Here is a 56,465-nt window from a genome sequence, read left to right on the forward strand (position 1 = left end):
GGCGAGCGCCAGATGGAACAGCAGCTCGTTGACCTTCTCGTCGGCCGTCTCGCCGTAGTCGCGGGTGACGGTCAGCGTCAGGTCCTTCGGCAACCCGTCGGCCTGGATGGCCTGGACGCGCGCCAGCACGCGGTCGGCGATGGTGACGGCGTTGGCCCCGCCGCGCTTGGCGATGGCGATGGTGACGGCGGGGGTGCGGACCAGCCCGCCTTTGCCGTCCGGCACCAGATGCCAGGCGCTGCTCTCGTCGGGACGCGCCCCGGCAACCACGTCGGCCACGTCCTTCACATAGACGGGCCGTCCGTCGCGGGTGGTGACGAGGAGCAGCCCGATGTCCGCCGTGCCCTGGAGCGTCCGGCCGGCGACCACCGGCAGGCTGCCGCCCGCGCTGCGCAGCGACCCGGCGAGGAAGGAGCGGTTGGCGTTCCTCACCTTGTCGACGAGCTGGTTCAGTGTGACGCCGTAAAGCGCCAGCCGTTCCGGGTCGGGCTCCACGCGGATCTGGTCGGGGCTCCCCCCGACGATGACACTGCGCCCGACATCCTCGATCTGGGTGAGCTGGCCCAGCAGGTCGTCGGCCACGCCGTGCAGGGCGTTGGCGGTCCAGCGCCCGGCGGCGTCCGCTCGGGGTGACAGGGTGAGCGTCAGGATGGCGACGTCGTTGATGCCGCGCCCGACGATCAGCGGTTCCGGGATGCCCAGCGGGATGCGGTCCAGGCTGGCCCGCACCTTCTCGTGCACGCGCAGGATGGCGTCGTCGGACGGGGTCCCGACGAGGAAGCGCGCGGTGACCACCACGCGGTCATCCATGGTCTGGCTGTAGGTGTGTTCGACCCCGTCGATGCCCTTGACGATCTCCTCCAGCGGCCGGGTGACCAGCTCGACCGCGTCGCCGGCCTTCAGCCCGTCGGCCTGGACGAGGATGTCGACCATGGGAACGCTGATCTGCGGCTCCTCCTCGCGCGGGAGGGACAGCAGGGCGATGGCGCCGACCGCCAGAGAGGCGAGCAGCAGCAGCGGGGTCAGGGGGGAGCGGATGAAGGTCCGCGTCAGCACCCCGGACAGGCCGAGCTTCATGACGCCCCCCTCACGAGCCGGCCGGGCGGACGATCACATCGCCGGGCTTCAGACCGGACAGGATCTCCAGCCCGCCGGGTTGGCCGTCCAGCGCGGGAATGTCGCCGCCCGCCTGGACCGGAACCTCCGTCCCGTCGGCCAGCCGGACGAAATCGGTGCCGAAGCGGCGCAGCAGCCAGTCCGGTGGGATCACCACCGCATCGCGCGTGCCGGTGGCGACGTAGACCCGCACCCGCTCGCCGACGAAGAAGTCGCCCAAGCCATCGACCGTGGCGTCGGCGACCACTTGCCCCCCGGCCATCTCGGGATAGACCTGCCGGACGGTGCCGCGCGCCAGCGCCGTGGCGCCGGGATCGGCGACGGTCACCGGCGCCAGCCCGCGCTGGCCGACCAGCACCGAGTCGCCCTCCTTCAGGAAGCGGGCGTGCCGCTCCGGCAGGCGGAACCGCAGGATGTAGGTGTCGGTGGCGATGCTGGCGACCGGCTCGCCCGGCATCACCACGGCGCCGGCGATCACCTTGACCTGAAGGACGCGCCCCGCGGCGGGGGCCAGCACCTCCCCCTCCCGCGCCTGCTGGGCGACGACGGAGCGTTCGGCTTCCATGGCGGCGATCTGGGCGCGGGCGACGTCCAGCGCCGCCTGGGCGTCGTCCAGCCGCTGCTGCGTGCCGGTGCCGCTGGCGCGGAGCTGGCGGGCGCGGCCCAGCTCCAGCTCCGCCTGACGCTGCTGCGCCGTCAGCGCCCGGATGCGCGCGTCGAGTGCGGCGAGTTGGAGCGGCAGCTTGGGGTCGCGCACGGTGGCGATGACCTGCCCGACGGTCACCTTGTCACCCTCCGTCACCGTCAGGTCGGCCACCGTGCCGCCGATGCGGGCGCGGGCCAGCGTCTCGCGCACGCTTTCCACCGTGGCGAAGACGGCCTTCAGGTCCTCCACCGGGCGCGGCTGCACGGTCAGGCTGCCGGGTTCGCCCGCCGTCGCGGACAGGGGCAGGAGGACTGCCAGCAGGACGAGCAGCGCCTTGCGGGCTGGCGTGTGTGGGAGGAGGGAGCGGGGCATGGCGGGCCACTTCGGACGGGAGGAACGGGACTCAGGGTGTCTTGACACCATATTTTAGATATTGCTAAATTAGTGTCAACGAATGAAATGACCCCGCCAACCGGCACGGAGGAGACCGCATCGTGAGCATCGACCGCGTCGTCATGGCTTTCGCCGGAACCATGATCCTGCTGAGTCTCGCCCTGTCCCAAATGCACGGCCCGAACTGGCTGTGGCTGACCGCTTTCGTCGGGGCCAACCTGCTCCAGGCGGCCTTCACCGGCTTCTGTCCGCTGGCGATCGTGCTGAAGCGGATCGGCCTGCGCCCCGGCGTCGCCTTTCCCTGAGCGATGCGACCACCCGGATTGAAAGCGGCGGCGTAAGGGTGTATGCGGCGCGTCGGGGGCCGTTCCCGCGGTTCCCCCGCGTCTTCACCCGTCCGAAGGATGCCATGCGGTTCACCGTCCGCCCGGTCTGCCTGATGCTGGCGCTGCTGGGGATGCTCTCCGCCGGGCTTCCTGCCCGGGCGGCGGAGTCGCCGATCCGCGTCGGCGTGCTGGCCTACCGTGGCGGCGACCACGCCAACGCCGTCTGGGAACCGACCGTCCGCTATCTGGCGGAGCGCTTTCCGCAGCGCGGGGCGGAGATGGTGCCGCTCGACCTGCCGGGCATGGACGCGGCGGTGGCCGCCGGCGGCGTCGATTTCGTCCTGACCAACACCGGCAATTACGTGGAACTGGAGGCCCGCCACGGCGTCACCCGCATCGCCACGCTCCATTCCTCCCGCTCCGGCGCGTCGGGGGCGGCGGTGGGGTCCGCTCTGATCGTCCGGGCGGGGCGCGACGACATCCGCGGCCTCGCCGATCTCAAGGGCAAGTCCGTGATGGCGGTGGACCCCGACGCCTTCGGCGGCTTTCAGGTCGCCTGGGGGGCGATGCTGACGGTCGGGGTCGATCCCTACGCCGACCTGGAGGAACTGCGCTTCTCCGGTTTTCCCGTGGACCGCGTCGCCTTCGCCGTCCGCGACGGCGCGGTGGACGCCGGCGTTCTGCGCGCCTGCGTGCTGGAGGAACTGGCGCAGGAAGGCCACCTCGATCGCGCGGGTTTCCAGGTCGTCGGCGCCCGGACGGAGCCGGGGTTCGGCTGCGCCCTGTCCACCGGCCTCTACCCCGACTGGCCGCTCGCCCGGCTGGCCGGTACGCCGGAGGAACTGGCCAAGGCGGTGGTGGTCGCTCTGTTCCAGATGCCGGACGGCCATCCGGCGGCGCTGGCCGGCGGCTACGAGGGCTGGACGGTGCCGATGGACTACCAGCCGGTCCACGGCCTGTTCCGCAGCCTGCGCATCGGCCCCTACGAGCATCTGCGCGACGTCACCCTGCTCGACCTCGCGCGCGAACACTGGCACTGGCTGGCGCTGGCGGCTCTGGCCCTGCTGTGGTGGGCGGTCCATTCGCTGCGGGTGGAGCATCTCATCAAGGTGCGCACCGCCGAGCTGCGCGCCGCCAACCGCGAGCTGCGCCGCGAGATGGCCGAACGCCGCCGCGCCGAGGACACCGCGCGGGAACGGCAGAAGGAGATGGACCATGTCGCCCGCCTCTCCATCCTCGGCGAGATGGCCAGCAACATCGCTCATGAGCTGAACCAGCCGTTGGGCGCCATCGCCAACTACGCGCGCGGCTGCACGCGGCGGCTGGAGGCCGGGGTGGGCAGCCCTGCGGAGTTCGCGGAGGCCTCCCGCGCCATCGCCGCCCAGGCCGACCGCGCCGGGCAGATCATCGCCCGCATCCGCGACTTCGTGCGCAAGCGCGCCGTCCAGCTCGAACCGGCCGACGTCAACGGCGCGGTGGAGGCGGCGCTGCAGCTCTGCGAAGGGCGGGCGCGCAGCGGCAACATCCCGGTCACCCGCGACTTGGCTCCCGGCCTGCCGCCGGTCCTGGCCGACCGGGTGCAGATCGAGCAGGTCGTCCTGAACCTCGTCAAGAACGCGCTGGACGCCATGGGTGATGGGGCGGGGGAGGGCAGGGGCGTCACCGTGCGCACCGGCCTGGACGCGGAAGGGCGGGTGGAGATCGCGGTCGCCGACCGCGGGCACGGGCTGTCGGAGGACGCGCGGGCGCGCCTGTTCGACCCCTTCTTCACCACCAAGCCGGGCGGCATGGGGCTGGGGCTGTCGATCTGCCGGACCATCGTGGAAAGCCATGGCGGCCATCTCTGGGCCACGGACAATCCGGGCGGAGGCACCATCGTGCGCCTCGTTCTGCCCGCAGCGGAGGAGAAGGTCGATGCAGGCTGACGCGGCCCGCACCGTCTACGTGGTGGACGACGATCCGGCGATGCGCCATTCGCTGGGCTGGCTGATCGGCTCGCTCGGCGTGGCGGTGGAGTCCTTCGGCTCCGGCGAGGAGTTCCTGCGCGCCGTCCGCGCCGACCGGCCCGGCTGCCTCGTCACCGACGTGCGGATGCCGGGGATGAGCGGGCTGGAGTTGCAGGACACGCTGGCCCGCGCCGGCTCCGTCCTGGCCGTCGTGGTCATCACCGGCCACGGCGACGTGCCGATGGCCGCCCGCGCCTTCCGCGCCGGAGCGGTGGACGTCATCGAGAAACCCTTCAACGACCAGCTTCTCCTCGACCGGGTGCACGAGGCGCTGGAGACATCCCGTCGGGCGTGGGAGGCGCAGGCGCGCAAGGCCCAGGTTCGCGCCCTGCTGGCCCGCCTGACCCCGCGGGAGCGGCAGGTCGCCTATCTGGTGGTGCAGGGTAAGCCGAACAAGGTCATCGCCGCGGAGATCAACCTCAGCCTGAAGACGGTGGAGGTGCACCGCCACAACGTCATGGACAAGCTGGAGGTCGCCTCCGTCTCCGACCTGACCCGGCTGCTGATCGAAGCCGAGTAACGGTCAGACCGCGGCCATCGCCTGCCGCACCCAGCCGAGCAGGGCGGGCAGCGGCATCGCCCCGGCGGTGCGCGCCACCTCGCGCCCATGGTGGACCAGGACGAGGGTCGGGATGCTGCGCACGCCGAAGCGGGCGGCCAGATCGGGGGCGGCTTCGGTGTCGATCTTGGCGAGGCGGATGTGGGGTTCCAGTTGGCCGGCGGCCTGCTCGAAGACCGGCGCCATCATCCGGCACGGCCCGCACCACTCCGCCCAAAAGTCGATGAGCAGCGGCAGGTCGCTGCGCTCCGCCTGGGCGGTGAAGCGGGCGGCACTGAGCGCGATCGGCTTGCCCTGGAACAGCGGCTGGCCGCAGCGGCCGCACTTGCCGGCGCCGGGCTGGTCCAGGCGTCCGCGCGGCATGCGGTTCAGGGTGTCGCAGCTTGGGCAGGCGACGTGCAGAAGGTCGGACATGGCGCGGCTTCCCTCCAGGGCGGGCGTCTTTATGAGCATGATCTAATGCAGCGCGCGGCGGGCGCAAGAGGCCGGTGGCGCGGGACAGGGCTGCGGGCGGCGACCCTTTTCCGCGTGGGGGCACGCGGAGGACACGACGCAGGGATGTGCGCCTTCGGCATTGCGGTCGGTGGGGCGCTGTTCCTAGAATGCCGGCCCGTGGCCGCTGTCCCCGCCAGGAGCGGCCAAGTTCTTTCGCCCACATCCTTTCCGCAGAACCGCGATTTCGAATGAAGCCTTCCTTTTCGTCCGCCTCCGCCGCCGGTTGTTCCTCCATGGACGAGTCCGGTTCCGTTTTGGCGCGCGCGCGGGCTCTGACGGCGGGATGGGGCGCCGGGGCACGGGCGCTGTCCACGCTGCCCGCCGCCGCGGTCCCGGTGCCCTATCGGACGCTGCTCGACCACGACCGCGGCATGACCGCCGTCCTGTCGGAGCGGTGGGACGAGCCGGTGGGCGTGCGGGTGCTGCGCCAGCGGACGGAGCCGGACGGGACGGCGCTGCTGCGCGACATCGTGCTGACCGTCGGGCCGGACGCGCTGCCGGTCGAACTGGCGAGCATCCGCATCGCGCTCGACGGCTTTCCTGCGACCTTCGCCGAACAGCTTCAAGAGGGGACGGAGCCCTTCGGGCGCCTGCTGACGCGCAACGGCGTCGCCTTCTCGGTGGAGGTGCTGGGCCTGCTGACCGCTCCCGCCGCCGACGTCTTCGCCGCGGAAGGGCGCCTGTCCCCCAGAGCCACGCTGTATGGGCGCCTTGGGCGGCTGGTGCGGGCGGACGGCTGGACCATCGCGGAAACGGTGGAGTTGCTTCCCCGCGCCTGAAGTCTGATGCTGGGCTATCGCATTTGGCCTTTATAACCCTCGCCCCTCCGGGGGGAGAGGGAACTTCCTATCCAGTCGCCCCGAAGTCTGATGCCGAACGGGGTGTCATCCGGCTGGCCATCTGCTAAATCTGCAAGACCGTCCACCTTCTCCCCAACGGTGACCATGACCGCTCCGCATCTCCCGTATCTGTCGCAGTTCTCGCTGGAAGGCCGGGTGGCGCTGGTCACCGGGTCCGGGCGCGGGCTGGGTCTGGAAATCGCCCGCGCCATGGCCGGGTCGGGCGCCCATGTGCTGCTGAACGGGCGCGACGCCGCGCGGCTGGAACCGCAGGCCGAGGCCATCGCCGCGGCGGGCGGGCGGGCCTCGGTGCTGGCCTTCGACGTGGCCGACCGCGACGCGGTTCGGGACGCCTACGCGCGGATCGCCCGGGACCACGGACGGCTGGACGTGCTGGTGCAGAATGTCGGGCAGCGCAACCGCAAGCCGCTGACCGACTTTGCGGACGAGGAGATCAGCGACCTGCTCAACGTCGATCTGGCCGCCGGCCTGATCCTGGCGCGGGAGGCGGCGCGGCTGATGCTGCCCCAGGGCTTCGGGCGGCTGATCACGGTGACCTCCATCTCCGGGCAGATCGCCCGCGCCAACGACGCGGTCTACGCCGCCGCCAAGGCCGGGCTGGCCGGCATGGTGCGGGCGCTCGCCGCCGAGTATGGCGCAAAGGGCCTGACCAGCAACGCCATCGCGCCGGGCTTCTTCGCGACGGAGACCAACGCCGGCATCACCGGCAACCCGGCCCTGTCCGCCTATTTCGAGGGGCGCACCCCGATCGGCCGCTGGGGCCGCCCGGAGGAGATCGCCGGGGCCGCGGTGTTCCTGGCCTCGCCCGCCGCGTCCTACGTCAACGGGCATGTGTTGGTGGTGGACGGCGGCGCCACCATTCTCATGTAAGGCCGGTCTTAGAGGAAGCTCCGCCGCCATGCTGGCGATCCCCTTGTCATGCGCCGATCCGGCGGAGGCCTTCCGCGCGCTGTCCGGACAGCCCTGGTCGATGCTGCTCGACAGCGCCGCCCCGCACCCGGCCCATGGCCGCTACAGCTACATCGCGGCGGAGCCGTTCCGCACCCTGGAGTCGCTGGACGGGCGGGCGCATCTCGACGGCCGCCCGGTGGACGGCGACCTCTTCGCCGTGCTGGCGGAGGAGCTGGCGCGCCACGCCCGGCCCGACAGCCCGCCGGGACCGGCGCCCTTTTGCGGCGGGGCGGTTGGCTTCATCGGCTACGAGGCGGGGCTGCGGCTGGAGCGCATCCGCACGCGCCACGCCAACCCCGGCGGCCAGCCGGAGATGGCCTTCGGCTTCTACGACGCGGTGGCCGCCTTCGACCATGCGGAGCGCCGCGCCTGGGTGATCGCCGCCCGCCCGGAAGCGGAGGGCCGCGCCCGCGCCCTGGCGGCCCGGCTGGAGGCCGGCGGAGCGTCCCCGCTCGGCCCCGTCCCGGCCGCCCCCTGGCGGAGCGAGCTGGAGCGCGACGACTATCTGACACGGGTGGAGCGGGTGCTGGAGTACATCCGGGCCGGCGACATCTATCAGGCCAACTTCACGCAGCGCTTCCTGGCCGACCGGCCCGCCGGGCTGGACCCCTACGCGCTGTACCGCCGGCTGCGCGCGATCAGTCCGGCGCCCTTCGCCGCCTATCTCGACTGCGGCCCGCGCCTGTGCATCGCCAGCGCCTCGCCGGAGCGCTTCATCCGCCTCAGCGCCACCGGGGAGGTGGAGACGCGCCCGATCAAGGGCACCCGCCCGCGCTACGCCGACCCCGCCGCGGACGCCGCCGCCGCCGCGGAACTGGTGGCCAGTGTCAAGGACCGGGCGGAAAACCTGATGATCACCGACCTGCTGCGCAACGACCTCGGCCGGGTGTCGCGGATCGGCAGCGTCCGGGTGCCGACGCTCTACGGGCTGGAGAGCTTCGCCAGCGTGCATCACCTCGTCTCGGTGGTCACCGCGCGGCTGCGGCCCGGTCTGGGGGCGGTGGACCTGCTGCGGGCGGCGCTGCCCGGCGGCTCGATCACCGGGGCGCCCAAGATCCGCGCCATGCAGATCATCGACGAGCTGGAGGTGGCGCGGCGCGGCGCCTATTGCGGCTCCGTCGCCTGGCTCGGCTTCGACGGCGCGATGGACAGCAGCATCGTCATCCGCACTCTGTCGATCACGCCGGATGCGGTGATTGCCCAGGCCGGTGGCGGCATCGTCGCCGATTCCGACCCGGCGGACGAGCACGAGGAGATGATGGTCAAGATCCGCGCCCAGCTCCGCGCGCTGGGGGAGGCCTGACCATGAGCCCGGCCATGACCGTCGTCTGGCTGAACGGCCGCCTGCTGCCGGCGGCGGAGGCACGGATCGATCCGGCGGACCGCGGCTTCACGCTGGGCGACGGGCTGTTCGAGACGATCCGGGTGGCCGGCGGCACCGCCCGCCATCTCGACCGGCATCTCGCCCGGCTGGCCGACAGCGCGGCGCTGCTCGGCCTGCCGCTTCCTCACGACGCGGCGGCGATGGCCGTCGCCACCGAGGCGCTGATCGCGGCGCAGGGCTGCGTGGAGGGTGTGCTGCGGATCACGCTGACGCGGGGGACCGGAGCGCGCGGCGTGCTGCCGCCGGCGGACGCCGTGCCGACGCTGCTGATGACGCTGGCGCCCGCTCCGCCGCCCGCCGGCCCGGTGGAGGCGGTCATCGCCCTTTGCACCCGGCGCAACGAGCATTCGCCGCTGTCGCGCGTGAAGTCGCTGAATTACCTGGATTCCATCCTCGCCCGGCAGGAGGCGGCGACGCGTGGCGCGGGAGAGGCGCTCCTGCTCAACAGCGCGGGCCGTCTGGCCGAGTCCAGCGTGGCGAACCTGTTCATCGTCCGGGACGGGCGCCTGCTGACCCCGCCGGTTGCCGAGGGGGCCCTGCCGGGCATCCGCCGCGCCCTGATCCTGGAGCGGGGCGATGCCAGTGAGGCGTCGCTTTCCGTCGCCGACCTGCTGGGAGCCGGGGAAGCCTTCCTGACAAACAGCCTTGGACTGCGCCCGTTGCTGCGCGTGGACGGGCTGGCCATCGGCGCCGGAACCGTGGGACCGGTGACGGCGGCCCTGCTGACGGACATTGCGGCGGAATAGAGCGGCCGGTTACGGGCGGATGTAGGACCAGCCTTCTTCCTGAAGCTGCATCAGCCGGACCACGCCGGAGGGCACCAGCTTGGCTTCCGGCACCATGGGGACCTCGCCCTGTTCCACGCGGATCATGCCGTTGCGGGTGTTCTCGCAGGCGGAGTAGGTCAGGGTCGGCAGGCTGCCCTTCAGCGACGCCAGCCGGTCCTTCACGGGCGAGCGATCGGCGCGCAGCATGTGCAGGCCGGGGCCGAAGGTGACCAGTTCGACCTCCACCGTCTCGCCGATGTTCTTGTAATACTCGATGATGTTCTTGACGTTGTTCAGCGCCATGTTCATCAGCGCCGGATCGTTGCTGCTGACCTGGATGGCGACGCGGTGAACGCCGGGCTGGTCCGCTCCGGCCTTCCGCCCGGTCATGGCGGCGGTCATCCCGGCGAATCCGGCCAGAGCCAACGCCGCCCGGCGCGTGGAGCGCATCGCCATGTCATCCTCCCTTCCCGTGTGGGGGCATCCGCTGTCCTAGCACAATGACCCCGCCCGCCGCTTGTTCCCGAACGGAGAGGCCGCGCAACGGAAGGGGGAGGCGGTCAGCGGCGCAGCGCGTGCCGGGCGGCCTGCACCATCATCATCTCCCCCACATTCTCCGGGGTGACCAGACCGACCAGCCGCCCGTTCCCGTCATCGACGCCGACCGCGGGCAGGCTCTTCTCCTGCATCAGCCGCAGCGCCTCCTCCAGCTTGCCGTGCCGGTGAATGACGGGGATGTCGGGGCGCATCACCTCCAGCACCGGCGTGTCCGGGCCGCGGTCGCGCAGGGCGCGGATCAGGTCGTCGCGGGTCAGCACGCCGCGCAGCGTCCCGGCCCCGTCCACAACGGGAAACTCGTGCTGGGTCGTGCGGATCAGGCATTGCACGGCGTCCTCCAACACGCCGGAGGGCGGCAGTGTCTCGAAACGGGTGACCATGGCGTCGGACACCACCACGCCGTGGGTGATCTCGCGCATCTGCACCGCGTGGGCTTCGGACGAGGCGCCCAGATAGACGAACAGCGCGATGAACAGCAGCATCGGGTTGCCGAACAGCCCGAGCAGCCCCAGCCCGATGGCCACCGCCTGCCCGACCGAGGCCGCCACCTGGGTGCCTCGGACATAGCCCATGCGGCTCGCCAGGACCGCCCTCAGCACACGCCCGCCGTCCATGGGGAAGGCCGGGATCAGGTTGAACAGGGCCAGGAACAGGTTGACCACGGCCAGCCGGGACAGCACGTCGATCCCGGCGTTCTGCACCTCCGCCGCCCCCGCCGGCACGAAGCCGCCGAGCGCCGCGTAGAGCAGCGCCGCGATCACCAGATTGACCGCCGGGCCGGCCAGGGCCACCACCAGCTCCTGCGACGGCTTTTCCGGCAGACGCTCCAGACGGGCCACCCCGCCGATGGGCAGCAGCGTGATGTCCGGCGTGCGGACGCCGTAGCGCCGGGCGGCGAAGACGTGTCCGAACTCGTGCAGCAGGACGCAGAGGAACAGCAGCGAGAGGAAAACCACCCCCTCCAGCGCCGCCGGCCAGCCGCCCTGGGCGTGGTAGGCGGCGCCGATCCACAATAGGAACAGGAAGAAGGTGATGTGGATGCGGATCACCGTGCCCTTCACGGTGCCGATGGGGATCGACCAGCTCATCCCGACCTCGCCTCGCGCTGTGACCGTTGTTCGACAGACTCCTTATGTGGTGTCGCGCGGCGTGCGGCGTCATGGTCCTGCTAGACGGAGGGCTGGGGCCGGCCCAGCCCTCCGACGGCCTTACAGGCCCCAGACGACGTCGTTGAACCAGTAATCCGTGCCGCTGAGGTTCAGATACTCGATCCGGCCGGTGCCGGCGGCGCTGCCGTTCCAGAAGTCGTCGATGATGATGTACTCGCTGATGGTGCCATCGGCGGCGTCGGCCTTGGTGAAGAACAGAAGGTCGTTGGAATCGCCGCCGAAGGTGCTGGCCCGGTAGTATTCGAGCTGGTTGGGCGCCGTGGGGCCGTTCATGCGGAGCCGGTCGTAATCCCCGTGCGAATCCGAAATGAGATCGATGCCGTCGGAATTGCAGGTGTAGAGGTAGTTGTCGCTGTCGTAGCCGCCGTAGAGGACATCGTTGCCGGCCCCACCCGCCAGAACGTCCAGGCCGACATCCGACCCGTAATCCCCGAACAGCGTGTCGTTGCCGGCCCCGCCGTACAGCGTGTCGTTGTTGTTCCCGCCGTAGAGGAAGTCGTTCCCTGCCTCGCCGCTCAGCAGATCGTTGTTGTCGTTGCCGTACAGCGTGTCGGCCCCATTGCCGCCGTACAGGCTGTCGTTTCCGAAGCTGCCGTACAGCGTGTCGTTGCCGTCGCCACCATCAATATAGTCGGCGTCGGTGTTTCCGAGGATGTCGTCGTTTCCCCCCTGTCCGAACAGCATGTTCGGGCCCGAAGGAGCGTCATAAATATCGTTTCCGGACGTTCCGTACCAGGTCGTCATCGTAAGTTTCTCCAAATCATTGGCCGTATACGGCGTATCTTTTTCGCCATCAGCGTGAATTGAAGTCAATTGAACGAATTTTGAAACTGGTTACTCTTGTATAAGTTAGATATCGAATGCATTCATCGGAATGCAAATTGGCAATATGTCAACGATGCAAGTCGTTGATATGTCATGCGTGAAGCGCGATTAGTTATCTAACTAATGGAGAGCGTCAATTTGACGCGTCTGTCTGGCGCCTTTGTTTCTGATGATGGGGATTGTTTTTGCGCACCGGACGAATCCGTTTGCGGCGGAGATCCCGCAACGAACGCCTGGGAATCGCACAGCCAACCGCGAGGCCGCCGGCGCGGTGGGTCGCGAAGGGCGCTCAGGTCATCGCGCAAGCCTCCGGCTCGTGCCGCGGCCTTCCATATCGTCGAGCGTAAAGCCCGGCGCATCAGGCGTTGCGCTCGACGGTTTTCACGGCACGGGCGCCGCCGGCGCTCGATCCGAGGCTACACCGCCTTCAAATGGCGGACCGGGCGGCCGGGGGAGAGGGCTTCCGCAGCGCGGACGATGGCCTGGGCGTCGATGCCGTGATGGCGGTAGAGGTCGGCGATGGTGCCGGTCTGCCCGAAATGCTCGACCCCCAGCGCCCGCGTGCGGTGGCCGTGGACCGAGCCGAGCCAGCCCAGCCCCGCCGGATGCCCATCCTGCACCGTCACCAGCGCGCAATGGGGCGGCACGCCCTCCAGCAGCCGTTCGACGTGGGAACGCGCGTGGGGCTTGCCGCGCTCGCGCGCCCGCTGCGCGGCGCTCCAGCCGGCGTGCAGCCGGTCGGCGGAGGTGACGGCCAGCAGCCCGACGTCGCGGCGGTCCTCGCCGAGCATGCCCACCGCCTCGATGGCCTCCGGCGCCACCACGCCGCTGTAGGCGACCACCACCTGGGCGTTCGGGCCGGGGCGGCGCAGCCAGTAGGCGCCCTGGACGATGCCGCTCTCCAGCTCCGCGTCCATCGTCCGGACCGGCTGCTCCAGCACGCGGGAGGACAGGCGCAGATAGACCGATCCGCCGGTCTCGTCGCGCAGCCAGTTCCGCTCGTCCGGCTCTCCCTCGCCCTCCCGCTGCATGTAGTCGAAGGCCCAGCGCATGGTGACGGCCAGCTCGTCGGCGAAGGCCGGCTCGAAGCAGGCCAGCCCGTCCTGAGCCATGCCGACCAGCGGCGTGGCGATGGACTGGTGCGCCCCGCCTTCCGGGGCCAGCGACACGCCGGACGGGGTCGCCACCAGCAGGAATCGCGCGTCCTGGTAGCAGGCGTAGTTCATCTGGTCCGCCGCCCGCATGACGAAGGGGTCGTAGACGGTGCCGATGGGCAGCAGCCGCTCTCCGAACAGGGAATGGGACAGGCCCAGCGCCGACAGCAGGATGAACAGGTTGGATTCGGCGATGCCCAGCTCGAAATGCTGGCCATCGGGGGAGAAGTCCCAGGTGTAGGTGGAGGGGATGCGCTCCTTCTTGAACAGGTCGGCCAGCGCGCTCTTGGCGAACAGGCCGCGGCGGTTCACCCAGGCGCCGAGGTTGGTGGAGACCGTCACGTCCGGCGCGGTCGTCACGATGCGCTCCGCCAGCTCCGTCTTCTCCCGCCCCAGCTCGTTCAGGATCAGGCCGAAGGCCGCCTGGGTGGACAGCGCCTTTTGCGCCGGAGCGGCCAGGGCCGCGGGCACCGGCACCGCCGCGGCACCATGGCGCCGCCGTCCCTTGGCCGCGAAAGGCACGCGTTTCAGGAAGCCGTCCAGCTCGGATTCCGGCAGGTTCAGCCCTTCGAAGCGGTCCCACTCATGGCCCGGACGGACGGCGTTGGCGGCGCGGAACGCCTCCATCTGCGCCGGGGTCATCAGACCGGAATGGTTGTCCTTGTGGCCGGCCAGCGGCAGGCCTGCGCCCTTGATGGTGTAGGCGATGAAGCAGACCGGCCGGTCGTGCGTGCGCGCCTGGGCGAAGGCGTCGAGCAGCGAAGGCAGGTCGTGGCCGCCGAGATTGCCCATCAGAAGGGCCAGCTCCTCGTCGGTGCGGCGCTCGATCAGCCGGGTCACCGGTCCCTGGTCGCCCAGATCGTCGAGCAGCCGCTTCCGCCAAGCCGCCCCGCCCTGGTAGGTCAGCGCGGAATAGAGCTGGTTCGGGCACTGGTCGATCCAGGCGCGCAGGCGCTGGCCGCCCTCCTCTTGGAAGGCCGCCTGCATCAGGGCGCCGTATTTCAGGATCACCACGTCCCAACCGAAGGCGCGGAAGATGTTCTCCAGCCGCTCCCACAGCCCCTCGCGGATCACCGCGTCCAGGCTCTGGCGGTTGTAGTCGACGATCCACCAGGTGTTGCGCAGCCCGTGCTTCCAACCTTCCTGAAGCGCCTCGAAGATGTTGCCCTCGTCCATCTCGGCGTCGCCGACCAGCGACACCATGCGCCCCTCCGGCCGATCCTTCGCCCAGCCCTTGGCCTTCACGTAATCTTGGACCAGCGAGGCGAAGAGGGTCTGCGCCACCCCCAGCCCGACCGAGCCGGTGGAGAAATCCACGTCGTCCACGTCCTTGGTCCGCGACGGGTAGGACTGGGCGCCCTTGAAACCGCGGAAATTCTCCAGATTCGCGCGCGTCTGGTTGCCCAGCAGATACTGGATGGCGTGGAAGATCGGGCTGGCGTGCGGCTTCACCGCCACCCGGTCCTCCGGGCGCAGGGCCTGGAAGTAGAGCGCCGTCATGATCGTCGCCAGCGAGGCCGAGGACGCCTGATGACCACCGATCTTCAGCCCGTCCTGGTTGGGGCGGACGTGGTTGGCGTTGTGGATCGTCCAGGACGCGAGCCAGAGAACCTTGCGCTCCAGCTCGCGCAGGCGGGCGAGGTCGGCGTGGTTCGGAACGGTCGCGTCCATGTTGGTGCCTCTCTTGACGGAACGGCGGTCGATGATTGGTGGAGCCTATCATTTGTGCCGCGGCAGGCGTTTGCAAAGTGGCGCAGCAAAGCCGCCCGGTTTAGCATTGGATTGCGCGAATCCCGCTTGGGCAGCAGAAAATGCCAAAAATCAAACTCGACCGCATCGACCGGAAGATACTGGCCCTGCTCCAGCAGGACGGGCGGATGCCCAACAACGAGGTGGCGGAGCGCGTCGGCCTGTCGCCGTCCCCCTGCCTGCGCCGGGTCAAGGCGCTGGAGGAATCGGGCGTCATCACCCGCCACGTCGCGCTGGTCGACCCCGCCGCGGTCGATCTGCCGGTGAACGTCTTCGTCAGCGTCAGCCTGGAACGGCAGGTGGAGGAGCGGATCGATGCCTTCGAGGCCGCCGTGATGGCGCTGCCGGAGGTGATGGAATGCTATCTGATGACCGGCGACGCCGATTATCTGCTGCGCGTTGTGGTCCCCGATCTCGCCAGCTACGAGCGCTTTCTGAAGGAGCACCTGACGCGAATTTCCGGGGTCGCCAACATTCGCTCCAGCTTCGCGCTGAAGCAGGTGCGCTACCGCACGGCGCTGCCGCTGGGGCATCTGGTGGAGTGAACAGGACGGCGATGGTTCGATAGAAGTCTAAGTATTCGTATCAAGGATATCAGTTGGATATCTAATCTATATTCTATTTTGTTGAACAATCGCATGAGTGATTTTATCATTCCCTTGATTTCCGACGTGCGGCTTGACGGGGACAGGATGTCAAACATTACCTTGAGCGGGGCGACCCCGTCTGCGTCGGCGTATTCGGCGATGCCCTCCAAGCCGCCGGTGGGTCGGACCAAGGAGGACGACGCCAGCAACGGCGGCGGGAAGGCCGACCATGTGGCTCTGAGCCCGTTGGCATCGGCTTTGAAGGGTGACGCGCTTTCGCTGTTCGGCAAGTTGTCGACAGACGACCGAAGCGCACTTGGTCTCTTCGTTTCGTCCGGCCGGATGTCGGCCGACGAAATGAACGATGCGCTTTCGGGGAAACTGAAGGAATCGCGCAGCCAGACCTTTTGGAAGAGCGCCGTCGAAGCCGGTGTCGGACAGGAAACCGAAAGGCAGAAAAAGATCAGAACGCTTTCGGAAAGCATCGAAGCACGGCTGTCCGCCATCGATAAAACAGCAAGTTCGGGGATGCGCCTGGACCAGGCGGTCGCGATCTCGAACGAGATGCGGGGCGCGATGCGGGAACGCAGCTCGCTGATGAGTCAAGCGGACGAAGGCGCGACCACCGTGAAGTTGACGGCGGAATTCGCCTTGAACAAGTTGGCGCGGACGGATTCGGAACGTGCGGCGGGGGACAAGCTCAGCGCTCTGGGCTTCAAGTCCGAAAGCTTCGATCAGCTGTTGAAGGACACGGCGGAAAAGGACATCGCGTCCATGTGAGCGTGTGTGCGCTGTGACAACCGCGGTCCGCCGACCGTAATCCCGCTTTCAACACGTTCAACATCCCATCGTCCGGACCGCTCATGACGTTCGCGATGGAAGACCTGCGCCGCTTTTTGCCATAAAGAGTATTGGAACAGGGGCGCGCGGCGAATCCTCCCGCGGACAGGCCCCGACCGACAGGCGAAGGCAAGGGGAAGCAGGACGGGATGATGGACTGGGACAAGTTGCGGGTGTTCCACGCTGTGGCCGAGGCCGGCAGCTTCACCCACGCGGGCGAGGCCCTCAACCTCAGCCAATCGGCGGTCAGCCGGCAGATCAGCGCGCTGGAGGACAGCCTCGGCGTTCCGCTGTTCCACCGGCACGCCCGCGGCCTGATCCTGACCGAGCAGGGCGAGTTGTTGAATCACGCCGCGCGCGACATTTTCGCGAAGCTGTCGATGACCCAGGCGATGCTGAGCGAGAGCAAGGACGCCGCCAAGGGGCCGCTGAAGGTGACGGCCACGGCCGCCTTCGGCTCGACTTGGCTGACCCCGCGCATCGGGGAATTCCTGGCGCTCTACCCGGAGATCCAACTCACCCTGATGATCACCGACACGGAGCTGGATCTGGGCATGCGCGAGGCCGACGTGGCGATTCGCGTCAGCCCGCCGCGCCAGCCGGACCTGATCCAGCGGCATCTGATGACCTTCCGTTCCCACCTCTACGCGCACCGCCGGTACCTGGACCGCAAGGGGGAGCCGCAGACGGTGGCCGATCTGGCCTCCCATGATTTGGTGACCTATCCGCAGGAGTTGCGCGCTCCCTTCGCCAACACGCACTGGCTTCGCGATCTGGTGACCGATCCGGTCGCCCGCGACCGGACCGTCCTTCAGGTCAACAACCTTTACGCGATTTTCCGCGCGGTGGAGAGCGGGCTGGGCGTCGGCGCTCTGCCCGATTATCTGGTGGCCGGGCTGGGCGACATTGTGCGGGTGCTGCCGGACCAGTCCGGGTCGAAGGTGGACGCCTTCTTCGTCTATCCGGAGGAGTTGCGCCATTCCAAGCGCATCGCGGTCTTCCGCGACTTCCTGGTCAGGAAAGTGGCGGAAAGCCAATTCTAATTCCCGGTCAACGGGTTGGTGGACAGGGGCGCGGTGCCGGAAAGGGCCGCGCCCTTTGCTTTTTCTGCCGTTTGGCATGCGACATAGTGTCGGGCGTAGCGCGCTGCCCGAGTTAGCGCTTGCGCGTTAAACTGATATATTAATATATGCCGCATATGCGGAGCCCACCGCGTGTCTGTGCTCAAGCCCTGGGCCCCATCCGAAAAATTGCAATCGCCAGGAACTTCCCGGAAGGGAAAGGCGTGCGCCCATGCCTGCCGATGAACAGGCAAGTGAGGAAGTCATGAAGATAGTGCGTGGCCTGAGGTGGAAAGTCCTGGCGCTCATCATGCTGGGGACGATCATCAACTACATCGACCGCAACACGCTGGGTATCCTGGCGCCGATGCTCAAGGAAGAACTGCACTTCACGACGGAGCAGTATTCCTACATCGTCAGCGTGTTCCAGCTCTGCTACAGCTTGATGCAGCCGATCGCCGGTTACTTGACGGATCTCATCGGCCTGAAGTTCGGCTACGCGATGTTCGCCTTCGTCTGGGGCAGCGCCGCGGCCCTGCACGCCTTCTCCGGCGGCTGGCAGTCGATGGCTTTCTTCCGCGGCCTGCTCGGCATCAGCGAGGCGGCGGCCATGCCGTCGGGCGCCAAGACCGCCACCCTGTGGTTCCCGGCCAAGGAGCGCTCCATCGCCACGGGCTGGTTCAACACCGGCAGCTCCGTCGGCGCCATGATCGCCCCGCCGCTGGTGATCTGGCTGTCCGTGACCTGGAGCTGGCAGATCGCCTTCGTCGTCACCGGACTGCTGGGCATCGGCCTGTCGATGCTGTGGCTGGCGCTGTACCGCAACCCGGAGAACCACCCGCGCCTGACCAAGGAGGAGCACGCCTACATCCTGGACGGCCAGGAGCAGGTCCAGCTTCCCAAGCCGTCGATGAAGCGCGTCGTCACCATGCGCAAGTTCTGGGGCATCGCCGCCGCCCGCTTCCTGACCGAGCCGGCGTGGCAGACCTTCAGCTTCTGGATCCCGCTCTACATGGTCAGCACGCGCGGCATGGACATCAAGCAGTTCGCGCTGTTCGCCTGGCTGCCCTTCCTGTTCGCCGACATCGGCTGCGTCCTCAGCGGCTACCTGTCGCCTTTCTTCGCCAAGCGCTTCCGCATGTCGCTGGTCAACTCCCGCATCGCCGGCATCGGCATCGGCGCGGTGTGCATGATCGGCCCGGCCCTGATCGGCCTGACCAGCAGCCCGATCACCGCGATCTTCCTGTTCTCGGTCGGCGCCTTCGCGCACCAGATGCTGTCGAGCCTGCTCTACGCCCTGGTCACCGACACCTTCGAGAAGCAGGACGTCGCCACGGCGACCGGCTTCGGCGGCATGGCCGGCTACATGGGCGGCATGATCTTCTCGCTGATCATCGGCCAGCTCGCCAGCACGATCGGTTACGAGCCGCTGTTTGTCTGCCTGTCGGTCTTCGACATCACGGCCTTCATCGTGGTGCTGGTGGTTCTCGGCCAGTGGGGCCGGAACAAGGTCACGCCCCCGGCGATGCCGAGCGGCGCCCACGCCGACTGACCACGTCCTCCTTCCGTCCCACGCCGTGGGGCCGCGCGATCCGGGAAGTTCCGGGCCGCGCGGCCCTTTTTCATGCGGGCGAGGGGCTTACTGGATGGCGGCGGTGAGCAGGGAGGCAAGGGCGAAGCCGCTGACGATGACGAGGCGGGCGATGATGTGGGTCTTCATGGCAAGGCTCCGATTGGCATTTGCGGGCGGCGGGGCGTGCCCCGTTGTCGTGTTGAGCCAATGTTCGCATTGCGCCGGTCAAAGACAAACCGCGCAATTCGCATGCCTTCCATATCGATATCGCAGCGCAACATAGCGCTGTTATAAGTCGGTCACTGATGATCTAAAGTATTCGTAGCGCTCTTCACAGCGCTGCATTTGGTCTTTTGCAGCGCTATGATCCCAGTGATCATGCGGATTCGGCGATCGGTTCGGCCGGAGCGGGCTCGCTGTCGAACAGGTCGGGGAAGCGCTGGGCCAGTTCGGGCAGGGACGTCAGGATCTCGCGCAGATGCAGGCGCATGGCGGCCTCGGCGGCGTCGGGGCTGCGCGCCCGGATGCCCTCGACGATCTGCTCGTGCTGGGCGATCAGCCGGTCCAGCGGGGTCGCCTGCGGCAGGCTGAGGTAGCGCACGCGGTCCATCTGGGCCTTGGTTTCCTCCACCACCCGCCACGCGTATTCGCAGTCGACCCCCAGCGCGATGGTGCGGTGGAAGGCTTCGTCCAGGTCCAGGAAGGACGCCGGGTTGGTGCTCTTGGCGGCTTCGCGCTGCGCCTTGAGGTTGGTCTCCAACTCCGCGACGGCGCGGGCGGGCAGTCCCTCGCCGGCCTTGCGCGCCACGGCCAACTCCACCGCCTCGCGGACGAAGCGGGCGTCCATCACCTGCTTGGCCGAGATTTTCACGACGAACGTGCCGCGCTGCGGGCGGATGACGACCAGCCCGGATTCGCTCAGTTTGATGAAGGCCTCGCGCACCGGCTGGCGGCTGACGCCCAGTTGGCCGGCGACCTCCTGCTCGGACAGCGGCTGGCCAGGCTGGAACTGCATCGTCACGATGGCGTGGCGCAGTTCCCGAAAGACGCGGCGCGCCACGGGCTCCGTCGAATCCGGTTCGATCCTCCTCAACATGCTCCTCCCATCCCTTCTTTTTTAAAAGCCCGCCCCGCCGGTGCCCGCCCGGACGATCCCGGACGGCGGAATTCATCCTGCACCGTTCGCAACCCCATGGACAACACCATTCTTGTATACTACCATACCAGTCGCGTACCGAACAATCGCCTCCGTGCAAGAGGCGTTGTCCTCAAAGGGAGGAAACATGAGCATCATCACCCGCACTTGGCGCGTGGCCGCCCTCGGCTTTGCGTTGGCCACCGTCGCCGGCAGTGCGCTGGCCGCCGACTACACGCTCAGCGTCAACACGGCGCTGGCTCAGCAGGACCCGCTCTACCGGGGGCTGGAGGAGTTCAAGAAGAACGTCGAGGCGCGGTCCGGCGGCAAGATGGCCGTCCGCCTGTTCCCCGGCTCGCAGCTCGGCAAGGACGAGGACGTGCTGGAGCAGGCCCGCGCCGGTGCCGGAGTCGCGGTCGTCGTCGACGGCGGGCGTCTCGCCGTCTTCGTGAAGGAGTTCGGCGTTCTGGGCGGCCCGTACCTCGCCCAGGGCTACGACGGCATCCGCAAGGTGGTCACCTCGCCGATGTTCGACCAGTGGTCGGACAAGCTGCGCAAGGCGTCGGGCCATCAGGTGCTGTCCTTCAACTGGTGGCAGGGCGAACGGCACCTGCTGACCAACAAGCCGGTGAAGGGTCCGGAAGACCTCGCCGGCATCCGCATGCGCACGCCGGGCGCCCCGGTGTGGATGGAGACGATCCGCGCCATGGGCGCCACCCCGACCCCGATGGGCTGGTCGGAAGTCTACACCGGCCTGCAGCAGAAGGTGATCGACGGCGTTGAGGCGCAGCATCCGGCCAGCTTCGGCGCCCGCCTCTACGAGGTGACCAACCGCGTCACCAAGACCGGCCACATCAACCTGATCACCGGCATCGTCACCAGCGCCGCCTGGTTCGACAAGCTGCCGCCGGAGCAGCAGACGATCCTCAAGGAAGAGGCGCTGAAGGCCGGCGACAGCGCGTCGCGCGCCACCCAGGCGTCGCTCGCCGACTTCGAGAAGCAGATGAAGGAGAAGGGCGTGACGATCGAGGAGATCGACGTGGCCCCTTTCCGCAAGGCGACGGCCCCGGTCTACGAGAAGCTGGGCTACGCCGAACTCCACAAGGAAGTGGAAAAGCTGCTGCAGAACTGACGCGGGGATCGGTTCGTGTTGATCGTGCCCCCTCCCTGACCCTCCCCCGCTTCGCAGGGGAGAGGACAATTCTCCCTCCCCTGCGATAGCGGGAGAGGGCCGGGGTGGGGGCAAGCACCTCTCAAAATCACCGCCGTCCGCCGTCACCTTCCGCCGCCATCAAGGGACTGCCATCATGTCGTCCTTGTTTCACAAGGGGGAAGCCGTCCTGGCGATGCTTCTCCTCGCCGCCATCGTTCTGCTCGTCTTCGCCGCCGGCGTCATGCGCTGGTTCGGCCATCCCCTGGTCTGGTCGGTGGACGTGGCACAGCTCCTGTTCGTCTGGGTCGCCTTCCTCGGCGCCGACATGGCGCTGCGCAAGCGCGCCCACATCGGCATCGACTATCTGGTCAAGCGCCTGCCCAACTCCACCCGTGCCGTGCTGGACGTCGTGCTGGGCGTGCTGGTTGTCGCCTTCCTCCTCACCATGACGGTGATGGGCTACCGGCTCACCATGCTGAACCTGGAACGCCAGTTCGGCGACAGCGGCATCAGCTACGCCTTCGTGACCGCCGCGGTGCCGGTGGGCTGCCTGTTGCTGGCCCTCACGCTCACCGGGCAGATCCTGGACACGCTGCGCGGGCTGCGCAGTCACCCCAAACCGGTCTTTGCGCCGGCCCCCAAGGCCGGCGACATCGAGGAGGTCGTGCCGTGACCCTGCTTGCCGTCACCTTCTTCGCGCTGATGGCCTTCGGGCTTCCCATCGCCTTCGCCATCGGCATCGCCGGCTTCTCCTTCTTTGCCACCAACGACATCATCCCGATGTCCATCGGCGTGCAGCAGGTCGCCTCGGCCTCGCAGAGCTTTCCGCTGCTGGCCGTGCCCTTCTTCGTGCTCGCCGGGCACATGATGAACCGCACGGGCATCACCAGCCGCCTGATCAACTGTTCCAACGTGCTGGTGTCCTGGATGTCCGGCGGGCTGGCGCAGGTCTGCATCGTGCTGTCCACGCTGATGGGCGGCGTCTCCGGCTCGGCGGTGGCCGACGCCGCGATGGAGGCCCGCATCCTCGGTCCCAGCCTGATCGCCCGCGGCTATTCGAAGGGCTTCACCGCCGCCGCCATCGCGGTCGGCTCGCTGATCACCGCGACCATCCCGCCCAGCCTGGGGCTGATCCTCTACGGCTTCGTCGGCAACGTGTCGATCGGGCGGCTGTTCCTGGCCGGCGTCATTCCGGGCTTCATGATGATGGCCGGGCTGATGCTGACCGTCTGGCTGATCGCCCGGCGCCGCGGCTACCGTCCGGAAATGGCCGAACGCCCGACCCTGCGCGCCGTGTGGCGGGCGGTGGCCGACGCCAAATGGGCGCTGCTGTTCCCGGTGGCCCTGCTGTTCGCCATCCGCGGCGGCCTGTTCACCCCGTCGGAGGTCGGCGCCTTCGCTGTTGTCTACGCCGCCGTCGTCGGCTTCCTGCTGCACAAGGAGCTGACCTGGGCCGCGGTGGCCGAGGCGCTTCAGGAAGCGGTGGTGGACACCGGGCTGATCATGCTGATCATTCTGTTCTCGGGCATGGTCGGCTACGCCATCATCTTCGAGCAGGCGCCCCAGACCATCGCCGAGGCGATGACCCAACTGACCAGCAACCCGCTGCTGGTGGTCGCGCTGATCCTGATCTTCCTGTTCATCGCCGGCCTGTTCGTTGAAAGCACGGTGCTGGTCCTGCTGCTGACGCCGATCTTCCTGCCCATCGTGACTCCGCTGGGCGTCGATCCGGTGCATTTCGGCATCCTTATGATGACGATCGTCACGCTGGGCTCGATGACGCCGCCGGTGGGCGTGGCGATGTACACCGTGTGCAGCCTGCTCGATTGTCCGATCGAAGAGTACATCGTCGAATCGCTGCCCTTCGTTGGCACCATCGTGCTGCTGGTCGCCGTGCTGACGCTGTGGCCGGGGCTGGTGCTGTTCCTGCCCAACATGCTGATGTGAAGTCTGGTGTGAGGAGCAGGGGGCTTGCTAAGGGATAGGGCGCTGATATACTAGTATATGGCGCTCCGATCTCTCGGCGGACCCACGGCCAGTCCGGGCACACCAAGCCCCGTCCATGGAGCGTCCTTGTCATTGTGGAAACGGGGCAGGGCCGCGTGTGAAGGGCAAACGCCAAGGGGCGGTCCGGGCAGGGCCGCCCCTTCGCGCTTCCCGACGCTCTATTTGCCCCTCACCATGCGCCAGAGCGGCTCGGCGACCTTGTGCACCAGGGGGATCAGCAGAGCGCCCAGCAGCAGCCCGAACACCCCGGCCCCCGCCGCCCCCACCAGCCATTCCACCGCGGCCTTCGCCGTCGGCACGGCCTCGCCCGCCGCCACGGCGGCCCCGTGGATCGCGTGCCCGATCGCGGTCAGGCCGAAGCCCTCCAACCCATGGATGACGATGCCGCCGCCGACCCACAGCATGGCGGCGGTGCCGACCAGGGCGAGCAGCTTCAGAAAGACTGGCATCCCCTTGACCAGCCCGCGCCCGATCGCCCGAGTCAGCGGGGCGAGCGCCCGGTCGGCGCCGCCCGGAGCGCCGGGAGAGGGGGTGCGCAACCCCAGCAGGCTGGCCACCGGGCGCCCGTTCTGCGCCAGCGAAAGGCCGACGTCGTCCGCCTTCACGATCAGCGCCACCGCGCCGTAGACCAGACCGGTGATGCCCGCGCCGACGACCGCGAGGACGGCGGCCTGCATCCAGAAGGACGAGGTCTCGGCGGCGACCGTCGACAGGACGATGGCCATGATCTCCGCCGACAGGATCAGGTCGGTCTTGATGGCGCTGTTGACCTTCTCCCGCTCGAACTGCGCGGCGTCCTGTCCCGCGGCGCCCGCTCCCTCGGCGTCGTGGTGCGCCGGGTGGGGTCGCAGCGCCTCCCAGACCTTCTCCGCGCCCTCGTAGCAGAGGAAGCCGCCGCCCAGCATCAGCAGTGGCGTGATCGCCCAAGGCGCCACGAGGCTGAGCGCCAGCGCCAGGGGCAGCAGGAACACCAGCTTGTTCTTCAGCGAACCCAGAGCGATCTTGCCGATGATCGGCAGTTCGCGGTCGGCGGTGAAACCCACCACATAGCGCGGCGTCACCGCGGCGTCGTCCACCACCACCCCGGCGGCCTTGGCCCCCGCCCGCGCCGCCTGCCCCGCGGCGTCGTCCAGCGAGGCGGCGGCGACCTTCGCCAAGCCGGCCACATCATCCAACAGTGCGATCAGTCCCGTGCTCAAGGTATTGGCTCCCCTCCGTACCGGCGTCCATGGAGCAGACAACACCGGCGGGGGCAAGCCGGACCTTCGGAGGGATTGGTCAGTCGTTGGCCAGCTCGTCGGCGGTGAGCATGTGGAGGTCCGGGTCCGGCGGATCGCGGCCGTCGTCCAGATAGAGCACCCGGTCCACCAGCACCAGGACGCGCACCCCGTCCACCGGAACGACGCTCAGCCGCCGGCTGATGACGGCGTTGCGGAAGGCCACGGCCCGGTCGTTGTAGGTGACCGACAGGACGTCGTTCGTCCCTTCCAGCATGGGCAGGGCGTAGCGCTCCATCATTTCCGCGGTCAGTCCGTCGATGCGTGGCAGCAGGGAGGAACCGACGATGTCGAAGCGGTGCCGCTCGATCCAGCGGGCCAGCGGCGGGGACACGGCCTGGGCGATCAGGCCGGGGGTGTAGAGCGTGCATTTCTCGCCCATGCTCCGCACCATCGCCTTCAGGCCGAGGAAGGTCGGGTGGTGGCGGAAATGGCCGGTCAGCACGTCGCGCAACAGCGCCTGCTCCCGCGGGTCGGGCAGGATGGTCCCGGACTCCCAGCGCGCAACAGCCTCCTCGGTGGTGCCCAGCATGACGGCGAATTGCGCCTCGGTCAGGCCGTGCAGCCTTCGCAAGGCGCGGACGATCTGCGGCCACTCATGCGCCGGCACAGACGGCACTCCGATTATCGCCAGGGGTAATGATGAGAGAATACGCGATTCCCCGACAAACACATACGCAATCATGGGGCGGGAGGCATACCGGAGTATCAGAAATTTCGGTTCGATAAGCGGACTGTTTTGACTTTAAACGCTTGAGGGAGCTGTAATTTTTCGGTCTTGCTGGTCTGCGGGCATAGCGCTTCTGGTATCGGGTATACCACGGCACAATAACCCCACCAGCAAAGAGGAGACACATCATGGCTTACGCTTCCGCCCATCACAGCCATCACGACGGCCTTCTGTCGAGCATCGCCAAGGGTGTTACGGAGTTCGCCAGCGCTTGGTTCTCGGCCACTCCGCTGTATATCGTATACCAAGCGGTGGCGTCCGGCACCTACGCCCCGGCGGCCGGCACCTCCACGCTCGACCTGCCGACGCTGATGCGCGAATGACCGGCGCCAGGGCCATCCGGCCCCATGACGCGGCGGCCCGCCCATCCGGGCCGGAAAAAAGGACCGACTCCTTCGGAGCGGTCCTTTTTCGTTTTGTGCGTTGTTTTACCCGGCGACGGTGAAGGTTGCCGGCGGCTTGCCTTGGCGCTGGTGCTCCAGCATCGTCAGGAACGCCCGCTCCAGCAGGCGCGTGTGGGCGTTCATGTCGAACAGCGGCCCGCCGTCGCGCTCGGCGCGCAGCCGGTGCCGAACGGCGTTCAGGCCGGCGCGGTCGTTCGCCCAGCGCAGGACGGTGTCTTCATACTGGGCCAGGGACTCCGTCACGAAGTCGGATAGCCCGGCGGTGTGAAGCAGGCTGGCCGCCACGCGCGATTGCAGCGTGTGGCCCAGGCGGGTGACCAGGGGGAGCCCGGCCCACAGCGCGTCGCTCGCCGTCGTGTGGGCGCCGTAATGCAGGGTGTCCAGCATCAGGTCGGCGTTCTGCAGGCGGGACAGATGGTCGTCCAGGGTCGGCGCCCAGGGCGCGAAGACGATGCGGTCCGCGGCGATGCCCGCCGACCGGGCGGCCTCGCGCAGATTTCCCTCGGCCTCCGCGGTCGTCCCGGCGAGCCACAGCACCCCGTCGGGAATCCGGTGCAGCAGCGCCATCCAGACGGCCCAGACGTCCGGGGTGATCTTGTAGGCGTTGTTGAAGCAGGCCAGCACGAAGCCATCCGTCGGAAGACCGCAGGCCGACCGCGGTGGTGCCGGTGGAACCTGATGGCGCCGGTCCCGCGGCAGGAAGCAGCGCGGCAGCCGCGCCACCGCCTCGGTGAAGCCGCTTTCCAGCTCCGGCGGCAGGGAGACGGGATCGGCGACGATGTAGTCGATCCAGGGCGCGCCCAGGCTGCCGGGATATCCCAGGAACTGGGCCTGCACCGGCGCCGGCCGGGCGGCGAGGATGTGCGGGCGTGGGTGTCCGGTGTAGCCCTTCAGGTCGATCAGGATGTCGACGCCGTCCCGCCGGATCGCCTCGGCGGCGGCCTCCGCGCCCAGGGAGTCGATGTCGATGAAGCGGTCGACACCCTCGCGGATGCGGCGGCGCTCGACGCTGCCGTCGTCCGGGCCGTAGCTGTAGGCGAGCACGCGGAAGCGCGACCGGTCGTGCAGCGCCAGAACCTCGGCCAGCAGCTGCGCGACCGGGTGCTGGCGGAAATCGTTCGACAGGTAGGCGATGGTGGCGAGGTCCGCCTTGCCGGGCTTCGCCTTCAGCCGCACCGGTTTTGTCCGGATGGTCTGGGCGTGCGCCCGCGCCGCCGCCAGGAGCGAACGGGCGGAAACGCGGTGGGACAGCATCATGGAGGCCTGGACCGGCACGCCCTGCGACGCGATGGCTTCCAGCGCGACCGCGTCGTCGTCGAAGCTGGACCAGTCGCAGGACCGCTGCTTCGTCTGGATCAGCCCGACCGTCGCGGTCGGGTTTCCGGGCGCTATGTTCAGCGCGCGGCGGTAGGCGTCCGCGGCGTCGGCCAGCCGGTCCTGGCCCTTCAGGGCGGTGCCCAGATTGAACCACACCGCCGCGGCGTTCGGCGCCAGCGCCGCCGCTTGGCGGGCGAGGCGCGCCGATTCCTCGAGGCGGCCCAGTTGGAAGAGCACCGCCGAGAGGCTGAGCAGCGTGTCCGGACCGGCCGGGTGCAGCGCCCGCGCCTGGTCGAGCGCGTCGGCGGCGCGGTCGTAAGCGCCCATCCGGAACAGCGTGTTGCCGATGTTGAGCAGGATTCCGGGATGGTTCGGGTCGTAGCGGCGGGCCAGTTCGAAAGCGCTCAAGGCGTCGTCGTAACGCTGGTTTCCGAAGGCGGCGTTGCCGACCCCCGCGTGGAGGTCCCGCCCGAATCCGGCGATCTGCGGAGTGAGGGCGGCGCCCCTGGTCGCCTGCTCGAACAGGGCGACGGCGCGCCCCAGATCGCCCCTCTGGGCCAAGGCCAGAGCGTCCGACAGTTTGCGCAGGTCCGGCGCGGACGGACCGCGGGACTGCCTGTTCTTGTTCATGATCGATGCAACCTGACGAGCGTCGTTTCGCACAACGAACCGGGCCGCGCCGCGGTTGTCGCGGCCCGGTTCACGAGAGCCGCACCGCCATTGCGATGCGCTCCATTAGGGCATGCTAACGCGCTGGCACCCCGGTGAGGAGAGCATTGTCGTCGGGTCTGCTTTTACACGCCGGCCGTGCCGGACCCGTCAGGCATCACCCGTCAGGCGTCCCCGGCGATCTCCGCCAGAAGCTGGACCTGGAAGGACAGCAGGAAGGCCGCCCGCTCCTGCGCCCGCGCCCGCCCGGCCGGGGTCTGCATGGTGTTGGGCAGCAGCAGCAGCTTCGCCTTGAAATGGTCCAGGGCGTATTGCAGGTCGTCGAGCGGGCGGGTCTCGGCCATCGGGTCCTCGCCGTGGAACAACGCCCGCTTCATCAGGCCGGAGGTGGCGAAGCAGCGGGCGATGCCGATGGCGCCCAGACTCTCCAGCCGGTCGGCGTCCTGGACCAGCTTCGCCTCGATGGTCAGCGGCGGGATGCCGGCGGAGTAGCTGTGCGCCTCGATGGCGTGGCGGGTGGCGGGGATCAGCGCGCCGGGGAAGCCCATGCCGCGCAGAACCTCCTCCGCCCGGTCCGCCGACAGGCGGGAGGCGCGGCTGCGGTCCGGATGGTCCTTCGGCACGTTCACGATGTCGTGGAGCAATGCCGCGGCCAGCACGACGAGCATGTCGGCCGGCCTATCGGGAGGCGGCCCGACGTCCCGCTCGGCCTCCGCCGCGGCCAGGGCCTTGGCGGTGCGCCAGACGCGAAGAAGATGGTCGATGTCGTGGGCCGGGTCCTCGGCCGCGTTGGAACGCAGCCATGTGGTGATGGAGCTTTCCCAAACATCGACATCACTGAGCACAACATCTTTTGGCATGAGCGCTCGTCCTCTTACGTGCTTTTTACATAATATGGGGAGGGGCAGGGCTGTTGTCCCGAAATCATTTGTGGGCGGGCATCCCCTCCCCCGAATCGGGACTCCCAAATCAGCACCCCCCTCTCCGGAATGGTTGCATCGCGCCGAATGCCCGATGACCGCGGGCCGTCCCGCCGTTAAGGTGACGCCCGCCCGGACCGGGCCGACCGACAGGCAGAGGGGGGACATGCAGCCGATCATTCAGGTGCGTGGGCTGGAAAAGACCTACGCCACCGGCTTCCAGGCGCTGAAAGGGGTCGATCTCGACATCCGCCGCGGCGAGATCTTCGCCCTGCTGGGACCGAATGGGGCCGGCAAGACGACGCTCATCAGCACCGTCTGCGGCATCGTCAACGCCACCGCGGGCACCGTGACGGTCGACGGGCACGACATCGTGCGCGACTGGCGCGCCGCGCGCTCGCTGATCGGCCTCGTCCCGCAGGAACTGACGACCGAGGCGTTCGAGAGCGTCTGGGCCACCGTCAGCTTCAGCCGCGGGCTGTTCGGCAAGCCGCCCGATCCCGCCCACATCGAGAAGGTGCTGAAGGACCTGTCCCTCTGGAACAAGAAGGACAGCAAGGTCATGGCGCTGTCCGGCGGCATGAAACGCCGCGTGATGATCGCCAAGGCCCTGTCGCACGAGCCGCGCATCCTCTTCCTCGACGAGCCGACCGCCGGGGTGGACGTGGAGCTTCGCCGCGGCATGTGGGAGATGATCGGGCGGCTGCGCGACAGCGGCGTGACCATCATCCTGACCACCCACTACATCGAGGAGGCCGAGGAGATGGCCGACAGCATCGGCGTCATCTCCAACGGCCGCATCGTGCTGGTCGAGGACAAGGCCGCGCTGATGCGCAAGCTCGGCAAGCGGCTGCTGACCCTTCAGCTCCAGAACCCGCTGGAGTCCATCCCGGCGGAGCTGGCCGGCTATCCCCTGACCCTGTCCGGCGACGGGCGGGAGCTGGTCTACAGCTTCGACACGCAGGACGACCAGACGGGCATCGCCCGGCTTCTCCGCAAGCTCGGCGACCACGGCATCGATTTCACGAACCTGCACACCGAGGAAAGCTCCCTCGAGGAGATCTTCGTCAGCCTTGTGAAGGAGCGGGCATGACCTTCCCCATCAACCTTCATGCGGTCAAGGCCATCTACCTGTTCGAGCTGGCCCGCACCTGGCGCACGCTGTTCCAGAGCATCGCGGCGCCGGTGATCTCGACCTCGCTCTACTTCATCGTCTTCGGCGCGGCCATCGGCGGGCGCTTCACGGCGGTGGACGGGGTGAGCTACGGCGCCTTCCTGGTGCCCGGCCTCGTCATGATGTCGGTGTTGACGGAAAGCGTGTCCAACGCCTCCTTCGGCATCTACATGCCGCGCTATTCCGGCACGATTTACGAGGTGCTGTCGGCCCCGATTTCGGCCTTCGAGACGGTGCTCGGCTATGTTGGGGCGGCGGCGACCAAGTCGATGATCCTCGGCGTGCTGATCCTGCTGACCGCCCGGCTGTTCGTCGACTACTCGATCCAGCACCCGGTCTGGATGGTCGCCTTCCTGGTGCTCACCTCGGTCACCTTCAGCCTGTTCGGCTTCATCCTGGGCGTCTGGGCGGACGGCTGGGAGAAGCTGCAGATCGTGCCGATCCTGGTCATCACGCCGCTGGCCTTCCTCGGCGGCAGCTTCTACTCGATCAGCATGCTGCCGCCGCTGTGGCAGAAGATCACCCTGTTCAACCCGGTCGTCTATCTGGTCAGCGGCTTCCGCTGGAGCTTCTACGGCCAGGCCGACGTGCCGGTGGGGATCAGCCTCGCCATGACCGCGCTGTTCCTGGCGCTCTGCCTGACGGCGGTCTGGTGGATCTTCCGCACCGGCTACAAGCTGAAGAACTGACCGGTCCAGGCGGCGGAGGTTACACTCCGCCGCCCAGCATCCCATGGGCGCGGTGCCACTCCTCCAGCGATTCCGGCGGGTAGTCGTCGCTGCGCTCGTCCCCCGGCTTGGCCTCGACCGGGACCCAGTTGGCCTTCGACCCCAGCATCATGTGGACGTGGGCCGGCGCCTCCGGCAGGGGGCTGTCGATGGCGCTGGCGAAGGGGTGGACCAGCTCCGGCCAGCGCGGGTCGCTCACCCACAGGGCGGAGCCGCAGCGCGCGCAGAAACGCCGTTCGCCGGGGCTTTCCTCGCCGTCGATGCGAGCGTGGAAGACGGTGATGTGCTTCGCCCCCGTCACTTCCAGCGTGTCGGCCTTGGCCCCCAGATTGATGGCGTAGCCGCCCCCGCCCGCCGTCTTGCGGCAGATCGAGCAGTGGCAGCGCAGGTAGGGGACCGGCGCGTAGGCGTCCACCGAGAATCGCACCGCGCCGCAATGGCAGGACCCGTCGAGCTTCATCCGTCCTCTCCTCCCGTCCTCGGGCGCCCGGCTGCGGCGCCGCCCCCGTCCAACCCGGCCGGTCCGGGAAAGTTTCCGGGGGATGCGGTATCGTTTCAAGTCACGGATGGCAGGAGGGCAGGCAATCGCATGCGCGCCCTATGAACCCTCTCCCCAGGGGGGAGAGGGGATTTCGCCCGGCCTCACACGTCGACCACCGGGGCCATCGCCTCGGCCATCGCCAGCAGGGCGGCGTCTTGGAAGCGCGGCGCCACCAACTGCACCCCCACCGGAAGCCCGCGTGGCCCGCGGCCGCAGGGCATGGCGAGGCAGGGGACGTGCAGCACCGTCCAGATCGAGTTGAAGATGTGGTCGCCCGTGGTGTGCAGCCCCTCCGGCGCCTCGCCCGGCGCGGGCGGGGTCAGGATCACGTCGATGGACTCGAACAGGGCGGCGAAGCGGGGCCGGCAGCTGTCGGCGACGTCGTAGGCCTCGGTCAGGGTGCGCGTGGTGATGCCGTGGTTGTGCTCGCAATGGTCGGCCAGCTCGGGATGCAGCCGATGGCGGTCGCTGAGGTAAAGGTCGAGGAAGGAGGCCCGCCCCTCGCCGCGGCGGATCACGTCCTGCACCTCGGCCAGGGTTGAGAAGGCGTCCGGCAGTTCGAAGGGCACGACCACCGCGCCGGCCTCCTCCAGCCGCCGGGCGGCGAGCAGCAGCGCCGCCTCGCCCGCCGGCTCGATGCGCGACCAGACGGGGGAGCGGCAGAGCCCGACGCGCAATCCCGCCAGCGTGACCGGCGCCGTCTTGCCCATGCCCTCCAGTTGGAACGCCTCGGCCATCAGCGCGAGGTCGCCGACCGAACGCCCGTACCAGCCGAGCGTGTCGAGGGACACCGCGTAGTGCTTCATCCCTTCGCGGCTGACCACGCCCCAGGTCGGCTTGAAGCCGTAGATGCCGTTGAAGGCGGCGGGACGGATGTGGGAGCCGCCGGTCTGGGTGCCGAAGGCCAGCGGCACGTGCCGGTCGCCGACCGCCGCCCCCGACCCGGAGGAGGAGCCGCCCGGCGTGTGGGCGAGGTTGACCGGGTTGCGCGTCGCCGCCTTGCGTCCGCCGGAGGCGAATTCCACCGTGTCGGTCTTGCCCAGCAGGATGCCGCCGGCGCTGCGCGCGATGGCCACGCAGGCGGCGTCGCGGGCCGGTCGGTGGCCCTGGAAGATCGGCGAGTTCTGGGTGGTCGGCAGGTCGGCGGTGTCGATCACGTCCTTCACGCCGAAGGGCAGGCCGTGCAGCGGGCCGGCGGCGGGGCGTTTGTCGGCCTCCCGCGCGGCGGCCAGCGCCAGGGCGGGGTCGACGGTGATCCAGGCGCGCACCTGCGGGTCGCGGTCTTCGATCCGCTCCAGGCAGGAGCGGACCAGCGCCTCGCTGGTCAGGCGGCCATCGCGGATGGCGTGGGCGGCCTCGCTGGCCGTGAGTTCGAACGGTTCCATAGCTGGTCCTTTCGGTAAATCAGGCGGGAGGCATCAGGCGGGCAGGGCGGGGCGCTGGCGGTGATGGTCGGTCGCCGCCTGGAAGGCCGCTCCGGCGCGGAAGACCAGCGGCTCGTCGAACCAGCGCCCGACGATCTGCATGCCCACCGGCATCCCGTCGCCGTCGAAGCCGCAGGGCACGGACATGGCGGGCAGGCCGAGCGCGCCGAAGCCGTAGGTGAAGCGGCTGACCGCCCGCGTCGCCTCGATCATGTCGGCGCTGTCGTAGATGCGCGGGGCCGTGATGGGGGTGGTCGGGGTGAGGATCAGGTCCACCCGTTCGAACAACGTGCGGAACCGCAGCTTCCAGGAGGCCAGCCAGCGCCGCGATTCCGCGTACTGCACGCCGCTCACCGGCAGGCCGAGCTGCAGGCGGCGCAGCACCTCCGGCCCGATGGACTCCGGCGCGGTTTCCATTTTGTCGAGGTGGTATTGCGCCATGTCGGCGACGAGCAGGGAGAAGGCGGTGCGGGCCTGCGCCACCTCCGCGTCCTCGATGGTGACGTCGACCAGGACGGCGCCGGCTTTCTCCAGCACCGCCGCCGCGGCGCGCACCCGCTCCGCCACCGCGGGCTGGAGGTTGTCGAAGTAGAAGTTGCGCGGCAGACCGATGCGCGTGCCGGCGACGCCCGCCTTCAGGTCCTGCAGGAAATTGCCGAGCAGCACGTCGACCGAATTGGGGTCCTCCGGGTCATAGCCGGCGATGGCCGCGAAGGCGCGCGCCACGTCGGCGACGGAGTAGGCCAGCGGGCCGACGGTGTCGAAATCGACGCTGCACGGGATCACGCCGGTGTTGGACACCCGGCCGACGCTGGGCCGCAGCCCGACCACCCCGCAGAGCGCCGCCGGGATGCGGATGGAGCCGCCGGTGTCGGTGCCGATGGAGACCCGGCACAGCCCGGCGGCGACCGAGGCCGCCGAGCCGCCGCTCGACCCGCCGGGCACCCGCCCGGTGTCCCAGGGATTCCGGCAGGGGCCGTGATGCTCGTTCTGGTTCGTCGAGCCCAGGCAGAATTCGGACAGGTTGTTGCGTCCGACCAGGATGGCGCCGGCGTCGCGCAGGCGGCGGATCAGCGGGGCGTCCCGCTGCCCCATCCGGGCGAAGCGGTCGGACGAGCCGTAGCTGGTCGTCTCGCCGGCCAGTTCGAAGCAGTCCTTGACGGTAACCGTCACCCCGTCGAGCAGGCCGGGCCAGTCCCCTGCCGCCCGCGCCTCGTCCTGCGCCTGGGCCCGGCGGATCGCCCCGTCGGCGTCCACCGTCAGCAGGGCGTTGACGATCGGGTTCAGGCTTTCGATGCGGGCGAGGCGGGCGCGGGTTTCCGCCTCGCTGGCGCCGGGCATGGAGGGGCTGCCGCCGCCGGACCGGGCCGGATGCGTTGTCGAAAGATCGGACATGCGTTGCTGCTTTCCGCTCGCGTGCCGGACGGCTTCGGACGAACTGCTCCGGCGACGGCCTGTTGACGTCGTTTGGTTGCGCTTGGGGACGAAACCGCCGGATCAGGCGGCGTCGGCCAACGCCAGATGGGCGATGACCGCGTCCAGCGGCATCACGTCGGCGTATTTCTTGCCCATGTCGAACAGGTTGGCGCGGTGCGGCTCCTCCGCCCGGTCGCCGACGCACTCTTCCACGATGATCGGGCGCAGCCCGTGGGCGGAGGCGTCGATCACGCTGGCCCGCACGCAGCCCGAGGTCGTGCAGCCGGTGACCAGCAGCGTGTCGACCGCGTTCGCGCGCAGCCAGGACGACAGGGCGGTGCCGAAGAAGGCCGAGGCGTGCTGCTTGCGCACGATGAACTCGTTGGGCAGCGGCGCGACCTCCGGAGCGAAGGCGACGTCGGGCGAGTCGGCGGACAGGGTCAGGAGCGACGGGATCTTCTCGCCGAACGGGCCGATGCCGCCCGGGGCCTCCGGCGCGATGAAGCAGGCATGGGCGATCGGCATGCCCAAGGGACGAACATGTCCGAGCAACTTTCCCGTGGCGGTGATGGCGCTGTTGATGTTGAAGCCGCCGAAGGCGTCCTCGCGCGTGAAGCCGATCTGGAAGTCGATGATGAGGAGGGCGCACTTGCGGCCGAAGCCGAGCGGCTTGCCGATGCCTTGGCGCTCGTAGATGGAAAGATCGCTCATTTCAGGAGGTTCCTTCTTCCGCTGCTGCGCCGCATCACGGGCGCCCAGACAGCATACAACGAGGTTTTTTTGCATTCAAAGTCCATAGTTTCACCATTTGAAACCCGCCTCTGCCCGCCTTTTGCGCAGATATGCATATTGCTGTATTCATAAGCAATACCGCAAAATTTTTTGTTAACAAGCTGATTTGAAATGATTTATAGGCCGCCTGCGACAGCCCGTCGCAGGGTGGCACGATTCCTGCGAATTTGGTCGGGCATAAGGGTCCAGCGCAGATTGTGTGCAAAAATAGACCGGACAAATCTCAGCGCTGCCCGTAAAATCTTTGACACAGAGGAGCAGGCTTATGGACGGGATCAATCGCAAGGAACGGGCCGGCCGGATCGAGCGGAGCGGGGTCAACCGCCGCCAGTTCGGTACCCTGCTGGCCGCCGGCGCCCTGGTGGCGGGCAGCGGCTGGCCTCTGCCGGCGTCGGCGGCGCCGCCGGTCCTGCGGGTGCGCATCGGCAGCGACATCGGCAACCTGGATCCCGCCCGCATCTTCCAGATCGAGAACCAGACGGTCGCCACCCAGATCTTCAACGGGCTGGTCAAGTATGACGAGGCGAGCAACGCCATCGTCCCCGACCTCGCCACCGGCTGGGACATCTCCGGCGACGGCACCGTCTACAGCTTCGCCCTGCGCAGCGGCGTCACCTGGCACAAGGGTTTCGGCCCCTTCACCTCCGACGACGTGAAATTCTCGTTCGAGCGCGTGCTCGACCCGCAGACCGGCAGCAGCTACAGCGGGCAGCTCGCCTCCATCAAGTCCATCGAGACACCGTCCCCCGACACGGTGGTCATCACGCTGAAGGAGCCGAACTCCGGCTTCCTGCACAAGGTGTCGGCCTTCAACCAGGGCTGGATCGTCAGCCGCAAGGCGCTGGGCGAGATCGGCGACAAGGCCTTCGCGCTGAACCCCATCGGCACCGGCCCCTTCGTGTTCCAGAACTGGGCGCCGGGCCGCGAGGTGAAGCTGTCCGCCAACAAGGACTATTTCGCGGGCGCGCCCAAGGTCGAGGAGGTGCAGTTCCGCGTCATCAAGGACGAGACGGCGGCGGCTATCGCCCTGGAGAACGGCGAGATCGACATCTTCTTCGGCCTGCAGCAGCCGGAGGTCATTCAGCGCCTGAAGGGCGGCGGTCTGGTCACCGTGCACGACCGCGACGCCAACCACACGATCAACCTCGTCCTCAACACCTCGATCAAGCCGCTGGGCGACGTGCGGGTGCGGCAGGCGATCTACCACGCCATCAACCGCAAGGCGCTGATCGACGGCTTCTTCAAGGGCACCAAGTCGGAGGCGAGCGGCTTCCTGACCTCCTCCTTCCAGGAATTCACCGATCAGGTCCCGCTGTTCCCCTATGACCCGGCCAAGGCCAAGGCGCTGCTCAAGGAGGCCGGGGTGGGGTCCTTCACGCTGGACCTCGTGGCGCCGGGCGCCAACCCCTACGACAAGATCGTCGTGCCGATCGCCAGCGACCTCGCCGCCGTGGGCATCGACGCCAAGATCAAGGTGCTGGAGCGCGGCGCCTACCTCCAGGCGCGCAACAAGGGCACGGTGCCGACCTGCATCACCGGCGTCGTCGGCGCGCCGGACCCGGACAGCCCGATCCTGTCGCTGTTCGCCAAGTCCTCCTTCCCGCCGGGCCTCAACACCGCCCATTACGAGGGCATCGAGGACCTGATCGCCGCCGCCCGCAACGCCCAGGGCGACGCCGCCCGCAAGGAGGTCTACGGGAAGATCCAGGCCAAGGTGATGGGCGACGTCCCGGTGATCCCGCTCTACGCCGACCACCTGTACATCGCCCACACCAAGAAGGTCTCCGGCTTCGTCCAGAACTCCCTGTTCACGATGAGCGCCTATCCGGTCTCGCTGCTGGAGGCATGACGATGGACCGGCTTCTTCGCCAACTCTCGCAGCTCGCGATCACGGTGTTCGGCATCGTGACCGTGACCTTCTTCCTGGTCCGGATGATCCCCGGCGACCCCGCCCAGTACATGCTGGGCGACTACGCCACCGAGGAGGCGCTGGCGACGCTGCGCGCCCAACTCGGCCTCGACCAGCCGGTCTACGTGCAGTACGGGCTCTACGTGCTGCGCGCCGTCACCGGGGATTTCGGGTCGTCGGTGGTCACCGGCCGCCCGGCGCTGGAGGAGATCCTGTTCAGCCTCCCGGACTCTGCGATCCTGGCCTTCGCCGGCCTCGCGGTGGCGGTGGCGATCGGCATCCCGCTCGGCATCCTCACCGCGGAGCGGCAGGGATCGTGGAGCGACATGCTGATCATGATCGTCGCGCTGTTCGGCATCTCCTTCCCGGTCTTCTGGCTCGGCCTCGCCTCGGTCCTGCTGTTCTCGCAGGAGCTGAAATGGTTCCCGGCGCTGGGGGCCAGCTCGGGCGGCGGGTTCCTCACCCACCTGCACCATCTGGTGCTTCCGGCCGGCGTGCTGGGCATCTCGGTCGCGGCCTACATCACCCGCCTGACCCGCTCGGCGATGCTGGAGGTGCTGGGCCAGGACTGCATCCGCGTCGCCCGCGCGATGGGGGTGCCGGAGCGCCGGGTGGTGTGGCGGCTGGCGCTGAAGAACGCGCTGGTGCCGATCCTCGCCATCGTCGGGGTGACCTTCGCCTGGTCGCTGGGCAGCGCCATCCTGATCGAGGTGGTGTTCAGCCGGCCGGGCATCGGCTCGATGATCCTGAAGGCGGTCTCGGCCCGCGACTACCAGCTCGTCCAGGCGGGCGTGCTGGTGCTGGCCGTCGCCGTCGTCCTCGTCAACAGCCTGCTCGACCTCGCCTACGGGCTGGTCGATCCGCGCCTGTCCACACGGTGACCCATGGCAGCCACAGCAACCCTTTCCGCGTCCGCTTCGGCGCGGCGGTCGTCCCTGATGCGCTATTTCCGCCATCCGGGCTTCCTGATCGGCGTGATCCTGCTGACCCTGCTGCTGATCGTGGCGGTGGCGGCGCCCTGGATCGCCCCGATGTCGCCGCTTGAGACCGACCTCGCCAACACGCTGGCCCCGCCCTCGGCCGCGCATCTCCTGGGCACCGACCAGTTCGGGCGCGACGTGCTGTCCCGCCTAATCTGGGGAACGCGCATCTCCCTCCAGGTCGCCGTCGCGGTGATGGCGCTGTCGCTGTCGCTGGGCATGGTGATCGGCGCGGTCGCCGGCTTCTTCGGCGGCTGGGTCGAGCGGGTGACCGTCTCGGTCATCGACATCCTGCTGGCCTTCCCCGGCTTCCTGCTGGCGCTCGCCCTGGTGGCGGCCCGCGGCTCCTCGCTGGAATCCGTCATCATCGCCGTGGCGCTGGCCTTCACGCCGCGGGTCGCCGCGGTGATGCGGGCGGTCGTCCTGACCATCAAGCCGCGCACCTACGTCGAGGCGTCGAGGGCCATCGGCATGGGCACGATGCGGCTGCTGTTCCTGCACGTCGTGCCGAACAGCCTGCCGCCGGTGATCGTGGTCGCCACGGTCAGCGCCGCCACCGCCATCCTGGCCGAGGCGGGCCTGAGCTTCCTCGGCCTCGGCGTTCAGCCGCCGGCCCCGACCTGGGGCAATGTCATCGCCGACGGGCAGAGCTTCCTGGCCTCCAACCCGTTGATCTCGCTGTCGGCGGGGATCTGCATCGCGGTGATGGTGGTCGCCCTGAACCTGCTGGGGGACGGGTTGCGCGACACGCTCGACCCGCAGATGCGCCGCTCCTCCGGACGCGTGCTGTGAGGACGCCCCCCATGCCAAACAAGGCCATGCCCAACCTTCACCCCGTGGCTCCGGCGGCTCCCGTCGCCCCCGCCACGGCCCCCCGCCCGGTCGCGCTGGAGCTGCGCGACCTGACCACGGTCTTTCCCGGCGACGACGGGCCGGTCACCGTCATCGACGGCGTGTCGCTCGCCGTGCGGGCCGGCGGCACGCTGGCGGTGGTCGGCGAGTCCGGATCGGGCAAGTCGATGACCTTCCTGTCGGCGCTCGGCCTCGTCGCCGCGCCGGGCCGCGTCCGCCGCGGCGAGGTGCGGATCGACGGCGCCGACATCCTGCACCAGCCGCCGGAGCGGCTGCGCCGCCTGCGCGGGGCGGTGATTTCGATGATCTTCCAGGACCCGCTGACCGCGCTGAACCCCGTCTTCACCATCGGCGAGCAGATCGTCGAGGTGCTGCGGGCCCACCAGCGCATCGGCCGCGCCGCCGCCCGCGCCCGTGCCATCGAGCTGCTGGCCCGCGTCCAGATCCCCGACCCGGCGCGGCGGGTGGACGACTACCCGCACCAGCTCAGCGGCGGGCAGCGCCAGCGCGTGCTGATCGCCATGGCCATCGCCCTGTCGCCGAAGATCCTGATCGCCGACGAGCCGACCACGGCGCTCGACGTGACGGTGCAGGCGCAGATCCTCGACCTGCTCGCCGACCTCCAGGCGGAGACCGGCATGGCGCTGGTGCTCATCACCCACGACCTGGGGCTGGTCGCCAGATACGCCGACGACGTGGCGGTGATGTACGCCGGGCGGCTGGTCGAGACCGGCTCCATGGAGGAGGTCTTCACCAAACCCCGCCACCCCTACACCCGCGCGCTGTTCCGCAGCATCCCCCGTCTCGACGGCCCGGTGGACGAGGAGCTTCCGGCCATCGAGGGCCAGCCGCCCAACGTCGCCCGCCTGCCGCCCGGCTGCGCCTTTGAGCCGCGCTGCACGGTCGGCCGCGGGCGCGCGGACTGCTGCACCCGGCGCCCGCTGCCGCTGGCCGGCGACCGCTCCGGCCACCGCAGCGCCTGTTTCCACGAAGACCTGCCCGACCGGAAGGAGGCCATCCGATGAGCGACACCCTCTCCGCACCGCCGCCGGCCCTGGAACTCGTCGACGCCACCCGCGTCTTCACCCGCCACGGCGGCCTGTTCAAGAAGGCCGGCAAGGCGGTGCGGGCGGTGGACGGCGTGTCGCTGACCATCCGTGCCGGCGAGACGCTGGGGCTGGTCGGTGAGAGCGGCAGCGGCAAGAGCACGCTCGGCCGCCTCGCCCTGCGGCTGGTCGAACCGACCAGCGGGCGGCTGCTGGTCGACGGGCGCGACGTGACCGGCGTGTCGAAGGCCGAGATGCAGGCGATGCGGCGCGACATCCAGATGGTCTTCCAGGACCCCTACGGATCGCTCGACCCCCGCGTCACCATTGGCCAGAGCATCGCCGAGCCGCTGAAGGTCCATGGCCTGTGGGACAGCGACGGGCCGCAGAAGGTCGCCGGGGTGATGAGCCTCGTCGGGCTCGACCCCTCGCACGCCGACCGCTACCCGCACCAGTTCTCCGGCGGCCAGCGCCAGCGCATCGGCATCGCCCGCGCCTTGACGCTCGACCCCAAGATCCTGGTGCTGGACGAACCGGTGTCGGCGCTCGACGTGTCGATCCAGGCGCAGATCATCAACCTGCTCCAGCGCATCCAGCGGGAGCGCGGGCTGTCCTACCTGTTCATCGCCCATGATCTGGCGGTGGTCCGCCATGTCAGCCACCGCATCGCCGTGATGTATCTCGGCAAGGTCGTGGAGATGGCGGAGCGCGACAACCTCTACCGCCGGCCGCTGCACCCCTACACCGTCTCGCTGCTGGCGGCGGTGCCCATCGCCGACGTGCGGATGCGCAACCGCCGCCGCACCTCGGTGACGATGGGCGAGATCGGCTCGGCCACCAACGTGCCGCCGGGCTGCCGTTTCCACCCGCGCTGCTATCGGGCGCGGCTGGTCGCCGCGGCGGGCGGCGTGCCCACCGAGCGCAGCGGCGACGCCCTGCTGCCGCGCGCCTGCCTGATCGACCAGCCCGCGTTGAAGGCCTGCGGCGGCACCGATCAAGTCGCCTGCCACTTCCCCGAAACACCGGAAACCCGGTCCGAGGTCGCCACGGCGGTCCTTCAGGACATCGGCTATCCGCCCATCCGTCCCATCCCCCTGCAATCAGCCTGAGGATCAACCCCCATGTTCAGTGTCACCGACGAGCTCAAGAACAACTATTCCGGCGTCTTCCAGAACCGGATCGGCTTCGGGCGGAAGGCCGCCATCATCTCCATCGACTTCATCGACTTCTACACCCAGCCCGGCGCCCCCTTCTTCGGGCAGGGTGTGGTGGACGCGACGATCGCCAGCGTGCCGCTCTACGCCGCCGCCCGCCGCGCCGGCCTGCCGGTCATCTACACCAAGGTCGTCTATGACGCGGCGGGGACCGAGGGCGGCATGTTCGTCAAGAAGATCCCGGCGCTGCGCGCCTTCACCGCCGACAACCCGCTGGCCGAGTTCGACGCCCGCGTGACGCCGGAGCCGCAGGACGTCGTGCTGGTCAAGCACCATTCCTCCGCCTTCTTCGGCACGCCGCTCAGCACCATGCTGCGCGTGATGGAGTGCGACACGGTGATCCTCACCGGCTGCTCGACCAGCGGCTGCGTGCGGGCCACGGCGGTGGACGCGGTGTCCCATGGCTTCCGCGTCATCGTCCCCGCCGAATGCGTGGGCGACCGCCACCAGGCCCCGCACGATTCCGCCCTGTTCGACATGAACGCCAAGTACGGCGACGTGCTGCCGGTGGCGGAGGTGATGGCCTACGTCGAGAAGCAGGCCGAGGCCGTGGCCGCCTGATCCAACCCGTTCGCCTCTGACCCTATCCGAACTTTATGGAGCGGTGGCGCGCCCGCGGCCGACCGGCGGGCGCGCCCCTGAGCAATCTGCCGACATGATGCCCCTTTCCAATCCCCTCCAGTGGTGCCTGCTGGTGGGGGCGACCCTCCTGTTCACCGCCCTGTTCATGGTGGCCGGCCTTCCCGGCGCGACGTTGCTCGGCCCGATGGCGGCGGCGATCCTGCTGGGGGTGCGCGGCGCCTCGATCGAGCTGCCCAAGCGCTTCTCCTGGCTGGCCCAGGCGCTGACGGGGGGCGTCGTCGCCCGGTCCATGGACGTGACCATCCTGCACGACGTGGCGCTGCACTGGTTCCCCATGCTGATGGCGCTGTCCACAATGCTGGCCGGCGCGGTGCTGGTAGGCTGGCTGCTGGAGCGGTCGGGCCGCTTTCCCGGCGGCACCGCCCTGTGGGGGACCATGCCGGGCGCCGCCCCGGCGATGATCGCCATGGCCGGCGATTTCGGCGGCGACCCGCGCTTCGTCGCCGTCATGCAGTATCTGCGGGTGATCGTGGTCGTCGTCCTGGCCTCGCTCGTCTGCCATTTCCTTCTGGGCGGCGTTCCCGTGCCGATCGCCGTTCCCGGCACCGTTCCCGCGCCATCGGCCTCCGTCGCGTCGACGCTGGCCCTGGTGGCGGTCGCGCTGGCCGGCGGCTGGGCCGGGACCGTGACACGGCTTCCGGCGGGGCCGCTGCTGGGGCCGATCCTGCTCGGCGGCACGCTCAACATGACCGGGCTGGTGGTGCTGGACTCGCCGTCCTGGCTGATCGCCGTCGCCTTCACGATCATCGGCTGGACGACCGGCCTGCGCTTCCGGCGGGAGCTGCTGCGCGATCTGGTGGCATCGGTGCCGCTGATGCTGCTGTCCACCTTCGGTCTGGTCGCGATGTCGCTCGGCTCCGCCTGGCTGCTGGTCACGCTGACCGGCAAGGACGCGCTGACCGCCTATCTGGCGACCAGCCCCGGCGGGTTGGATTCAGTGACGGTGGTGGCGCTGGGCAGCGCCGCCGACGTGCCCTTCATCCTCACTCTGCAGACTCTGCGGCTGTTCGGGACGATCCTGATGAGCGTTCTGCTTGTGCGATTCCTGCGCCGCCGATAGAACGCAATCCCTTGCCCCGCCATTTTCCAAGCGCCGGCGCCCGACGCCCCGGCCGGAGGACACCGTGACCCCGTTCAGCGATGAGAAGGCGACCGGGACCGTCCGGTCCGAGCAGGTCGGCTCCATCATGACCGCCCTGCGCAACCGGGTGCTGGAGGGCAAGCTGCTCCCCGGCACCAAGCTGAAGGAGGCGGAACTGGCCGCCCAGTTCGGCGTGTCGCGGACCCCGATCCGCGAGGCGCTGGTGGCGGCCGAGCGGGAAGGGCTGGTCACCTACGAGACCAACCGCGGCTACACGGTGCGCCAGTTCACCCGGCGCGACCTGCTGGAAAGCTATGAGATGCGCAGCCTCCTGGAGGGGCATGGCTGCCGCATCGTGGCGGAGCGCGGCCTGCCGCTCGATGTGGAGCGGGCGCTGCGCAACGGCCTCGACCGCGCCGAGGCGCTGATCGCCGGCGACAGCCCGCTGGAAGGGGAGGCGCTGGAGCAGTGGCGCCTGCTGAACCAGCGCTTCCACACCACCCTGATGGGGCTGGTGCCGAGCGGGCTGTTCAACCGCTCCTTCCAGACCGTCTACCGGGTCCCGAAGATCTACGACGTCCTGGAGATGGAGAAGGACGGTCCCACCCTGCGCCAGTACAACGAGGAACACCGCCGCATCCTTGACGCCATCGCCCGCCGCCAGAGTGGGCGGGTGGAGTTCCTGATGCGGGAGCATCTCCAGGGGCCGTGCGATTTGCTTCTCCGCCGGATGGAGGAAGCGCCGGGCGGGTGAGGGAGCGTGTCGCCGTGCTGACGGTGCCCCCTCCCTAACCCTCCCCCTCTTCGAGGTGGAGGGGACTGCCGCCGCTTCGCAGAAGGCACCCTCTCCCGCGCAGCGGGGGGGGCGGGGTGGGGGAAAGAACCTCACCATTTCATGCACTTACCAACCCACCATATACGCGTCGTATATTTCACGCCCCCCACCGCCCCCCTCGAATCTATACGCGCTTCGGGCGCAGCCTGATCGTGCCGGACACAGCCGTGCCGGCATCCGATCCACGCTGACGCGCGCCCGGCGGTCCGGACGCGCCCCGGAGGCAACCATGCTGGACATCATCGCGCTGGCGATCACCGCGGCCTTCTTCGCCGCGTCCATCGCCTATGTGCACGCCTGCGACCGCTTGTGAGGGGGGCCGGGCCATGATCGTCGATTACGCGCTCGGCGGCCTCGTCGCCGCCGGGCTGCTGGGCTACCTCGTGTACGCCCTGATCCGCCCCGAACGGTTCTGAGGAGACTCCCATGACCGTCAGCGGCTGGATCAACATCCTGCTCTTCGCCGCCCTCGTGGCCGCCGTGGCGCGCCCGCTCGGCGGCTACATGACGCGGCTGTTCAACGGGGAGCGCACGCTGCTGTCGCCGCTGCTCGGCCCCGTCGAGCGCGGGCTCTACCGCTTGGCCGGGGTGGACGCGAAGGCGGAGCAGCATTGGGTGACCTACGCCGTCGCCATGCTGCTGTTCAACGCCGCCGGCCTGCTGCTGCTCTACGCGCTGCAGCGCCTCCAGGGCGTCCTGCCCCTGAACCCTGCGGGCATGGCGGCGGTGCCCGCCGATCTCGCCTTCAACACCGCCGCCAGCTTCGTCACCAACACGAACTGGCAGAATTACGGCGGCGAAAGCACGATGAGCCATCTCGTGCAGATGGCCGGGCTGACCGTGCAGAACTTCGTGTCGGCGGCGACCGGCATCGCGCTGGCCGTGGCTCTGGTCCGCGGCTTCACCCGCACCGGGGCGCGGACGGTCGGCAATTTCTGGACCGACCTGACCCGCGGCACGCTCTACCTGCTGCTGCCGCTCAGCCTGCTCTACGCGCTGTTCCTGGTCTGGCAGGGCGTGCCGCAGACGCTGGCCGGGACGGTGGACGCCACCACGCTGGAGGGCGCCCGGCAGACCATCGCGCTCGGCCCCGTCGCCTCGCAGGAGGCGATCAAGATGCTGGGCACCAACGGCGGCGGCTTCTTCAACGCCAACTCCGCCCATCCCTTCGAGAATCCGAACGCCCTGACCAATCTGGTGCAGATGCTGTCGATCTTCGCCATCGGCGCCGGGTTGACCAACCTGTTCGGGCGTATGGCCGGAGACGAGCGGCAGGGCTGGGCCATCCTGGCCGCCATGGGCCTGCTGTTTTTCATCGGCGCCGCCGCCGTCTATTGGGCGGAGGCCCAGGGCAACCCGGCCTTTGCCGCCCTCGGGCTGGACAACGCCGCCGGCAACATGGAGGGCAAGGAGACCCGCTTCGGCATCGCCATGAGCGCCCTGTTCGCCGCGGTGACCACGGCAGCCTCCTGCGGCGCGGTCAACGCCATGCACGACAGCTTCATGCCGCTGGGCGGCATGGTGCCGATGGTCAACATGATGCTGGGCGAGGTCATCGTCGGCGGCGTCGGGGCCGGCCTCTACGGCATGCTGCTGTTCGCCATCGTTACCATGTTCGTCGCCGGGCTGATGGTCGGGCGCACGCCGGAATATCTGGGCAAGAAGCTGGAGGCGAAGGAGGTCAAGATGACCATGCTTGCCGTCCTCTGCCTGCCCCTGTTGATGCTGGGCGGCACCGCCTTCGCCGTGGTGCTGGACACCGGCCTCGCCTCGCTCGCCAACGCCGGACCGCACGGCTTCTCGGAGGCGCTCTACGCCTACGTCTCGGCGGCGGCCAACAACGGCAGCGCCTTCGGCGGGCTGTCGGGCAACACGCTCTGGTACAACCTGACGCTGGCCGCCGGGATGCTGGTGGGCCGTTTCCTGGTCATCGTGCCGATGCTGGCGGTTGCCGGCTCGCTCGCCGCCAAGACGCGCAGCGCGGCCTCGGCCGGCACCTTCCCGACCCACGGCGGCCTGTTCGTCGGGCTGCTGGCCGGAGTCATCCTGATCGTCGGCGGCCTGACCTTCTTCCCGGCGCTCGCCCTCGGCCCGGTGGCCGAGCATCTGGCGATGCGCGCCGGCCTCCTCTTCTGACCGGGGACCCTCCATGGACACCCATTCGAAAACCGCCACCCGGACTCCGGCCTCCACGCTGCTGGACTCGGCCATCCTGCTGCCCGCCGTCGCCGGCTCCGTCCGCAAGCTCGACCCGCGGCTGATGGCCCGCAACCCGGTGATGTTCTGCGTGGAGGTGGTGGCGGCGCTGACCACGCTGCTGTTCCTGCGCGACCTGCTTAGCGGCGCTGGGGGGATCGGCTTCTCCCTGCAGATCGTGCTGTGGCTGTGGTTCACCCTGCTCTTCGCCAACTTCGCGGAGGCGGTGGCCGAGGGCCGTGGCAAGGCCCAAGCGGCCAGCCTGCGCCGCACCCGCACGGAGACCACCGCCAAGCGGTTGGCCGGCGCGGGCTGGGAAAGCGTCCCGGCCACCGCGCTCAAGCCCGGCGACCTCGTTCTGGTGGAGGCTGGCGACCTCATCCCCTCCGACGGCGAGGTGGTGGAAGGCGTGGCCAGCGTCAACGAGGCGGCGATCACCGGCGAATCCGCCCCGGTCGTCCGCGAATCCGGCGGCGACCGCTCCGCGGTGACCGGCGGCACGCAGGTGATTTCCGACTGGATCAAGGTGCGGATCACCGCGGCCCAGGGCAACACCTTCCTCGACCGCATGATCGGGCTGGTCGAAGGCGCTCAGCGGCAGAAGACGCCGAACGAGATCGCGCTGAACATCCTGCTGGCCGGCATGACGGTCATCTTCGTCATCGCCGTGGCGACCATCCCCAGCTTCGCCGCCTACGCCGGCGGGTCGGTCGGGGTGCTGGTGCTGGCGGCGCTGTTCGTCACGCTGATCCCGACCACCATCGGCGCACTGCTGTCGGCCATCGGCATCGCCGGCATGGACCGGCTGGTCCGCTTCAACGTGCTGGCCATGTCGGGCCGGGCGGTGGAGGCGGCGGGCGACGTGGACACGCTTCTGCTCGACAAGACCGGCACGATCACGCTGGGCAACCGGCAGGCGGCCGAGTTCCTGCCGATCTCCGGCGTGGCCGACCGCGATCTTGCCGACGCCGCCCAGCTCGCCTCGCTGGCCGACGAGACGCCGGAGGGCCGCTCCATCACCGTCCTGGCGAAGGAGAAGTACGGAATCCGCGCCCGCGACATGGCCGGGCTGCACGCCCAGTTCGTGCCCTTCACCGCCCAGACGCGGCTGAGCGGCATCGACAGCGACGGCGTGACGATCCGCAAGGGTGCCGTGGACGCCGTGCTGGCCCATGTGCGGACCCTCGGTCCGGGCACCGCCAGCCAAGGCAACACGGTGACCGCGTTGCGCCCCGATCCCGCCCTGGAGGCGGCGGTGCGCGAGGTGCAGGCCATCGCGGAGCGCGTCGCCAAGTCCGGCGGCACGCCTCTGGCCGTCGCCCGCGACGGTCGGCTGCTCGGCGTCATCCACCTGAAGGACATCGTCAAGGGCGGCATCCGGGAGCGCTTCGCGGCGCTGCGCCAGATGGGCATCAAGACGGTGATGATCACCGGCGACAACGCCATGACCGCCGCCGCCATCGCGGCGGAGGCCGGGGTGGACGACTTCCTCGCCCAGGCGACGCCGGAGATGAAGCTGCAGCTCATCCGCGACGAGCAGGCGCGGGGCAAGCTGGTCGCCATGTGCGGCGACGGCACCAACGACGCCCCGGCGCTGGCCCAGGCCGACGTCGGCGTGGCGATGAACACCGGCACCGTCGCCGCCCGCGAGGCCGGCAACATGGTCGACCTGGACAGCGACCCGACCAAGCTGATCGAGATCGTGGAGATCGGCAAGCAGCTGCTGATGACCCGCGGCGCGCTGACCACCTTTTCCATCGCCAACGACGTGGCGAAATACTTCGCGATCATCCCCGCCATGTTCCTGGCCTTCTACCCGCAACTGGGCGCCCTGAACGTGATGGGGCTGGCCAGCCCGGAGAGCGCCATCCTGTCGGCGATCATCTTCAACGCGCTGATCATCGTGGCGCTGATCCCGCTGGCGCTGCGCGGCGTCGCCTACCGGGCGGTGGGCGCGGCGCGGCTGCTGCGCCGGAACCTGCTGATCTACGGGCTGGGCGGTCTGATCGTGCCCTTCGTCGGGATCAAGCTGATCGACCTGCTCGTCACCGCCATCGGACTCGTGTGAGGACCCCGCCATGATCAAGGAACTGCGTCCCGCCCTCGTCATGATCGCCGCGCTGACCGTGGTGACCGGGCTGATCTACCCGCTGGCCGTCACCGGCATCGCCCAGGCCGTCTTTCCCCATCAGGCCAACGGCAGCCTGATCGAGCGGAACGGGACGGTCGTCGGCTCCGCCCTGATCGGCCAGGGCTTTGCCGGGGAGGGCTATGTCCATGGGCGGCCCTCCGCCACGCTGGGGCCGGACCCGGCCGACCCATCGAAGAGCGTGCCGGCGCCCTACAACGCCGGGGCCTCCGGCGGCTCCAACCTCGGCCCGACCGCCCAGGCGCTGGCCGACCGGGTGCGGGAGGAGACGGAGCGGTTGAAGGCCGAGAATCCGGGCGTCCCGGTGCCGGTCGAGCTGGTGACGGCCTCGGCCAGCGGTCTCGACCCGCATCTGTCGCCCGCCGCCGCCGACTTCCAGGTTCCCCGGATCGCCCGCGCCCGTGGCATTACGGAGGCCCAGGTCCGCGCCCTGGTCGCCCTGAGCACCGAGCCCTCATTGCTCGGACCGCTGGCGGAACCGGTGGTCAACGTGCTGCGGCTCAATCTCGCCCTCGACGCCGCCACGGCGACGCATTAGCTGAAGGTCAACAGGCGGCCCCGCTCCGTCTCCCGCGCCGGCGGGGGAGGGGAGGAGAGGCCGCCGATCCGTTCTGAAAGCCGCCCCGATGCCGAACGACCGAACCGCCGCTACCGCCCGGCCTTCGCCTGACGCGCTCCTGCGCGCGGCGGCGCGGGAGGGGCGCGGGCGGCTGAAGCTGTTCCTGGGTGCGGCCCCCGGCGTCGGCAAGACCTACGAGATGCTGCTGACCGCCCAGGCCAAGCGGCGCGACGGGGTGGACGTGGTGGCCGGCGTGGTCGAGACCCATGGCCGGCGCGAGACCGAGGCGCTGATCGCCGGGCTGGAGGTCATTCCCCGCCGCAAGGTCGAGTACAAGGGCCGCCGGCTCGACGAGATGGACCTCGACGCCATCCTCGCCCGCCGCCCGGCCATCGTGCTGGTGGACGAGCTGGCCCACACGAACGCCCCCGGCAGCCGGCACGCCAAGCGCTACCTCGACGTGGAGGAGATCCTCGCCGCCGGGATCGACGTCTACACGACGATGAACATCCAGCATGTGGAGAGCCTGAACGACGTCGTCGCCCGGATCACCCGCGTCCGCGTGCGCGAGACGGTGCCGGACTCGATCCTCGACCGCGCCGACGACATCGAGGTCATCGACATCACGCCGGACGACCTGATCCAGCGGTTGAAGGACGGCAAGGTCTATGTCCCGCGCACCGCCGAGCGGGCGATCCGCCACTATTTCTCCCCCGGCAACCTGACGGCGCTGCGCGAGCTGGCGTTGCGCCGCACCGCCCAGCGGGTGGACGACCAGCTTCTCACCCACATGCAGGCCCACGCCATCGCCGGTCCCTGGGCGGCGGGGGAGCGGCTGCTGGTCTGCGTGAACGAGGACCCGGCCTGCGCCGCCGTCGTCCGTTACGCCCGCCGTCAGGCCGAGCGGCTGCGCGCCCACTGGACCGCGCTGCATGTCGAGACTCCGCGCAGCCTGCGCCTGAGCGAGGCCGAGCGCGACCGCATCGCCGACGCGCTGCGGCTGGTCGAAAAGCTGGGCGGCGAGGCGGTGACCATCCCCGGCGGCGATGTCGCCGGCACGGTGGTCGAGTATGCGCGGACCAACAACGTCGCCCACATCGTCATCGCCAAGTCCCACCGCGGCCCCTGGGCGGAGCTGCTGCGCAGCTCGATCGCCTTCACCTTGATCCGGCAGGCCGGCGGCATCAGCGTGCACGTCATCGCCGACGACGCCGAGGAGCCGATCCCGCCCAAGACCGTGCGCACCGCGGCCCCCCGGCGCCCGGCGCTGTCCGGCTGGCCCTATGCCGCCGCCACCGGCTACGTCGCGCTGGCGTTGGGCGTCGGGGAGGTGCTTCAGCAGGTGCTCGACGTCAGCAACGTCGCGCTGGTCTTCCTGACGGCGGTGCTGGCCAGCGCGGTGGCCGGCGGGCTGGGGCCGTCGCTCTACGCCTGCGTCGCCAGCATCCTGGCCTTCAACTACTTCTTCCTGAACCCGCTCTACACCTTTTCCATCGCCGATCCGGAGAACATCGTCGCGCTGTTCTTCTTCGCGGTGGTCGCGGTGATCGCCAGCAACCTGACCGCCCGCGTGCGCGCCCAGGCCGTCACCGCCCGGCTGCGCGCCAAGACGACCGAGGACCTCTACGGCTTCAGCCGCAAGCTGGCCGGCGTGGTCACCATGGACGATCTGCTGTGGGCGACCGCCCACCAGATCGCGGCGATGCTGAAGGTGCATGTGGTCCTGCTGCTGCCCGACGGCGGCACCGTGTCCGTCCGCGCCGGCTACCCGCCGGAGGACGAGCTGCGCGAGGCCGACCTCGCCGCCGCCGTCTGGGCCTGGGAGAACAACCGGCCGGCCGGGCGCGGCTCGGACACGCTGCCCGGCGCCAAGTGGCTGTTCCTTCCCCTGCGCACCGGGCGCGGCCCGGTCGGGGTGGTCGGCATCGACACCGACACCGCCCGCACCGGCAAGCCCGGCGCCCTGCTGACCCCCGACCAGCGCCGGCTGCTCGACGCGCTGACCGATCAGGCCGCTCTCGCCATCGAGCGCGTCACCCTGGCGGAGGATGTGGACCGCGCCCGACTGGCCGCCGAGACGGAGCGGCTGCGCTCGGCCCTGCTCACCTCGATCTCCCACGACCTGCGGACGCCGCTGGCCTCCATCCTGGGATCGGCGACCAGCCTGACCGCCTACGGCGCCGGGATGGACGAGGCGTCGCGCCGCGACCTCGCCGCCACCATCCAGGAGGAGGCGGAGCGGCTGAACCGCTTCATCGCCAACCTGCTGGACATGACGCGCCTGGAATCGGGAGCGATCCGTCCGCGCACCGGCCCGGTCGATCTGGCCGAGACGGTGGGCAGCGCGCTGGGGCGGGCGGGGCGCATCCTGGCCGGGCACCGGGTGGACGTCGATCTGGCCGCCGACCTGCCGATGCTGGAGGCGGACGACGTGCTGTTCGAACAGGTTCTCTTCAATCTGCTGGACAACGCGGCCAAATACGCGCCAACAGGCTCGCGGATCGAGGTCGGGGCGTCGCGGGAGGACGGTCGGGTGCGCATCGAGGTGCGGGACGAGGGCGACGGCATCCCGGCGGCGGATGTCGAGCGCATCTTCGACAAGTTCTACCGCGTCCAGGCCCAGGACCGGCAGCGCGCCGGGACCGGGCTGGGGCTGGCGATCTGCCGCGGCTTCGTCGAGGCGATGGGCGGCACCATCGCCGCCGGCAACCGCAAGGACCGCTCCGGCGCCGTCTTCACCCTGACCATGCCCGCCGCCGCCGCCCTGCCCGATCTTGAGGGGCCCGGCCTTGAGGAAGAGGGGACGCCATGAGGTCGGACACCCTGCCGCTGCGCGTCCTGGTGGTGGACGACGAGCCGCCGATCCGCCGCTTCCTGCGCACCACCCTGTCCGCCCAGGGCTACGACATCGCCGAGGCGGAGGACGGGGCGGGCGCACTGGAGGCGATGCGGCGGCGCCCGCCGGACCTGCTGGTGCTCGACCTCGGCCTGCCGGGGATCGGCGGGCTGGAGGTGATCCGCCGCCTGCGCGCCGACGGTGTGGCCGCCCCGATCATCGTGCTGTCCAGCCGCGCCGACGAGGCGGGAAAGGTGGAGGCTCTGGACCTCGGCGCCGACGACTATGTGACCAAGCCCTTCGGCATGGACGAGCTTCTCGCCCGCATCCGCGCCGCGCTGCGCCACCGCCTGCAGCAGCAGGGGGAGCGCCCGCTGTTCCGCAGCGGCGACCTCGCCGTCGATCTGGTGCGGCGGATCGTGACCGTCCGCGGCGCCGAGGTGAAGCTGTCGCCCCGCGAATACGACCTGCTGCGCCTGCTGGTCGCCCATGCCGGCAAGGTGCTGACCCACCGCTTCATCCTGAAGGAGGTCTGGGGGGCGGACACCGACGTGCAGTATCTGCGCATCTACATCCGCCAGCTCCGCCAGAAGATCGAGGCGGAGCCGGAGCGCCCCTCGCACATCCTGACCGAGACCGGGGTCGGCTACCGGCTGCGCGCGCCGGACTGATCCCGCCCTCACCTCCATTGCAACCCACCGCTGCACGCCAAACCTGCTGCGCCGTGGTTGGATTCGTGCGACAGAACCCCCAGGGCCGCTGTTCCTGGCGAATGCCCCAACAAAAAAGATGACCGCACACCGCCATTGAACCCAACCGCAGCTTTCGAAGAGATTTTCATATGGAAAGCGTCGATCTCTGGTCGCAGCTCACCGCCCTCGGGCAGGTGGTCGCCATCGACCTCGTTCTCGCCGGCGACAACGCCATCGTGGTCGGCATGGCCGCCGCCGCCGTTCCCGTGGAGCAGCGCCGCAAGGTAATCGTCTGGGGCATCGGTGCCGCCATCATCCTGCGCATCTTCTTCGCCCTGATCACCACCCAGCTTCTTGCCATCATCGGGCTGACCCTGGCCGGCGGCGTGCTGCTGCTGTGGGTCTGCTGGAAGATGTTCCGCGAGCTGCGCTCCGGAGGGGCGGATGAGGTAACACCCGACGAGGCGCTGGCCGCAACCGGCTCCGGCTCCGGGGACGCCGCGGTCGGTGCGGCGGTGGCGACGACCACCTTCGGCGCGGCGGTCTGGCATATCGTGGTGGCCGACGTGTCGATGTCACTGGACAATGTGCTGGCGGTGGCCGGTGCGGCCAAGGACCATCCGACGGTCCTGGTCCTCGGCCTGCTGCTGTCGGTCATCCTGATGGGCGCCGCGGCCAACGTGATCGCCCACATCCTGCACAAGCACCGCTGGATCGGCTGGATCGGCCTCGCCATCATCACCTATGTGGCGCTCGACATGATCTGGCGCGGCGGCAACGAGGTGCTGACCCAGGCCCATCTGCTCTGACGCGTCACCATGTCCCTTGCCCGCCCCAGGGGCTGTCACCCCGCAACGCCGTCGAGTTCCGGCATCCGCCAGTTCCCGCCGAGGTCGGCGTTGCGCAGCAGCAGGAACAGCTCGTCCTGCGAGCGGGTGACGGCGGTGTAGAGCCAGCGCCACTTGTGCTCGCGGAAGGCGGCCGAGTCGTCGAGCACGGTGACCGATGGGAACTCCGACCCCTGGGCGGAATGGCAGGTGATCATCCAGGCCCAATCGAACTGCTGCACGTCGCGCTCCACCCGCGGTGCCTTGGTCTCGCCGCTGTAGTGGGCCTGGAACATCCAGGGGTGGACCATCAGCTTGCTGCGGGGTTTCACCTCGTCCTCCATATGGACGCCGAGCGACCACAGCCCGTCCTGGCGGCCCCGCCCCTCGGCCGCCGGGCGGGTCAGCGTGCCGATCATGCCGTTGAACAGCCCCTCCTCGCGGTCGTTGCGGCGGCAGATCACCCGCTCGCCGGCCTGGGGCATCACCGTGTCGAAGCCGTGGCGGGTGCGGATGCGCCGGGTGAAGTCGGTGCGCACACGGTGGGTGCCGCAGATGGTCTGGGTGTCCACCCGCAGGGCCAGCGGCTCGGTCACCCGGTTCAGCGGCAGCACATGGGCGTTCCCGGCGGTGCCGAAACGGCGCGGCAGCTCCTGCCGACGCAGCAGATGGGCGAGCCGGATCACCGGGCTCTCCCGCGCCGTGCGGTGCGGCTCGACCAGCCGGAAATCCGGCTCGCCCTTGGTCAGCGTGCCCTGGCCGGTCACCGGGGGGAGCTGGTAGTCGTCGGCGATCATCAGGATCTTCTTGCCGGAGCGCAGCAGATCGCCCGCCACGTCGTCCCCGACCATCGAGCCCTCGTCGCAGACGATCAAGTCGGCCTCGGCGAACTTGCCCTCCGACTTGCGGGCGAAGAACAGCTCGCCGGTGTCGTCGTCCTGCCGCGGCGCGTAGATCAGCGAATGCAGCGTCGCCGCCCGGTCGATGCCCTTGCGGCGCAGCACCTGCGCGGCCTTGCCGGTGGGCGCGCCGACCACGAAATTCTCCAGGTTGCGGCGGTCCTGGAGGTGGTCCAGCGCGAAGACGGTGGTCTTGGTCTTGCCGGTCCCAGCCTCGCCGGCCAGCCAGAACATCTGGGGGGCCGCGGGGTCGGCGTACCAGGCGTCGATGGCCTGGATCGCCCGGAACTGCTCGTCGGTCGGGGTGTCGGTGGTGCTGGGCATGGAGCGCGGGGGAGGGGGCTGCTGGGCGGGACACAGTAGCCCGCCCGGCTGCCCGCGGCCAAGCCTTACGGCTCCGCCCGGAAAGGGCCGCTGATGAGGCGGCGCAGGCCGGCGAACAGGGTCAGCCCGCCCGACACCACCCCGACATAGACGAACAGCGCGTCATGCCCGAACAACTCCATGGCCGCCGTCGCCAGCAGCGGGCCGAGGGCGGCGCCCAACGCCCAGGCGAGCAGCAGCGCGCTGGCCAGCGGAACCGTCTCCTCCACCGTCACATGGTCGTTGGCGTGGGCCACGCAGATCGCGTAGAGCGACAGCGCCGCGCTGCCCCACAGGGTGAACAGGCCGAGCAGGACGGTCTGCGGCGCCGCCCCGCCGGGCGGGTTGGCGAAGGCGGCGATCAGGAAGGCGGCGACCGTCGCCACCGCGGACACCGCGAAGATCACCAGCCGCCGGTCGTGCCGGTCGGAAAACCGGCCGATCGGCCATTGCAGCACCACGCTGCCCACCTGGATGCCCGACATGATCAGCGCGACCCCGGCGGCGGGCAGGGCCAGCCCGGCGAGCCAGGCCGGGCCGATGCCGGTGACCGCGGTGTTGCACAGCCCGACCATCAGGCAGCCGGCGAAGGCCACCGGCGCCCGCCGCACATACTGCCAGGGCGAGGGCGCCGGCCCCTTCGGCGCGGCGCTGGCCGGCGGGCGGATCACAGCCACCGGAACCAGCGACAGGCCGTAGCAGCCCGCCGCCAGGACGGTCAGCCACAGGGCCGACAGGTTCGGGCTGGCGAGCAGCATCTGGCCGCCGATCACCGCCACCTTGCAGGCGATCATGTAGAGGGAGAAGACGCTGCCCCGCGACCCCGGCGGCGATAGGGCGGCCAGACCGCTTTCCGCGACGGTGAGCATCCCGACGTAGGACACCCCCATCAGCAGCCGCAGCCCGACCCAGGCCTGGGCGTCGGGCAGCAGGTTCAGCAGCAGCGTGGCGGCGGCGGCGAGCAGCCCGAAGGCGGCGAAGGACCACACCCCGCCCACCCGGCGGATCATCCAGGGGGCGGCCCAGCAGCCCAGCACGAAGCCGACCGAATAGGCCGAGGCCACCGCCCCGACGACCAGCGGCGGGGCCGCCGCCTCGGCGAGGCGGAGCGGCAGCAGGATCTGCAGGATGCCGTTGGCGACCTGGATGACGCAGACGCCGAGGATCAGCGCGGCCAGCACCATGAGCGGCGAGGCGGGCGCCCGTTGGGTGTGGAGCAAGATGGACGGGGCGTCAGTGGTTGCCGGGCAGGGTGTCCAGCGGGTCGTCGGCCGGCGGCTGCGGGCGGGCGCCGGCCAGGTGGCCGTCCACCAGCGCGCGCAGGAAGCCGCGGGTGCGCTCCTGGGTCGGGTTGGTGAAGATCTGCTCCGGCGAACCGGACTCGACGATGCGCCCGTCGGCCATGACGACCACGGTGTCGGCGACCTCGCGGGCGAAGCCCATCTCGTGGGTCACCACCATCATGGTCATGCCTTCCTCGGCCAGCGTCTTCATGACCTGCAGCACCTCGCCGACCAGCTCGGGGTCGAGGGCGGAGGTCGGCTCGTCGAACAGCATCACCTTCGGCTTCATGGCGAGCGCGCGGGCGATGGCGGCGCGTTGCTTCTGCCCGCCCGACAGGGTGGACGGATAGACGTCGGCCTTGTCGCCCAGCCCGACCTTGCGCAGCAGCTCCATGGCCAGCTCCCGCGCCTCGGCTTTGGCCATGCCGCGCACCACGACGGGGGCGCGCATGACGTTCTCCACCGTGGTCATGTGCGGGAACAGGTTGAAGGACTGGAAGACCATGCCGGTCTCGGCGCGGAGCGCGTTCAGCTCCTTGTCGGGCAGCGGCTTGCCGTCGGCGATGATGGTGCGGTGGTTGATGCGGATCTCGCCGCGGTCGGCGGTCTCCAGGCAGTTGCAGCAGCGCAGCAGCGTGCTCTTGCCCGACCCGGACGGGCCGATGACCACGGTGGTGCGCGACGGCGGCACGGTCAGGCTGACGTCCTTCAGCACCTCGGTGCTGCCGAAGCTCTTGTAGACGTTGCGGATCTCGATCACCGGCTTACCCTCTTTCCACGGTCATGCGCTTTTCGATCTGGCGCAGGATCCAGGTGGCCGCGTTGGTCAGGATGAAATAGATCAGCGCCACCGCGATGTAGACCTCCAGCGCGCGGAAGCTGGTGGAGATGATGCGCTGCCCCTCGCGCATCACGTCGTCGATGGTCAGCAGCGACACCAATGCCGAGTTCTTGATGAGCGCGATGGTCTCGTTGCCCAGCGGCGGCAGCATGCGGCGGAAGGCCTGCGGCAGGACCACCTCCCACATCGCCTCGCGGTAGGACATGCCGAGCGAGCGGGCGGCCTCCATCTGGCCGCGGTCGATCGACTGGATGGCGCCGCGCACCACCTCCGACACGTAGGAGCCGCTGTAGATGCCGAGCCCGATCACGCCGCACAGCCACGCCGGCAGCAGGATGCCGAACTGCGGCAGCCCGAAGAACAGCAGGAACAGCTGCACCAGCAGCGGCGTGCCGCGGATGAAGGCGACATAGGCCGACGCGATGCCGTACAGCACGCGCCGCGCCGGGTTGAGGCGGATGATGCCGACGAGCAGGCCGAGCACGGCGCTGAGCAGGAAGGCCGCCGCGGTCACCTCGATGGTGACCACGGTGCCCTTCAGCAGCTCCGGCAACC

Annotated in this window: 52 protein-coding genes (2 of these 52 cut by a window edge); 32 read left to right on the plus strand and 20 right to left on the minus strand. The window is 69.3% G+C overall.

The features are described from left to right. Together FBZ83_RS08735 and FBZ83_RS08740 are read right to left on the minus strand one after the other, a co-directional pair. Positions 1–1,077, minus strand: partial view of an efflux RND transporter permease subunit gene (locus tag FBZ83_RS08735; protein WP_145682068.1) — the 5' portion only. It extends 2,136 nt beyond the left edge of the window; only the first 1,077 of its 3,213 coding nucleotides appear in the window; its start codon is at positions 1,075–1,077; its stop codon lies off the left edge, out of view. Between the two features lie 10 nt (positions 1,078–1,087). Continuing rightward, the gene (locus tag FBZ83_RS08740; RefSeq protein ID WP_145682069.1) at positions 1,088–2,134 is read right to left on the minus strand and encodes an efflux RND transporter periplasmic adaptor subunit; all 1,047 of its coding nucleotides are present in this window, start codon (positions 2,132–2,134) and stop codon (positions 1,088–1,090) included. Positions 2,135–2,256: 122 nt separating this feature from the next. Between FBZ83_RS08740 and FBZ83_RS08745 the strand changes: the two genes are divergently transcribed. From FBZ83_RS08745 to FBZ83_RS08755, 3 genes are all read left to right on the plus strand, one after another. After that, positions 2,257–2,460, plus strand: a complete 204-nt coding sequence (locus tag FBZ83_RS08745; RefSeq protein ID WP_145682070.1) for a YgaP family membrane protein — start codon at positions 2,257–2,259, stop codon at positions 2,458–2,460. 104 nt (positions 2,461–2,564) lie between these two features. Then, positions 2,565–4,406, plus strand: coding sequence for a sensor histidine kinase (locus FBZ83_RS08750; RefSeq protein ID WP_145682071.1), 1,842 nt, complete (start codon positions 2,565–2,567; stop codon positions 4,404–4,406). Next, positions 4,396–5,007 carry a response regulator transcription factor gene (locus tag FBZ83_RS08755; RefSeq protein ID WP_145682072.1) on the plus strand — a complete coding sequence of 204 codons (612 nt, stop codon included), beginning with the start codon at positions 4,396–4,398 and terminating at the stop codon, positions 5,005–5,007. Before FBZ83_RS08750 ends, FBZ83_RS08755 begins: the two co-directional genes overlap by 11 nt. Positions 5,008–5,010: 3 nt before the next feature. Here the strand turns inward: FBZ83_RS08755 and trxC are convergent, their stop codons facing one another. Next, a complete protein-coding gene (gene trxC / locus FBZ83_RS08760) occupies positions 5,011–5,460 on the minus strand; it encodes a thioredoxin TrxC (protein ID WP_145682073.1) in 450 nt (149 codons plus the stop codon). A gap of 314 nt (positions 5,461–5,774) precedes the next feature. On the opposite strand from trxC, the gene FBZ83_RS08765 reads away from it, so the two are divergent. From FBZ83_RS08765 to FBZ83_RS08780, 4 genes are all read left to right on the plus strand, one after another. After that, positions 5,775–6,320, plus strand: a complete 546-nt coding sequence (locus tag FBZ83_RS08765) for a hypothetical protein (protein ID WP_247888221.1) — start codon at positions 5,775–5,777, stop codon at positions 6,318–6,320. 165 nt (positions 6,321–6,485) lie between these two features. Continuing rightward, positions 6,486–7,271: an SDR family oxidoreductase gene (locus FBZ83_RS08770; RefSeq protein ID WP_145682075.1), complete on the plus strand. Its 786-nt coding sequence runs from the start codon at positions 6,486–6,488 to the stop codon at positions 7,269–7,271. Positions 7,272–7,299: 28 nt separating this feature from the next. Further along, positions 7,300–8,655, plus strand: a complete 1,356-nt coding sequence (gene pabB / locus FBZ83_RS08775; protein WP_145682076.1) for an aminodeoxychorismate synthase component I — start codon at positions 7,300–7,302, stop codon at positions 8,653–8,655. Between the two features lie 2 nt (positions 8,656–8,657). Then, positions 8,658–9,482: an aminotransferase class IV gene (locus FBZ83_RS08780; RefSeq protein WP_247888222.1), complete on the plus strand. Its 825-nt coding sequence runs from the start codon at positions 8,658–8,660 to the stop codon at positions 9,480–9,482. Positions 9,483–9,491: 9 nt separating this feature from the next. Here FBZ83_RS08780 and FBZ83_RS08785 read toward each other — a convergent pair whose 3' ends face one another. The 4 genes from FBZ83_RS08785 to FBZ83_RS08800 form a co-directional block, all read right to left on the minus strand. After that, positions 9,492–9,959, minus strand: coding sequence for a hypothetical protein (locus tag FBZ83_RS08785; protein WP_186466011.1), 468 nt, complete (start codon positions 9,957–9,959; stop codon positions 9,492–9,494). A 104-nt stretch (positions 9,960–10,063) separates the two neighbouring features. Then, positions 10,064–11,149: a site-2 protease family protein gene (locus FBZ83_RS08790; RefSeq protein ID WP_145682077.1), complete on the minus strand. Its 1,086-nt coding sequence runs from the start codon at positions 11,147–11,149 to the stop codon at positions 10,064–10,066. 120 nt (positions 11,150–11,269) lie between these two features. Continuing rightward, positions 11,270–11,974, minus strand: a complete 705-nt coding sequence (locus tag FBZ83_RS32300) for a calcium-binding protein (RefSeq protein WP_145682078.1) — start codon at positions 11,972–11,974, stop codon at positions 11,270–11,272. 497 nt (positions 11,975–12,471) lie between these two features. Beyond that, positions 12,472–14,880: a transketolase gene (locus tag FBZ83_RS08800; protein WP_145682079.1), complete on the minus strand. Its 2,409-nt coding sequence runs from the start codon at positions 14,878–14,880 to the stop codon at positions 12,472–12,474. A gap of 140 nt (positions 14,881–15,020) precedes the next feature. Between FBZ83_RS08800 and FBZ83_RS08805 the strand changes: the two genes are divergently transcribed. The 4 genes from FBZ83_RS08805 (at position 15,021) to FBZ83_RS08820 (ending at position 18,998) form a co-directional block, all read left to right on the plus strand. After that, positions 15,021–15,503, plus strand: coding sequence for an Lrp/AsnC family transcriptional regulator (locus FBZ83_RS08805; protein WP_145682080.1), 483 nt, complete (start codon positions 15,021–15,023; stop codon positions 15,501–15,503). Between the two features lie 93 nt (positions 15,504–15,596). Next, positions 15,597–16,325, plus strand: a complete 729-nt coding sequence (locus FBZ83_RS08810; protein ID WP_145682081.1) for a hypothetical protein — start codon at positions 15,597–15,599, stop codon at positions 16,323–16,325. Between the two features lie 212 nt (positions 16,326–16,537). Continuing rightward, positions 16,538–17,428: a LysR family transcriptional regulator gene (locus FBZ83_RS08815; protein ID WP_186466012.1), complete on the plus strand. Its 891-nt coding sequence runs from the start codon at positions 16,538–16,540 to the stop codon at positions 17,426–17,428. 283 nt (positions 17,429–17,711) lie between these two features. Next, positions 17,712–18,998 carry an MFS transporter gene (locus FBZ83_RS08820; RefSeq protein ID WP_145682083.1) on the plus strand — a complete coding sequence of 429 codons (1,287 nt, stop codon included), beginning with the start codon at positions 17,712–17,714 and terminating at the stop codon, positions 18,996–18,998. A gap of 397 nt (positions 18,999–19,395) precedes the next feature. Here the strand turns inward: FBZ83_RS08820 and FBZ83_RS08825 are convergent, their stop codons facing one another. After that, positions 19,396–20,115 (minus strand): GntR family transcriptional regulator, encoded by a 720-nt coding sequence (locus FBZ83_RS08825; protein WP_145682084.1) that lies wholly within the window; start codon positions 20,113–20,115, stop codon positions 19,396–19,398. Positions 20,116–20,302: 187 nt separating this feature from the next. Between FBZ83_RS08825 and FBZ83_RS08830 the strand changes: the two genes are divergently transcribed. The 3 genes from FBZ83_RS08830 to FBZ83_RS08840 all read left to right on the plus strand — a co-directional run bounded on the left by FBZ83_RS08830 (position 20,303) and on the right by FBZ83_RS08840 (position 23,254). Beyond that, complete coding sequence (locus FBZ83_RS08830) at positions 20,303–21,286, plus strand: C4-dicarboxylate TRAP transporter substrate-binding protein (RefSeq protein ID WP_145682085.1); 984 nt, start codon at positions 20,303–20,305, stop codon at positions 21,284–21,286. Between the two features lie 175 nt (positions 21,287–21,461). Then, complete coding sequence (locus FBZ83_RS08835; RefSeq protein ID WP_145682086.1) at positions 21,462–21,980, plus strand: TRAP transporter small permease; 519 nt, start codon at positions 21,462–21,464, stop codon at positions 21,978–21,980. Further along, positions 21,977–23,254: a TRAP transporter large permease gene (locus FBZ83_RS08840; protein ID WP_145682087.1), complete on the plus strand. Its 1,278-nt coding sequence runs from the start codon at positions 21,977–21,979 to the stop codon at positions 23,252–23,254. The genes FBZ83_RS08835 and FBZ83_RS08840 overlap by 4 nt, the downstream gene beginning before the upstream one ends. A 218-nt stretch (positions 23,255–23,472) precedes the next feature. On the opposite strand, the gene FBZ83_RS08845 is transcribed toward FBZ83_RS08840, so the two are convergent. Both FBZ83_RS08845 and FBZ83_RS08850 read right to left on the minus strand, forming a co-directional pair. Further along, positions 23,473–24,513, minus strand: coding sequence for a DUF808 domain-containing protein (locus FBZ83_RS08845; RefSeq protein ID WP_145682088.1), 1,041 nt, complete (start codon positions 24,511–24,513; stop codon positions 23,473–23,475). Between the two features lie 79 nt (positions 24,514–24,592). Further along, positions 24,593–25,201 carry a helix-turn-helix domain-containing protein gene (locus FBZ83_RS08850; protein WP_145682089.1) on the minus strand — a complete coding sequence of 203 codons (609 nt, stop codon included), beginning with the start codon at positions 25,199–25,201 and terminating at the stop codon, positions 24,593–24,595. 248 nt (positions 25,202–25,449) lie between these two features. On the opposite strand from FBZ83_RS08850, the gene FBZ83_RS08855 reads away from it, so the two are divergent. Further along, entirely contained in the window at positions 25,450–25,644 is a 195-nt protein-coding gene (locus FBZ83_RS08855; protein ID WP_145682090.1) for a hypothetical protein, read from the plus strand. A 105-nt stretch (positions 25,645–25,749) separates the two neighbouring features. Here the strand turns inward: FBZ83_RS08855 and FBZ83_RS08860 are convergent, their stop codons facing one another. Further along, positions 25,750–27,672, minus strand: a complete 1,923-nt coding sequence (locus tag FBZ83_RS08860; RefSeq protein ID WP_145682091.1) for a tetratricopeptide repeat protein — start codon at positions 27,670–27,672, stop codon at positions 25,750–25,752. Positions 27,673–27,875: 203 nt separating this feature from the next. Next, a complete protein-coding gene (locus FBZ83_RS08865) occupies positions 27,876–28,571 on the minus strand; it encodes an HD domain-containing protein (protein ID WP_145682092.1) in 696 nt (231 codons plus the stop codon). Between the two features lie 226 nt (positions 28,572–28,797). On the opposite strand from FBZ83_RS08865, the gene FBZ83_RS08870 reads away from it, so the two are divergent. Both FBZ83_RS08870 and FBZ83_RS08875 read left to right on the plus strand, forming a co-directional pair. Beyond that, complete coding sequence (locus FBZ83_RS08870) at positions 28,798–29,724, plus strand: ABC transporter ATP-binding protein (RefSeq protein ID WP_035680117.1); 927 nt, start codon at positions 28,798–28,800, stop codon at positions 29,722–29,724. Beyond that, the gene (locus FBZ83_RS08875; protein WP_211101636.1) at positions 29,721–30,494 is read left to right on the plus strand and encodes an ABC transporter permease; all 774 of its coding nucleotides are present in this window, start codon (positions 29,721–29,723) and stop codon (positions 30,492–30,494) included. The genes FBZ83_RS08870 and FBZ83_RS08875 overlap by 4 nt, the downstream gene beginning before the upstream one ends. Before the next feature lie 19 nt (positions 30,495–30,513). On the opposite strand, the gene FBZ83_RS08880 is transcribed toward FBZ83_RS08875, so the two are convergent. The 4 genes from FBZ83_RS08880 to FBZ83_RS08895 form a co-directional block, all read right to left on the minus strand. Further along, positions 30,514–30,993 carry a GFA family protein gene (locus FBZ83_RS08880; protein ID WP_145682093.1) on the minus strand — a complete coding sequence of 160 codons (480 nt, stop codon included), beginning with the start codon at positions 30,991–30,993 and terminating at the stop codon, positions 30,514–30,516. A gap of 182 nt (positions 30,994–31,175) precedes the next feature. After that, entirely contained in the window at positions 31,176–32,459 is a 1,284-nt protein-coding gene (locus FBZ83_RS08885) for an amidase (protein ID WP_145682094.1), read from the minus strand. Positions 32,460–32,492: 33 nt separating this feature from the next. Continuing rightward, on the minus strand, positions 32,493–33,893 hold the full coding sequence (locus FBZ83_RS08890; protein ID WP_247888223.1) for an amidase: 1,401 nt from the start codon (positions 33,891–33,893) through the stop codon (positions 32,493–32,495). A gap of 102 nt (positions 33,894–33,995) precedes the next feature. Next, the gene (locus tag FBZ83_RS08895; RefSeq protein WP_145682095.1) at positions 33,996–34,625 is read right to left on the minus strand and encodes an isochorismatase family protein; all 630 of its coding nucleotides are present in this window, start codon (positions 34,623–34,625) and stop codon (positions 33,996–33,998) included. Positions 34,626–34,971: 346 nt separating this feature from the next. Here FBZ83_RS08895 and FBZ83_RS08900 point away from each other — a divergent pair, with 346 nt between their 5' ends. From FBZ83_RS08900 to FBZ83_RS08975, 15 genes are all read left to right on the plus strand, one after another. After that, positions 34,972–36,555 carry an ABC transporter substrate-binding protein gene (locus tag FBZ83_RS08900; protein ID WP_145682096.1) on the plus strand — a complete coding sequence of 528 codons (1,584 nt, stop codon included), beginning with the start codon at positions 34,972–34,974 and terminating at the stop codon, positions 36,553–36,555. A gap of 2 nt (positions 36,556–36,557) precedes the next feature. Continuing rightward, positions 36,558–37,496 (plus strand): ABC transporter permease, encoded by a 939-nt coding sequence (locus tag FBZ83_RS08905; protein ID WP_014242069.1) that lies wholly within the window; start codon positions 36,558–36,560, stop codon positions 37,494–37,496. Positions 37,497–37,553: 57 nt separating this feature from the next. Then, on the plus strand, positions 37,554–38,387 hold the full coding sequence (locus FBZ83_RS08910; protein WP_186466013.1) for an ABC transporter permease: 834 nt from the start codon (positions 37,554–37,556) through the stop codon (positions 38,385–38,387). Between the two features lie 11 nt (positions 38,388–38,398). Further along, positions 38,399–39,472 carry an ABC transporter ATP-binding protein gene (locus tag FBZ83_RS08915; protein WP_282186892.1) on the plus strand — a complete coding sequence of 358 codons (1,074 nt, stop codon included), beginning with the start codon at positions 38,399–38,401 and terminating at the stop codon, positions 39,470–39,472. After that, a complete protein-coding gene (locus FBZ83_RS08920; RefSeq protein WP_145682098.1) occupies positions 39,469–40,602 on the plus strand; it encodes an ABC transporter ATP-binding protein in 1,134 nt (377 codons plus the stop codon). The genes FBZ83_RS08915 and FBZ83_RS08920 overlap by 4 nt, the downstream gene beginning before the upstream one ends. 12 nt (positions 40,603–40,614) lie before the next feature. Next, positions 40,615–41,268, plus strand: a complete 654-nt coding sequence (locus FBZ83_RS08925) for an isochorismatase family protein (RefSeq protein ID WP_145682099.1) — start codon at positions 40,615–40,617, stop codon at positions 41,266–41,268. Positions 41,269–41,362: 94 nt separating this feature from the next. Beyond that, positions 41,363–42,409, plus strand: a complete 1,047-nt coding sequence (locus FBZ83_RS08930) for an AbrB family transcriptional regulator (RefSeq protein ID WP_145682100.1) — start codon at positions 41,363–41,365, stop codon at positions 42,407–42,409. Positions 42,410–42,473: 64 nt separating this feature from the next. After that, complete coding sequence (locus tag FBZ83_RS08935) at positions 42,474–43,184, plus strand: GntR family transcriptional regulator (protein WP_244947872.1); 711 nt, start codon at positions 42,474–42,476, stop codon at positions 43,182–43,184. Positions 43,185–43,591: 407 nt separating this feature from the next. After that, a complete protein-coding gene (locus FBZ83_RS08945; protein WP_035680142.1) occupies positions 43,592–43,681 on the plus strand; it encodes a K(+)-transporting ATPase subunit F in 90 nt (29 codons plus the stop codon). Between the two features lie 10 nt (positions 43,682–43,691). Beyond that, a complete protein-coding gene (gene kdpA / locus FBZ83_RS08950; protein ID WP_145682102.1) occupies positions 43,692–45,401 on the plus strand; it encodes a potassium-transporting ATPase subunit KdpA in 1,710 nt (569 codons plus the stop codon). A gap of 13 nt (positions 45,402–45,414) precedes the next feature. Next, the gene (gene kdpB, locus FBZ83_RS08955) at positions 45,415–47,529 is read left to right on the plus strand and encodes a potassium-transporting ATPase subunit KdpB (protein WP_145682103.1); all 2,115 of its coding nucleotides are present in this window, start codon (positions 45,415–45,417) and stop codon (positions 47,527–47,529) included. A gap of 10 nt (positions 47,530–47,539) precedes the next feature. Beyond that, complete coding sequence (kdpC, locus tag FBZ83_RS08960; protein ID WP_145682104.1) at positions 47,540–48,148, plus strand: potassium-transporting ATPase subunit KdpC; 609 nt, start codon at positions 47,540–47,542, stop codon at positions 48,146–48,148. 88 nt (positions 48,149–48,236) lie between these two features. Then, a complete protein-coding gene (locus FBZ83_RS08965) occupies positions 48,237–50,981 on the plus strand; it encodes a sensor histidine kinase (RefSeq protein WP_145682105.1) in 2,745 nt (914 codons plus the stop codon). After that, entirely contained in the window at positions 50,978–51,676 is a 699-nt protein-coding gene (locus FBZ83_RS08970) for a response regulator (RefSeq protein ID WP_145682106.1), read from the plus strand. Before FBZ83_RS08965 ends, FBZ83_RS08970 begins: the two co-directional genes overlap by 4 nt. A gap of 170 nt (positions 51,677–51,846) precedes the next feature. Beyond that, positions 51,847–52,506, plus strand: a complete 660-nt coding sequence (locus FBZ83_RS08975) for a TerC family protein (RefSeq protein WP_145682107.1) — start codon at positions 51,847–51,849, stop codon at positions 52,504–52,506. A 35-nt stretch (positions 52,507–52,541) separates the two neighbouring features. Here the strand turns inward: FBZ83_RS08975 and FBZ83_RS08980 are convergent, their stop codons facing one another. The 4 genes from FBZ83_RS08980 to FBZ83_RS08995 form a co-directional block, all read right to left on the minus strand. Further along, complete coding sequence (locus FBZ83_RS08980) at positions 52,542–53,747, minus strand: ATP-dependent DNA helicase (RefSeq protein ID WP_145682108.1); 1,206 nt, start codon at positions 53,745–53,747, stop codon at positions 52,542–52,544. 65 nt (positions 53,748–53,812) lie between these two features. Next, positions 53,813–55,006: an MFS transporter gene (locus FBZ83_RS08985; protein WP_145682109.1), complete on the minus strand. Its 1,194-nt coding sequence runs from the start codon at positions 55,004–55,006 to the stop codon at positions 53,813–53,815. 13 nt (positions 55,007–55,019) lie between these two features. Continuing rightward, entirely contained in the window at positions 55,020–55,829 is an 810-nt protein-coding gene (locus FBZ83_RS08990; RefSeq protein ID WP_145682110.1) for an amino acid ABC transporter ATP-binding protein, read from the minus strand. A gap of 4 nt (positions 55,830–55,833) precedes the next feature. Then, on the minus strand, positions 55,834–56,465 hold the 3' portion of the coding sequence (locus tag FBZ83_RS08995; RefSeq protein WP_109068809.1) for an amino acid ABC transporter permease. It continues 31 nt past the right edge of the window; only the last 632 of its 663 coding nucleotides appear in the window; its start codon lies beyond the right edge, outside the window; it ends in the stop codon at positions 55,834–55,836.

This window comes from Azospirillum brasilense, from assembly GCF_007827815.1.
Lineage (GTDB): Bacteria > Pseudomonadota > Alphaproteobacteria > Azospirillales > Azospirillaceae > Azospirillum > Azospirillum brasilense_C.

Coding starts and splice junctions, on each gene's coding strand:
- FBZ83_RS08740 (WP_145682069.1), bottom strand. CDS start 2,134: ATGCCCCGCTCCCTCCTCCCACACACGCCAGCCCGCAAGGCGCTGCTC.
- FBZ83_RS08750 (WP_145682071.1), top strand. CDS start 2,565: ATGCGGTTCACCGTCCGCCCGGTCTGCCTGATGCTGGCGCTGCTGGGG.
- FBZ83_RS08755 (WP_145682072.1), top strand. CDS start 4,396: ATGCAGGCTGACGCGGCCCGCACCGTCTACGTGGTGGACGACGATCCG.
- trxC (WP_145682073.1), bottom strand. CDS start 5,460: ATGTCCGACCTTCTGCACGTCGCCTGCCCAAGCTGCGACACCCTGAAC.
- FBZ83_RS08765 (WP_247888221.1), top strand. CDS start 5,775: ATGGACGAGTCCGGTTCCGTTTTGGCGCGCGCGCGGGCTCTGACGGCG.
- FBZ83_RS08770 (WP_145682075.1), top strand. CDS start 6,486: ATGACCGCTCCGCATCTCCCGTATCTGTCGCAGTTCTCGCTGGAAGGC.
- pabB (WP_145682076.1), top strand. CDS start 7,300: ATGCTGGCGATCCCCTTGTCATGCGCCGATCCGGCGGAGGCCTTCCGC.
- FBZ83_RS08780 (WP_247888222.1), top strand. CDS start 8,658: ATGAGCCCGGCCATGACCGTCGTCTGGCTGAACGGCCGCCTGCTGCCG.
- FBZ83_RS08785 (WP_186466011.1), bottom strand. CDS start 9,959: ATGGCGATGCGCTCCACGCGCCGGGCGGCGTTGGCTCTGGCCGGATTC.
- FBZ83_RS08790 (WP_145682077.1), bottom strand. CDS start 11,149: ATGAGCTGGTCGATCCCCATCGGCACCGTGAAGGGCACGGTGATCCGC.
- FBZ83_RS32300 (WP_145682078.1), bottom strand. CDS start 11,974: ATGACGACCTGGTACGGAACGTCCGGAAACGATATTTATGACGCTCCT.
- FBZ83_RS08800 (WP_145682079.1), bottom strand. CDS start 14,880: ATGGACGCGACCGTTCCGAACCACGCCGACCTCGCCCGCCTGCGCGAG.
- FBZ83_RS08805 (WP_145682080.1), top strand. CDS start 15,021: ATGCCAAAAATCAAACTCGACCGCATCGACCGGAAGATACTGGCCCTG.
- FBZ83_RS08810 (WP_145682081.1), top strand. CDS start 15,597: ATGAGTGATTTTATCATTCCCTTGATTTCCGACGTGCGGCTTGACGGG.
- FBZ83_RS08815 (WP_186466012.1), top strand. CDS start 16,538: ATGGACTGGGACAAGTTGCGGGTGTTCCACGCTGTGGCCGAGGCCGGC.
- FBZ83_RS08820 (WP_145682083.1), top strand. CDS start 17,712: ATGAAGATAGTGCGTGGCCTGAGGTGGAAAGTCCTGGCGCTCATCATG.
- FBZ83_RS08825 (WP_145682084.1), bottom strand. CDS start 20,115: ATGTTGAGGAGGATCGAACCGGATTCGACGGAGCCCGTGGCGCGCCGC.
- FBZ83_RS08830 (WP_145682085.1), top strand. CDS start 20,303: ATGAGCATCATCACCCGCACTTGGCGCGTGGCCGCCCTCGGCTTTGCG.
- FBZ83_RS08835 (WP_145682086.1), top strand. CDS start 21,462: ATGTCGTCCTTGTTTCACAAGGGGGAAGCCGTCCTGGCGATGCTTCTC.
- FBZ83_RS08855 (WP_145682090.1), top strand. CDS start 25,450: ATGGCTTACGCTTCCGCCCATCACAGCCATCACGACGGCCTTCTGTCG.
- FBZ83_RS08860 (WP_145682091.1), bottom strand. CDS start 27,672: ATGAACAAGAACAGGCAGTCCCGCGGTCCGTCCGCGCCGGACCTGCGC.
- FBZ83_RS08865 (WP_145682092.1), bottom strand. CDS start 28,571: ATGCCAAAAGATGTTGTGCTCAGTGATGTCGATGTTTGGGAAAGCTCC.
- FBZ83_RS08870 (WP_035680117.1), top strand. CDS start 28,798: ATGCAGCCGATCATTCAGGTGCGTGGGCTGGAAAAGACCTACGCCACC.
- FBZ83_RS08875 (WP_211101636.1), top strand. CDS start 29,721: ATGACCTTCCCCATCAACCTTCATGCGGTCAAGGCCATCTACCTGTTC.
- FBZ83_RS08880 (WP_145682093.1), bottom strand. CDS start 30,993: ATGAAGCTCGACGGGTCCTGCCATTGCGGCGCGGTGCGATTCTCGGTG.
- FBZ83_RS08885 (WP_145682094.1), bottom strand. CDS start 32,459: ATGGAACCGTTCGAACTCACGGCCAGCGAGGCCGCCCACGCCATCCGC.
- FBZ83_RS08890 (WP_247888223.1), bottom strand. CDS start 33,893: ATGTCCGATCTTTCGACAACGCATCCGGCCCGGTCCGGCGGCGGCAGC.
- FBZ83_RS08895 (WP_145682095.1), bottom strand. CDS start 34,625: ATGAGCGATCTTTCCATCTACGAGCGCCAAGGCATCGGCAAGCCGCTC.
- FBZ83_RS08900 (WP_145682096.1), top strand. CDS start 34,972: ATGGACGGGATCAATCGCAAGGAACGGGCCGGCCGGATCGAGCGGAGC.
- FBZ83_RS08905 (WP_014242069.1), top strand. CDS start 36,558: ATGGACCGGCTTCTTCGCCAACTCTCGCAGCTCGCGATCACGGTGTTC.
- FBZ83_RS08910 (WP_186466013.1), top strand. CDS start 37,554: ATGCGCTATTTCCGCCATCCGGGCTTCCTGATCGGCGTGATCCTGCTG.
- FBZ83_RS08915 (WP_282186892.1), top strand. CDS start 38,399: ATGCCAAACAAGGCCATGCCCAACCTTCACCCCGTGGCTCCGGCGGCT.
- FBZ83_RS08920 (WP_145682098.1), top strand. CDS start 39,469: ATGAGCGACACCCTCTCCGCACCGCCGCCGGCCCTGGAACTCGTCGAC.
- FBZ83_RS08925 (WP_145682099.1), top strand. CDS start 40,615: ATGTTCAGTGTCACCGACGAGCTCAAGAACAACTATTCCGGCGTCTTC.
- FBZ83_RS08930 (WP_145682100.1), top strand. CDS start 41,363: ATGATGCCCCTTTCCAATCCCCTCCAGTGGTGCCTGCTGGTGGGGGCG.
- FBZ83_RS08945 (WP_035680142.1), top strand. CDS start 43,592: ATGATCGTCGATTACGCGCTCGGCGGCCTCGTCGCCGCCGGGCTGCTG.
- kdpA (WP_145682102.1), top strand. CDS start 43,692: ATGACCGTCAGCGGCTGGATCAACATCCTGCTCTTCGCCGCCCTCGTG.
- kdpB (WP_145682103.1), top strand. CDS start 45,415: ATGGACACCCATTCGAAAACCGCCACCCGGACTCCGGCCTCCACGCTG.
- kdpC (WP_145682104.1), top strand. CDS start 47,540: ATGATCAAGGAACTGCGTCCCGCCCTCGTCATGATCGCCGCGCTGACC.
- FBZ83_RS08965 (WP_145682105.1), top strand. CDS start 48,237: ATGCCGAACGACCGAACCGCCGCTACCGCCCGGCCTTCGCCTGACGCG.
- FBZ83_RS08970 (WP_145682106.1), top strand. CDS start 50,978: ATGAGGTCGGACACCCTGCCGCTGCGCGTCCTGGTGGTGGACGACGAG.
- FBZ83_RS08975 (WP_145682107.1), top strand. CDS start 51,847: ATGGAAAGCGTCGATCTCTGGTCGCAGCTCACCGCCCTCGGGCAGGTG.
- FBZ83_RS08980 (WP_145682108.1), bottom strand. CDS start 53,747: ATGCCCAGCACCACCGACACCCCGACCGACGAGCAGTTCCGGGCGATC.